Source organism: Pseudomonas sp. GL-B-19 (assembly GCF_019956415.1).
Taxonomy (GTDB): Bacteria; Pseudomonadota; Gammaproteobacteria; order Pseudomonadales; family Pseudomonadaceae; genus Aquipseudomonas.
This window is the reverse complement of record NZ_JAHBDK010000064.1, coordinates 1-57,671: the sequence shown is the minus strand read 5'-3', so window position 1 is coordinate 57,671 and position 57,671 is coordinate 1. Positions and strand designations below refer to the sequence as shown.

Annotated in this window: 49 protein-coding genes and 2 pseudogenes (1 of these 51 running past the window's edge); 20 read left to right on the top strand and 31 right to left on the bottom strand. The window is 59.4% G+C overall.

Annotation, left to right across the window (positions count from 1 at the left end; all coding sequences use genetic code 11):
* Both phaC and KGB06_RS23290 read left to right on the top strand, forming a co-directional pair.
* A protein-coding gene (gene phaC, locus KGB06_RS23295) for a class II poly(R)-hydroxyalkanoic acid synthase (RefSeq protein WP_223519928.1) crosses the window boundary here: on the top strand, positions 1 to 1,051 show its 3' portion. It extends 632 nt beyond the left edge of the window; the window shows 1,051 of its 1,683 coding nt (coding positions 633-1,683); its start codon lies off the left edge, out of view; its stop codon occupies positions 1,049 to 1,051.
* A gap of 59 nt (positions 1,052 to 1,110) precedes the next feature.
* Positions 1,111 to 1,731 carry a TetR/AcrR family transcriptional regulator gene (locus KGB06_RS23290; protein WP_223519926.1) on the top strand — a complete coding sequence of 207 codons (621 nt, stop codon included), beginning with the start codon at positions 1,111 to 1,113 and terminating at the stop codon, positions 1,729 to 1,731.
* A gap of 178 nt (positions 1,732 to 1,909) precedes the next feature.
* On the opposite strand, the gene KGB06_RS23285 is transcribed toward KGB06_RS23290, so the two are convergent.
* The 3 genes from KGB06_RS23285 to KGB06_RS23275 all read right to left on the bottom strand — a co-directional run bounded on the left by KGB06_RS23285 (position 1,910) and on the right by KGB06_RS23275 (position 3,691).
* The gene (locus KGB06_RS23285) at positions 1,910 to 2,725 is read right to left on the bottom strand and encodes a phasin family protein (protein ID WP_223519924.1); all 816 of its coding nucleotides are present in this window, start codon (positions 2,723 to 2,725) and stop codon (positions 1,910 to 1,912) included.
* Positions 2,726 to 2,735: 10 nt separating this feature from the next.
* On the bottom strand, positions 2,736 to 3,158 hold the full coding sequence (locus KGB06_RS23280; protein WP_007948966.1) for a phasin family protein: 423 nt from the start codon (positions 3,156 to 3,158) through the stop codon (positions 2,736 to 2,738).
* 257 nt (positions 3,159 to 3,415) lie between these two features.
* Positions 3,416 to 3,691 (bottom strand): polyhydroxyalkanoic acid system family protein, encoded by a 276-nt coding sequence (locus KGB06_RS23275; RefSeq protein WP_223519922.1) that lies wholly within the window; start codon positions 3,689 to 3,691, stop codon positions 3,416 to 3,418.
* A gap of 155 nt (positions 3,692 to 3,846) precedes the next feature.
* Between KGB06_RS23275 and ubiE the strand changes: the two genes are divergently transcribed.
* The 11 genes and pseudogenes from ubiE to KGB06_RS30180 all read left to right on the top strand — a co-directional run bounded on the left by ubiE (position 3,847) and on the right by KGB06_RS30180 (position 12,233).
* Positions 3,847 to 4,617, top strand: a complete 771-nt coding sequence (gene ubiE / locus KGB06_RS23270; protein WP_007948968.1) for a bifunctional demethylmenaquinone methyltransferase/2-methoxy-6-polyprenyl-1,4-benzoquinol methylase UbiE — start codon at positions 3,847 to 3,849, stop codon at positions 4,615 to 4,617.
* Positions 4,617 to 5,240, top strand: coding sequence for an SCP2 domain-containing protein (locus KGB06_RS23265; protein WP_223519920.1), 624 nt, complete (start codon positions 4,617 to 4,619; stop codon positions 5,238 to 5,240). Before ubiE ends, KGB06_RS23265 begins: the two co-directional genes overlap by 1 nt.
* Entirely contained in the window at positions 5,237 to 6,841 is a 1,605-nt protein-coding gene (gene ubiB / locus KGB06_RS23260) for a ubiquinone biosynthesis regulatory protein kinase UbiB (RefSeq protein WP_223519918.1), read from the top strand. The genes KGB06_RS23265 and ubiB overlap by 4 nt, the downstream gene beginning before the upstream one ends.
* An 81-nt stretch (positions 6,842 to 6,922) precedes the next feature.
* The gene (gene hisI, locus KGB06_RS23255) at positions 6,923 to 7,324 is read left to right on the top strand and encodes a phosphoribosyl-AMP cyclohydrolase (protein ID WP_223519916.1); all 402 of its coding nucleotides are present in this window, start codon (positions 6,923 to 6,925) and stop codon (positions 7,322 to 7,324) included.
* Positions 7,317 to 7,649, top strand: a complete 333-nt coding sequence (locus tag KGB06_RS23250) for a phosphoribosyl-ATP diphosphatase (protein WP_007899279.1) — start codon at positions 7,317 to 7,319, stop codon at positions 7,647 to 7,649. Before hisI ends, KGB06_RS23250 begins: the two co-directional genes overlap by 8 nt.
* A 25-nt stretch (positions 7,650 to 7,674) precedes the next feature.
* Positions 7,675 to 7,947: a twin-arginine translocase TatA/TatE family subunit gene (locus KGB06_RS23245; RefSeq protein WP_223519914.1), complete on the top strand. Its 273-nt coding sequence runs from the start codon at positions 7,675 to 7,677 to the stop codon at positions 7,945 to 7,947.
* Between the two features lie 10 nt (positions 7,948 to 7,957).
* On the top strand, positions 7,958 to 8,416 hold the full coding sequence (gene tatB / locus KGB06_RS23240) for a Sec-independent protein translocase protein TatB (RefSeq protein WP_223519912.1): 459 nt from the start codon (positions 7,958 to 7,960) through the stop codon (positions 8,414 to 8,416).
* Between the two features lie 256 nt (positions 8,417 to 8,672).
* Complete coding sequence (gene tatC / locus KGB06_RS23235) at positions 8,673 to 9,473, top strand: twin-arginine translocase subunit TatC (RefSeq protein ID WP_223519910.1); 801 nt, start codon at positions 8,673 to 8,675, stop codon at positions 9,471 to 9,473.
* Complete coding sequence (locus tag KGB06_RS23230; RefSeq protein WP_223519908.1) at positions 9,470 to 10,177, top strand: 16S rRNA (uracil(1498)-N(3))-methyltransferase; 708 nt, start codon at positions 9,470 to 9,472, stop codon at positions 10,175 to 10,177. The genes tatC and KGB06_RS23230 overlap by 4 nt, the downstream gene beginning before the upstream one ends.
* Positions 10,178 to 10,316: 139 nt before the next feature.
* A pseudogene (locus tag KGB06_RS30185) lies at positions 10,317 to 11,375 on the top strand (methyl-accepting chemotaxis protein); the annotation flags it as partial.
* Positions 11,361 to 12,233: a methyl-accepting chemotaxis protein gene (locus KGB06_RS30180; RefSeq protein ID WP_411741869.1), complete on the top strand. Its 873-nt coding sequence runs from the start codon at positions 11,361 to 11,363 to the stop codon at positions 12,231 to 12,233. The pseudogene KGB06_RS30185 and the gene KGB06_RS30180, both read left to right, overlap by 15 nt.
* A gap of 157 nt (positions 12,234 to 12,390) precedes the next feature.
* Here KGB06_RS30180 and KGB06_RS23220 read toward each other — a convergent pair whose 3' ends face one another.
* The 19 genes from KGB06_RS23220 to hutC all read right to left on the bottom strand — a co-directional run bounded on the left by KGB06_RS23220 (position 12,391) and on the right by hutC (position 36,284).
* Positions 12,391 to 13,125, bottom strand: a complete 735-nt coding sequence (locus KGB06_RS23220) for an amino acid ABC transporter ATP-binding protein (protein WP_223519905.1) — start codon at positions 13,123 to 13,125, stop codon at positions 12,391 to 12,393.
* Complete coding sequence (locus KGB06_RS23215) at positions 13,118 to 14,077, bottom strand: amino acid ABC transporter permease (protein ID WP_223519903.1); 960 nt, start codon at positions 14,075 to 14,077, stop codon at positions 13,118 to 13,120. Before KGB06_RS23215 ends, KGB06_RS23220 begins: the two co-directional genes overlap by 8 nt.
* Positions 14,078 to 14,218: 141 nt before the next feature.
* Positions 14,219 to 15,016, bottom strand: a complete 798-nt coding sequence (locus KGB06_RS23210; protein ID WP_223520190.1) for a transporter substrate-binding domain-containing protein — start codon at positions 15,014 to 15,016, stop codon at positions 14,219 to 14,221.
* Between the two features lie 191 nt (positions 15,017 to 15,207).
* Complete coding sequence (gene mdoH, locus KGB06_RS23205; protein ID WP_223519901.1) at positions 15,208 to 17,778, bottom strand: glucans biosynthesis glucosyltransferase MdoH; 2,571 nt, start codon at positions 17,776 to 17,778, stop codon at positions 15,208 to 15,210.
* Positions 17,771 to 19,585: a glucan biosynthesis protein G gene (locus tag KGB06_RS23200; protein ID WP_223520188.1), complete on the bottom strand. Its 1,815-nt coding sequence runs from the start codon at positions 19,583 to 19,585 to the stop codon at positions 17,771 to 17,773. The genes mdoH and KGB06_RS23200 overlap by 8 nt, the downstream gene beginning before the upstream one ends.
* Positions 19,586 to 19,906: 321 nt before the next feature.
* Entirely contained in the window at positions 19,907 to 20,344 is a 438-nt protein-coding gene (gene dtd, locus KGB06_RS23195; RefSeq protein WP_223519899.1) for a D-aminoacyl-tRNA deacylase, read from the bottom strand.
* A complete protein-coding gene (gene pip / locus KGB06_RS23190; RefSeq protein WP_223519897.1) occupies positions 20,341 to 21,312 on the bottom strand; it encodes a prolyl aminopeptidase in 972 nt (323 codons plus the stop codon). Before pip ends, dtd begins: the two co-directional genes overlap by 4 nt.
* Positions 21,313 to 21,563: 251 nt before the next feature.
* Positions 21,564 to 22,367: an N-formylglutamate deformylase gene (hutG, locus tag KGB06_RS23185; RefSeq protein WP_223519895.1), complete on the bottom strand. Its 804-nt coding sequence runs from the start codon at positions 22,365 to 22,367 to the stop codon at positions 21,564 to 21,566.
* A 10-nt stretch (positions 22,368 to 22,377) separates the two neighbouring features.
* Positions 22,378 to 23,583 (bottom strand): imidazolonepropionase, encoded by a 1,206-nt coding sequence (hutI, locus tag KGB06_RS23180; RefSeq protein WP_223519894.1) that lies wholly within the window; start codon positions 23,581 to 23,583, stop codon positions 22,378 to 22,380.
* Positions 23,584 to 23,600: 17 nt separating this feature from the next.
* Entirely contained in the window at positions 23,601 to 25,010 is a 1,410-nt protein-coding gene (locus tag KGB06_RS23175; protein ID WP_077432302.1) for an amino acid permease, read from the bottom strand.
* A gap of 110 nt (positions 25,011 to 25,120) precedes the next feature.
* Entirely contained in the window at positions 25,121 to 26,653 is a 1,533-nt protein-coding gene (gene hutH, locus KGB06_RS23170; protein ID WP_223519892.1) for a histidine ammonia-lyase, read from the bottom strand.
* Between the two features lie 134 nt (positions 26,654 to 26,787).
* A complete protein-coding gene (gene hutH, locus KGB06_RS23165; protein WP_223519890.1) occupies positions 26,788 to 28,311 on the bottom strand; it encodes a histidine ammonia-lyase in 1,524 nt (507 codons plus the stop codon).
* 142 nt (positions 28,312 to 28,453) lie between these two features.
* Positions 28,454 to 29,284 carry a glycine betaine/L-proline ABC transporter ATP-binding protein gene (locus tag KGB06_RS23160; protein ID WP_223519888.1) on the bottom strand — a complete coding sequence of 277 codons (831 nt, stop codon included), beginning with the start codon at positions 29,282 to 29,284 and terminating at the stop codon, positions 28,454 to 28,456.
* Complete coding sequence (locus KGB06_RS23155) at positions 29,281 to 30,132, bottom strand: ABC transporter permease (RefSeq protein ID WP_223519887.1); 852 nt, start codon at positions 30,130 to 30,132, stop codon at positions 29,281 to 29,283. The genes KGB06_RS23160 and KGB06_RS23155 overlap by 4 nt, the downstream gene beginning before the upstream one ends.
* A 70-nt stretch (positions 30,133 to 30,202) precedes the next feature.
* Positions 30,203 to 31,171 carry an ABC transporter substrate-binding protein gene (locus KGB06_RS23150; RefSeq protein ID WP_223519885.1) on the bottom strand — a complete coding sequence of 323 codons (969 nt, stop codon included), beginning with the start codon at positions 31,169 to 31,171 and terminating at the stop codon, positions 30,203 to 30,205.
* Positions 31,172 to 31,240: 69 nt separating this feature from the next.
* Positions 31,241 to 32,713: a purine-cytosine permease family protein gene (locus tag KGB06_RS23145; protein WP_223519883.1), complete on the bottom strand. Its 1,473-nt coding sequence runs from the start codon at positions 32,711 to 32,713 to the stop codon at positions 31,241 to 31,243.
* A gap of 133 nt (positions 32,714 to 32,846) precedes the next feature.
* Positions 32,847 to 34,535, bottom strand: a complete 1,689-nt coding sequence (hutU, locus tag KGB06_RS23140; protein WP_223519881.1) for a urocanate hydratase — start codon at positions 34,533 to 34,535, stop codon at positions 32,847 to 32,849.
* Between the two features lie 459 nt (positions 34,536 to 34,994).
* A complete protein-coding gene (locus KGB06_RS23135) occupies positions 34,995 to 35,564 on the bottom strand; it encodes a HutD family protein (protein WP_223519879.1) in 570 nt (189 codons plus the stop codon).
* A 9-nt stretch (positions 35,565 to 35,573) separates the two neighbouring features.
* Entirely contained in the window at positions 35,574 to 36,284 is a 711-nt protein-coding gene (gene hutC / locus KGB06_RS23130; RefSeq protein ID WP_154505298.1) for a histidine utilization repressor, read from the bottom strand.
* 146 nt (positions 36,285 to 36,430) lie between these two features.
* Here hutC and KGB06_RS23125 point away from each other — a divergent pair, with 146 nt between their 5' ends.
* Positions 36,431 to 37,795 carry a formimidoylglutamate deiminase gene (locus KGB06_RS23125; protein WP_223519877.1) on the top strand — a complete coding sequence of 455 codons (1,365 nt, stop codon included), beginning with the start codon at positions 36,431 to 36,433 and terminating at the stop codon, positions 37,793 to 37,795.
* A gap of 121 nt (positions 37,796 to 37,916) precedes the next feature.
* On the opposite strand, the gene KGB06_RS23120 is transcribed toward KGB06_RS23125, so the two are convergent.
* Together KGB06_RS23120 and KGB06_RS23115 are read right to left on the bottom strand one after the other, a co-directional pair.
* Positions 37,917 to 38,486: a lipocalin family protein gene (locus KGB06_RS23120; protein WP_223519875.1), complete on the bottom strand. Its 570-nt coding sequence runs from the start codon at positions 38,484 to 38,486 to the stop codon at positions 37,917 to 37,919.
* A gap of 31 nt (positions 38,487 to 38,517) precedes the next feature.
* On the bottom strand, positions 38,518 to 38,772 hold the full coding sequence (locus KGB06_RS23115) for a hypothetical protein (RefSeq protein WP_059406430.1): 255 nt from the start codon (positions 38,770 to 38,772) through the stop codon (positions 38,518 to 38,520).
* Between the two features lie 282 nt (positions 38,773 to 39,054).
* Between KGB06_RS23115 and KGB06_RS30175 the strand changes: the two are divergent.
* The 4 genes and pseudogenes from KGB06_RS30175 to KGB06_RS23100 all read left to right on the top strand — a co-directional run.
* Positions 39,055 to 40,089 (top strand): annotated as a pseudogene (locus tag KGB06_RS30175) (cache domain-containing protein); the annotation flags it as partial.
* A gap of 93 nt (positions 40,090 to 40,182) precedes the next feature.
* Positions 40,183 to 40,947 carry a methyl-accepting chemotaxis protein gene (locus tag KGB06_RS30170; RefSeq protein ID WP_411741868.1) on the top strand — a complete coding sequence of 255 codons (765 nt, stop codon included), beginning with the start codon at positions 40,183 to 40,185 and terminating at the stop codon, positions 40,945 to 40,947.
* Positions 40,948 to 41,171: 224 nt separating this feature from the next.
* A complete protein-coding gene (locus tag KGB06_RS23105; protein ID WP_223519872.1) occupies positions 41,172 to 41,444 on the top strand; it encodes a type II toxin-antitoxin system Phd/YefM family antitoxin in 273 nt (90 codons plus the stop codon).
* Positions 41,441 to 41,773: a type II toxin-antitoxin system RelE/ParE family toxin gene (locus KGB06_RS23100; RefSeq protein ID WP_223519870.1), complete on the top strand. Its 333-nt coding sequence runs from the start codon at positions 41,441 to 41,443 to the stop codon at positions 41,771 to 41,773. Before KGB06_RS23105 ends, KGB06_RS23100 begins: the two co-directional genes overlap by 4 nt.
* 18 nt (positions 41,774 to 41,791) lie before the next feature.
* Here the strand turns inward: KGB06_RS23100 and KGB06_RS23095 are convergent, their stop codons facing one another.
* From KGB06_RS23095 to KGB06_RS23075, 5 genes are all read right to left on the bottom strand, one after another.
* Positions 41,792 to 42,394: a DUF924 family protein gene (locus KGB06_RS23095; protein WP_223519868.1), complete on the bottom strand. Its 603-nt coding sequence runs from the start codon at positions 42,392 to 42,394 to the stop codon at positions 41,792 to 41,794.
* A gap of 3 nt (positions 42,395 to 42,397) precedes the next feature.
* The gene (locus KGB06_RS23090) at positions 42,398 to 43,408 is read right to left on the bottom strand and encodes a class 1 fructose-bisphosphatase (protein ID WP_223519866.1); all 1,011 of its coding nucleotides are present in this window, start codon (positions 43,406 to 43,408) and stop codon (positions 42,398 to 42,400) included.
* Positions 43,409 to 43,651: 243 nt separating this feature from the next.
* Complete coding sequence (locus KGB06_RS23085; protein ID WP_223519864.1) at positions 43,652 to 45,025, bottom strand: DUF3999 domain-containing protein; 1,374 nt, start codon at positions 45,023 to 45,025, stop codon at positions 43,652 to 43,654.
* A complete protein-coding gene (locus KGB06_RS23080; RefSeq protein ID WP_223519862.1) occupies positions 45,022 to 48,600 on the bottom strand; it encodes a DUF2339 domain-containing protein in 3,579 nt (1,192 codons plus the stop codon). The genes KGB06_RS23085 and KGB06_RS23080 overlap by 4 nt, the downstream gene beginning before the upstream one ends.
* Before the next feature lie 269 nt (positions 48,601 to 48,869).
* Positions 48,870 to 51,320, bottom strand: coding sequence for a glycogen/starch/alpha-glucan phosphorylase (locus tag KGB06_RS23075; protein WP_223519860.1), 2,451 nt, complete (start codon positions 51,318 to 51,320; stop codon positions 48,870 to 48,872).
* Positions 51,321 to 51,581: 261 nt separating this feature from the next.
* Here KGB06_RS23075 and KGB06_RS23070 point away from each other — a divergent pair, with 261 nt between their 5' ends.
* Positions 51,582 to 52,022 carry a YkgJ family cysteine cluster protein gene (locus KGB06_RS23070; protein ID WP_085984721.1) on the top strand — a complete coding sequence of 147 codons (441 nt, stop codon included), beginning with the start codon at positions 51,582 to 51,584 and terminating at the stop codon, positions 52,020 to 52,022.
* A 198-nt stretch (positions 52,023 to 52,220) separates the two neighbouring features.
* Here KGB06_RS23070 and typA read toward each other — a convergent pair whose 3' ends face one another.
* The gene (typA, locus tag KGB06_RS23065) at positions 52,221 to 54,041 is read right to left on the bottom strand and encodes a translational GTPase TypA (RefSeq protein WP_090176728.1); all 1,821 of its coding nucleotides are present in this window, start codon (positions 54,039 to 54,041) and stop codon (positions 52,221 to 52,223) included.
* 139 nt (positions 54,042 to 54,180) lie between these two features.
* Positions 54,181 to 55,635 (bottom strand): tRNA uracil 4-sulfurtransferase ThiI, encoded by a 1,455-nt coding sequence (gene thiI / locus KGB06_RS23060; RefSeq protein ID WP_223519858.1) that lies wholly within the window; start codon positions 55,633 to 55,635, stop codon positions 54,181 to 54,183.
* Between the two features lie 330 nt (positions 55,636 to 55,965).
* Here thiI and glnA point away from each other — a divergent pair, with 330 nt between their 5' ends.
* Complete coding sequence (glnA, locus tag KGB06_RS23055; protein WP_223519857.1) at positions 55,966 to 57,372, top strand: type I glutamate--ammonia ligase; 1,407 nt, start codon at positions 55,966 to 55,968, stop codon at positions 57,370 to 57,372.
* Positions 57,373 to 57,671 lie beyond the last annotated feature (299 nt).

Below are 57,671 nucleotides of genomic sequence, written 5' to 3'. Positions count from 1 at the left end.
GAAACAGTATTCAAAACCGCTGCTGGTGGTGCCGCCGCAAATCAACAAGTACTACATTTTCGACCTGAGCCCGCATAACAGCTTCGTTCAGTTCGCCCTGAAGAGCGGCCTGCAAACCTTCATGATCAGTTGGCGCAATCCGGATGTGCGCCATCGCGAATGGGGGCTTTCCACGTATGTTGAAGCTGTGGAAGAAGCCATGAATGTCTGCCGGGCGATCACCGGTGCGCGCGAGGTCAACCTGATGGGCGCGTGCGCCGGCGGGCTGACCATCGCCGCGCTGCAAGGCCACTTGCAGGCCAAACGGCAGCTGCGGCGAGTGTCCAGCGCGACCTATCTGGTGAGCTTGCTCGACAGTCAAATGGACTCCCCGGCGACGCTTTTCGCCGACGAACAAACCCTTGAGGCGGCCAAGCGCAAGTCTTATCAGAAAGGTGTGCTGGAAGGTCGCGACATGGCGAAGGTATTCGCCTGGATGCGTCCCAACGACTTGATCTGGAGTTATTTCGTCAATAATTACCTGCTCGGCAAAGAACCGCCGGCGTTCGACATCCTCTACTGGAATAACGACAACACACGACTGCCGGCGGCCTTTCATGGCGATCTGCTGGACTTCTTCAAACACAACCCTATGAGCCATCCGGGCGGCCTTGAAGTGTGCGGTACACCCATCGACTTGCAGAAAGTCACCGTCGACAGCTTCAGCGTCGCGGGCATCAACGACCACATCACGCCATGGGATGCCGTGTACCGCTCGACACTGCTGCTGGGTGGCGAGCGACGCTTCGTGCTGTCCAATAGCGGTCACGTGCAGAGCATTCTCAACCCGCCGAGCAACCCGAAAGCCAACTACGTCGAAGGCGCGAAATTGAGCAGCGATCCACGGGCCTGGTACTACGACGCCAAGCAAGTCGACGGCAGTTGGTGGACGCAATGGCTGGAGTGGATTCAACAACGCTCTGGCGCGCTAAAAGAAACCCACACAACCCTTGGCAATCAGAACTATCCACCGCAGGAGGCAGCACCCGGTACTTACGTGCGTGTGCGCTGACGTTCAACCCACCACGGCCGACGCTGGCCGTGGCCTGACTCGACCATTAAGAAGACTGGATGAAAACCCGCGACCGGATTCTCGAATGTGCTTTGCAGTTGTTCAATCAGAAAGGCGAACCGAACGTCTCCACCATGGAAGTTGCCAACGAGATGGGCATCAGCCCCGGCAACCTCTACTACCACTTTCACGGCAAGGAGCCGCTGATTCTCGGGTTGTTCGAACGCTTTCAGTCTGAACTGACACCGTTGCTCGACCCACCCTCCGATGTCGAACTGACACCGGACGATTACTGGCTGTTCCTGCACCTGATCGTCGAACGCCTGGCGCATTACCGGTTTCTGTTCCAGGACCTGTCGAACCTCGCCGGGCGCCTGCCAAAACTGGCCAAGGGCATACGCAACCTGCTCAATGCGCTGAAGCGCACACTGGCGTCGTTGCTCGCGCGATTAAAGGCCCAGGGGCAGTTGGTCAGCGACACCCAGGCGTTGGGGCAGTTAGTAGAGCAGATCACCATGACGCTGCTGTTCTCGCTGGACTACCAGCGGATTCTGGATCGTGAGGGTGAGGTGAGGCTGGTGGTGTATCAGATCATGATGCTGGTGGCGCCGCACTTGTTGCCGCCGATCAAGGTCGCGACCGAACAGATGGCACTTCAATACCTGGAAGCCCACGAATAACCACTGTAGGAGCCGAGCTTGCTCGCGATAGCGTCGTGTCAGTCGACATTAATATTGGCTGACATGGCGCCATCGCGAGCAAGCTCGGCTCCTACAGAGGGATGCGTCGCTCATTGAACCGAGTACAAACAAAAACGCCCGACCTTTGCAGGCCGGGCGTTTTTTTGAGCCCTAAAAATCAGGACTGACTGGTTGGCGTCGTTGCTGGCGCTACAGTCGGGGTTACAGCAGGGGTCGGCGCGGCAGCAGAGTTCGATGCGCTGACCGGGGCGGCCGGAGTTGCCGGAGTTGCCGGTTTGGCAGCAGCCACTGCTGGTTTTGGTGCGGCAGCTTTCGGCGCTGCCGGTTTTTTCACCGCTGGCTTCTTCGCGGCAGCAGGTTTTGCTGCTGGCTTGGCTGCCGGTTTGGCTGCGGCAGTTTTGGCCGCAGGTTTAGCAGCAACCGGTTTGGCCGCTGGCTTGGCTGCGGCAGTTTTGGCAGCAGGCTTGGCCGCTGGTTTAGCAGCCGCTTTTGCCAGTGGCTTGGCAGCGGTTTTAGGCGCTGGTTTTGCCGCTGCGGTTTTCGCCGCAACAGGCGCAACCTTGGCACCAGTGAGTTTTTCGATTTGCTTGGTCAGGGTGTCGACCTTGCTGTGCAGTGCTTTCACTTCGTTGCGGCTCGGTACACCGAGGCGCGAAATAGCACTGTTCAGACGCTTGTCGAAAGCCCCTTCCAGCTCGTCCCATTTGCCCAGTGCGCGATCTTTAACGCCACTGATACGCGACTTGGCCGAAGTAGCAGAATCCTTGGCAGCGTCGACTTTCTTGCCGACAGCGCTCTTGGTGAGCTTCTCGGCTTTCTCGCCGTCTTTGACCAATGTATCGAAGAGCTTGCTGCCGTCAGTGTCGATCTTCGAGTACACACCTAAACCAGCCAGCCAGATTTTGCGGGAGTAGTCTTCGACTTTCCCAATCCACGAGCTGCCTTCTTTTTCGGTGTTCTTTTTACCAGCCATCCCGTTCTCCTTAAGATTTACGCGCGACGCGTTCGAGCAATGCCGTCAGCTCATCGAGCTTAGCAGAGAGTGTCTCAACGTCATGTTTAGACGGAATGCCGATACGATTCAAGGCACTTGCGACACGCGAGTCAAAAGCCTTCTCGACCTTGTCGAGTTGAACTTCGACCTTGCCTTTGAAAGTACTCACTTCGCTCTTGGCTTCAACGATCTCGGCATTAGCGGCTTCAAGTTTTTCGGCTACTACTTTTTTGCCTTTCTTTTCAACAGTTTGACCAGCCTTGATCAACTCTTGAAAGTACTCGCCACCCTCTTGGCCGACCTTGGTGTAGGCACCCAGGCCTGCCAGCCAGATCTTGCGGGCATAGGATTTAACGTCGCCCAGAGCAGTGGTCGATGCGTCGATTTTTTTCTTCAAAATTACTTTAGCCATGGTGCACCTCACGCGCAGAAGGTTTGAGGAACTGCCCGCGCAAGTGTCGGGCTCAGGCACAAAGTAGGGAGAAAAATTAGAAACGGCACCCTAACAACTGACATAAACCTTTGGCTTTACACAAAACAAATGTAGGAGTGAGCCGGCTCCGGGCGGCGTTCCGACGATAGCGGTCTATCAGTCGAAATCAATGTTGACTGACAGACCGCTATCGCGAGCAGGCTCACTCCTACAGGGGATGGGATTTCAATCCGGAATCAGGCGAGCGCTTTATCGAGGGCCTTTTCGATTTCCGATTTGATCATGCCGCTCATGGCCGACATCATCAGCCCCAACTCCACCTCGACGCGGATCGAATCTTCGCTGACATGCACCGCGCCTTTCACGCCGGAGCGCTTGAGGTTCAATGTGTCACCGAACCACTGCGGCTCCAGGCCATATTGATCGGACAGTTTCTGCGCCAGCTTGTCGGCCATCTCGCGGGCCGCTTCCTTGCCCAGGCCGTGGGCACGTTCAACACTAATATGGGCCATCGAATGACTCCTGCTTTATGGATACTTTCCTGAAGCATCTTGAGCATTACTGCGTCAAAACGTCCCGGTGGTTGCCCATCTTACCTTCAGCCTTGCCAAGACAAAGCATGCCTTGGGGATTAGAATGTCCCGCATTCTCTTCTGGTGACAGCGATATGACTGATCAGCGCAAAGGCAGCGATGCCGAACCCACCACTCACTTCGGTTTCAAAAACGTTCCGGAAAGCCAAAAAGCGGAAAAAGTCGCTGAGGTTTTCCATTCGGTAGCCGCCAAGTACGACTTGATGAACGACCTCCTGTCGGGCGGCATGCACCGTTTGTGGAAGCGTTTCGCAATCGAGCTTTCGGGCGTGCGCACCGGCAATCGCGTTTTGGACATCGCTGGCGGTACGGGCGACCTGACCAAAAAATTCTCGCACCTCGTCGGCCCGACCGGCCAGGTGGTGTTGGCCGACATCAACGAATCCATGCTCAAGGTCGGTCGTGACCGCCTGCTGGATCTCGGCGTGGCCGGCAATGTCGAATTCGTTCAGGCCGATGCTGAAAAGCTGCCGTTCCCGGACAATCACTTCGACTGCGTGACCATCGCCTTCGGCCTGCGCAACGTGACGCACAAGGAAGATGCCCTGCGCTCGATGCTGCGCGTACTCAAGCCTGGCGGTCGTCTGTTGGTATTGGAGTTCTCCAAGCCGACCAACGCGTTGATGTCCAAAGCCTACGACGCCTACTCGTTCGCCTTCATGCCGCTGATGGGCAAGCTGATCACCAACGACTCGGAAAGCTATCGCTACCTGGCCGAATCGATCCGCATGCACCCGAATCAGGAAACCCTGAAGTCGATGATGGTCGAGGCCGGTTTCGACCGCGTGACCTACCACAACATGACGGCAGGCATCGTCGCCCTGCACCGCGGCATCAAACCCTGATGTTGCTGGCCGGTCTGCTCGCCAGCGTTGAACTCGGTCTGAACCGGGTGTTGCGTCTCGACAGCACGGCGCTGCCACGGCTGACGCATTTGAGCGGCCGGGTGATTGCCGTCGATTGCAGCAGCCCGGCGCTGCAACTGTTCATCCTGCCCAGTGACGAAGGCCTGATGCTGGCCGCTCATTGGGAAACCGGCGCCGACTGCACGTTGCGTGCTCCGGCCTCCAGCCTGTTGAAACTGGCGATGAGCAAGGACAAGACCTCGGTCCTGCATAGCCCTGAGGTCGAACTCGACGGTGACAGCGGCGTGCTGCTGGAACTGGCGGCGATCCTTCAGGACCTGGAGCTGGATTGGGAGTACGAACTCTCGCGCTGGCTGGGCCCGGTGGCCACGCAACTGGTCGGCGGTCACCTGCGCAGCCGCGCCCGCTGGTATCAGCAAGGGTTTGCCAGCCTGGGGCAGAACTTGGGCGAATACCTTGCAGAAGAGTCGCGCACCCTCGTCGGTCAGCGCGAAGCCGAAGCCCGTTTCAGTGAACTGGACCAGATCAAACTCGATCTGGAACGTCTCGAGGCGCGCTTCGAGCGCCTTTCCCGATCCCTCGACCCAAGCGATAACGCATGAAGCTGCTTGCCGTCCGCCGTTTGTTGCGCATCCAGCGCGTTGTGATTCGTTACCGCCTCGATGACCTGCTGTTTGCCCTGCCGCTACCGTGGTTTCTGCTGGCATTGCGTTACGCGCTGCCGTGGCGCTGGTTCCCGCGCAAGACGCTGGACCTGAGCCGTGGCGCACGATTGCGCCTGGCGTTGCAGGACCTTGGGCCGATTTTCATCAAGTTCGGGCAGATTCTGTCCACCCGCCGCGACTTGTTGCCGGAAGACATTGCCGATGAGCTGATGAAGCTGCAGGACCGCGTGCCGCCGTTCGACTCGCAAGTGTCGGTCAAGCTGATCGAAGACCAGCTCGGCAAAAAGATCAGTGAAGTGTTCAGCCGCTTCGACGTTGAGCCGCTGGCTTCCGCCTCGGTGGCGCAGGTGCATGCCGCGCAGTTGAAAACCGGCGAAGAAGTAGTGGTCAAGGTGATCCGCCCGGGCCTCAAACCGATCATCGCTCAAGATCTGGCGTGGCTGTTCATTCTTGCCCGCGCCGCCGAAAAGCTCTCGGCCGACGCGCGTCTGCTGCACCCGGTGGACGTGGTCAGCGACTACGAAAAAACCATCTACGACGAACTCGACCTGCTGCGCGAAGCGGCCAACGCCAGCCAGTTGAAGCGTAACTTCGAAGGCTCGCCACTGTTGTATGTGCCGCAAGTCTATTGGGACTGGTGCCGGCCGAAAGTGTTGGTAATGGAGCGCATCTACGGCATCCAGGTCACCGACCTGACGACGCTGGCCGACCAGCGCACGGACATGAAAATGCTCGCCGAACGCGGTGTGGAGATCTTCTTCACCCAAGTGTTCCGTGACAGCTTCTTCCACGCCGACATGCACCCCGGCAACATCTTCGTCAGCACCGTCAACCCGTGGAGCCCGCAGTACATTGCGATTGACTGCGGCATCGTCGGCAGCCTGACCCCGGAAGACCAGGACTACCTGGCGCGCAACCTGTTTGCCTTCTTCAAGCGTGACTATCGTCGCGTGGCGCAATTGCACATCGATTCGGGCTGGGTACCGGCGGAAACCAAACTCAACGAATTCGAAGCGGCGATCCGCACTGTGTGCGAGCCGATTTTCGAAAAACCATTAAAAGATATCTCCTTCGGCCAGGTGCTGATGCGTCTGTTCCAGACTGCTCGGCGCTTCAACATGGAAGTGCAGCCGCAGCTGGTACTGCTGCAAAAAACCCTGTTGAACATCGAAGGCCTGGGCCGTCAGCTGTACCCGGACCTCGATCTGTGGAACACCGCGCAGCCTTTCCTCGAACGCTGGATGCGCGAGCGCGTCAGCCCCAAAGCCTTGCTCGGCAACGTGCAGAGCCAGTTCGAACAGTTGCCGCATCTGGCCAATATGGCCCGTGATCTGCTGGAGCGCATGTCCCAACCCCATGCCTACGACCCGCCACCACCCTGGCACCGGCGCCGGGACGACTGGTTCCTGCGGCTGCTCGGCACGGCCCATCTGGCCGGTGGTGCAATACTGGCCGCCGGAGGGCCGCTGAACCAAATGGCTTACTGGCCGGCCGGAATCATGATGGCCGTCGGCTTGTATCTGGTCGTTCGCCGATAGCCAGTCACGCAAGTCGCTGGCACACTGTTCGAACGCCTGGGTTCGACTAATGAAGTGTTGAACCCGCTGTCGGAGTCGAAGATGAAAAACTGGCTGGACGAGATCAAGTGGGACGCTGATGGCCTGGTGCCCGCGATTGCCCAGGATCACAAGACCGGGCGCGTCCTGATGATGGCCTGGATGAACCGTGAAGCGCTGGAACTGACTGCTGCCGAGAATCGCGCCATTTACTGGTCACGCTCCCGTGGCAAGCTGTGGCGCAAGGGTGAAGAGTCCGGCCACGTGCAAACCCTGCATGAGATGCGCCTGGATTGCGACGCCGACGTGATCATCCTGATGGTCGAGCAAATGGGCGACATCGCGTGCCACACTGGCCGCCAAAGCTGCTTCTACCGTGTCTTCGAGAACGGCGACTGGAAAACTGTCGACCCGGTGCTCAAGGACCCGCACGCCATCTACTCCGCAGGACACACCCATGAGTGACACGTTGACCCGTCTGGCCCAAGTGCTGGAAGAGCGCAAAGGCGCCGCCGCCGACAGCTCGTATGTCGCCAGCCTGTACCACAAGGGCTTGAACAAGATTCTGGAAAAAGTCGGCGAAGAGTCGGTCGAAACCATCATTGCTGCCAAGGATGCCGCCATCAGCGGCGACTGCAGCGATGTGATCTACGAGACCGCCGATTTGTGGTTCCACAGCATGGTCATGCTCGCCCAACTGGGGCAGCATCCACAGGCTGTACTTGATGAACTGGACCGTCGTTTCGGTCTCTCCGGACACGCCGAGAAAGCCTCGCGCCCGTCCGCCTGAATAACTATTAGAGAGGAGCAGCAACATGGGCATTTTTGACTGGAAACACTGGATCGTCATCCTGGTTGTTGTCGTATTGGTATTCGGCACCAAGAAACTGAAAAACCTCGGTACTGACGTGGGCGAGTCGATCAAGGGCTTCAAGAAAGCCATGAACGACGACGAAAAACCGGCCGACCCGACCGCGACACCGTCCCAACCGGTACCGCCGGTTCAGCCGCAGACCTCTGTGAACCAGCCGCACACCATCGACGTGCAGGCACAAAAAGTCGAAGAGCCGATTCGCAAAGACGTGTGAGCACTGACTAATGTTTGGTATCAGCTTCTCTGAACTGCTGCTCGTCGGCCTCGTAGCCCTGCTGGTACTGGGTCCCGAGCGCTTGCCGGGTGCTGCGCGCACCGCCGGCCTGTGGGTCGGACGCTTGAAGCGCAGCTTCAACGCAATCAAACAGGAAGTTGAACGGGAAATCGGCGCCGACGAGATTCGTCGGCAGCTGCACAACGAGCACATTCTGTCGCTGGAGCAGGAGGCGCGGAAGATTTTCTCGCCGACCCAGCAGGAGCCGACGCCGGTGGAGCATGTGGGGGAACAGACGATTCACGCGCCTGTCGCCGCCACTGAACCAACGCCTGCGCCAGCGCCTGTTGTAGCGACAGCGCCACCTGAGTCCGTTGTATCAGCACCACCGGTTGAACCGGTTGCTCCTGCCGCCGCGCCGACAGCGCCGGCCCCTCATGACCCAACACTGCCGCCGCGAGCCCCATGACAAGGGCCTGTCATCGGTCATTTCCTGTGTCGCGTTGTCGCCTGAAAGCGGGCCAGGCAAGGCGTAGGCCGCAGGGAATGGTTGTTCCCTTTCCAAGGCCTACAACGCAGCCTGGCCCGCTTTCAGGCACAACCCGGAGGGCCGGCCTGTATTTGCGCAGGGCTGCGTTACTCGTCACTTATTTGAAACGCCAAACTACGCTCCTCGCGCCTTGCCCTGCGCAAATACAGGCTCGGCGCGACACAGGAAATGACCGATGACAGGCCCTACTCTCCCCGAAAATGACCAGCATATGCCGCTGGTTTCGCACCTCACCGAGTTGCGTACCCGCCTGCTGCGCTGTGTAGCGGCGATTTTTATCATCTTCGCCGGGTTGTTTGCCTTCACCCAGCAGATCTACACCTTCGTCTCCACGCCGCTGCGCGCATACCTGCCTGCCGGCGCGACAATGATCGCCACCGATGTGTCGTCGCCATTCCTGACGCCGCTAAAGCTGACCATGATGGTTTCGCTGTTCCTGGCGATCCCGGTGATCCTGCATCAGATCTGGGGCTTCATTGCACCGGGCCTGTACAAGCATGAGAAGCGCATTGCAGTACCGTTGTTGATGTCCAGCATCGTGCTGTTCTACGCCGGTATGGCGTTCGCCTATTACCTGGTGTTCCCGCTGATCTTCAAGTTCTTCGCCTCCGCCACCCCGGCTGGCGTGGAGATGATGACCGACATCACCAGCTACCTCGATTTCGTCATGACGCTGTTCTTCGCCTTCGGCGTGGCGTTTGAAATTCCGGTGGCCGTGGTGCTGCTGGTGTGGATTGGTGTGGTCGACGTCAAATACCTGAAGAAAATCCGCCCCTACGTGATCATCGGTTGCTTCGTGGTCGGCATGATCCTGACGCCGCCGGACATCTTCTCGCAGACGCTATTGGCTGTTCCAATGTGGTTGCTGTTCGAGATCGGGATCTTGTTTGGCAGCCTGATCAGCAAACGGGGCGAGCATCCGGACGATCAACCGGTTGACGATCACAACGACCAGCCGCCAGCGACCCAACCGTGAACCTGCTGCTCCTCGAAGAAGCTGATTTCATTGCAGCCGACCGAGTGATCCTGCGTGATCGCCGGTTGACGCACATGCAGGAAGTCCACCGCTGCGAAGTCGGTGACAGCATGCGCGTCGGCAGGATCGGTGGGTTGATGGGTTCGGCAGAAGTGCTGCGTCTGGACGCCGGTGAAGCCGAACTGCGCGTCACCCTCGACCAACCGCCCCCGGCCAAGCTGCCGTTGACCCTGGTTCTGGCCCTGCCACGCCCGAAAATGCTGCGCAGGGTGTTTCAGACCGTGGCTGCCATGGGTGTGCCACGTATCGTGCTGGTGAACAGCTATCGCGTCGAGAAGAGCTTCTGGCAAACCCCGTTTCTGGAACCCGAGGCGATTCGCGAGCAACTGATCCTCGGCCTCGAACAGGCCCGGGACAGCGTGTTGCCGGAAATCGTTATCGAGAAGCGCTTCAAGCCGTTTGTTGAGGACCGTCTGCCAGCGATCACCGAGGGCACCCTCGGCCTGGTCGGCCATCCCGGTCATCACCCGCCCTGCCCCCGAGGCCTGGACGAACCGGTGACCCTGGCCATCGGCCCTGAAGGTGGCTGGATTCCTTACGAGATCGACTTGCTGGGCAAATCCGGCCTGCAACCGGTGCAACTCGGCGAGCGCATTCTGCGCGTCGAAACCGCCGTCACCGCGCTGCTCGCCCGCCTCTTCTAACACTGCACCTTGTAGCTGCTGGCGAAGCCTGCTGCTACAAGGGCTGTGATTGTCGCAGTCTTTTTCCACCCTACAGAACCCGCCTCGCCTGCCGATACAGTTCCCATAAAACCAAATCAGTGGTCCAGGGAGTTGTAGCATGTACCAATGGCTAGCCGAGAATCTGGGAAACGTCAGCGTCAATCGCAAACTGGGGATCGGTTTCGGCCTGGTGCTGCTGCTTACCTTATTGATCACCTTCACCGGCTGGACCGGTCTGAGCGAAGTGACCAGCCGCGGTGATAAGTTGGGCTTCATTTCCAGCATCAATGACCTGACCAGAGACCTGCGCATCGCTCGTCTGGACTACGAAATTCGTCGTGGCGAACAAGGCCCTGACGCCGTAAACGAGATGTTGAGCAAGCTCGAAACCAGCCTGCAAGCCGCCCGTCAAATGATCGAGCAGCCTGCCGACGTGGCCATGATCGACCAGCAATTGGCCGCCGTCAGCCAATACAAGCAAGCCTTTGTCGCCCTGACCCAAGCCGGCGCCAACCGCGAAAACGCCCGCAGCAAATTGGGCGCCACCGCTGACAATGCCGTGGCCAAGGTTGCTGAAGTCGAAAAATCGAAGCTGCAGGGCGACAGCGTTACGCAATTCAACAGTGTGATCGAACTGAGCAAACTGATTCAACAAGCGCGCTTCCAGGTTCGCGGTTACACCTACAGCGGCAAGCCAGAAGCCGAGCAACCCGCGCTGGACGCCATCGACAACGCCCTGAAAAACCTGGAAAGCCTGCCGTCCGAACTGTCGGAACAACACGCCACCCACCTGCAACAGGCCGCCGAATCGCTCAAAGCCTACCGCGCGGCTGTCAGCCAGTTCCGCGACTCCCAGGTCGCCAGCGCCGACGCGATCAAACGCATGGCCGCGCAAGGCGAAATCCTGCTCGGCGCCAGCAAAAAGCTCACGATTTCGCAAACCGTCGTGCGCGATACCGATGCCGCACACGCCAAGAACATGCTGCTGATGGCCACCGCTCTGGCCTTGGTCTTTGGCATGATCGCTGCCTGGGCGATCACTCGTCAGATCGTCATCCCGCTGACCCAGACCCTTAAAGTGGCTGAACGCGTGGCAGCCGGCGATCTGACTCACAACCTGACCTCCAAACGTCGCGACGAACTCGGCCAGCTTCAGCGCGCCATGCAGAGCATGACCTTGGGCCTGCGCGAACTGATCGGCGGTATCAGCGACGGCGTCACGCAAATCGCCAGCGCCGCTGAAGAGTTGTCGGCGGTCACCGAGCAAACCAGCGCCGGGGTCAACAGCCAGAAAGTAGAGACCGATCAGGTAGCGACCGCGATGAACGAAATGACCGCGACCGTGCAAGAAGTCGCGCGCAATGCCGAAGAAGCCTCCGAAGCCGCTGTCGCCGCCGATCAGCAAGCCCGTGAGGGCGACAAAGTGGTCGGCGAAGCCATCGCCCAGATCGAGCGCCTGGCCCTCGAAGTCGGCAACTCCACCGCTGCAATGGGCGATTTGAAACGCGAAAGCGACAAGATTGGCAGTGTGCTCGACGTGATCAAATCCGTCGCCCAACAAACCAACCTGCTGGCCCTCAACGCCGCCATCGAAGCCGCCCGTGCCGGTGAAGCGGGACGTGGTTTTGCGGTGGTTGCCGATGAAGTTCGCAGCCTGGCGCAACGCACCCAGAAGTCCACCGAAGAAATCGAAGAGCTGATTGTCGGGTTGCAAAACGGCACCCAGCAAGTTGCGACCATCATGGATAACAGCCGCGCCCTGACTGACAGCAGCGTCGAACTGACCCGCCGCGCCGGGGGCTCACTGGAAAGCATCACCCGCACCGTGTCGGCGATTCAGTCGATGAACCAGCAGATTGCCGCCGCAGCCGAGCAGCAGACGGCGGTGGCCGAGGAGATCAACCGTAGCGTGCTCAACGTGCGTGATGTGTCCGAGCAGACCTCGGCAGCCAGTGAAGAGACGGCGGCGTCCAGTGTTGAGCTCGCGCGGTTGGGGACGCATCTGCAGATGCTGGTGGGCAGATTCAAGGTTTGAGGTGATTCAATGACCTCGGTTCACATAGGACCGAGGTGAAGCTATCGCGAGCAGGCTCACTCCTACAGGGGGCAGGTGTCAAACACAAATTTTGTGTGCTCCACCGACCAATGTGGGAGTGAGCCTGCTCGCGATTGCGGTCTAACAGACGCTGAAATTAAAGGACCTGACGCAAGAAGGCCTGAGCCCGTGGATCCTTCGGCGCATCGAAGAACTCGGCCGGCGAAGCATCTTCCAGCAATTTGCCGTGATCGAAAAACAGCACCCGATCCGCCACTTCCCGTGCAAAGCCCATTTCGTGGGTGACGCAGACCATGGTCATACCTTCCACAGCCAAGGTTTTCATCACGTCCAGCACTTCACCGACCATTTCCGGGTCCAGGGCCGAAGTCGGCTCATCGAACAGCATGACCTTCGGCTCCATCGCCAACGCCCGGGCAATCGCCACACGCTGTTGCTGGCCGCCGGACAGGCGCGACGGAAACTCGTGGGCCTTCTGTGCAATGCCGACCTTTTCCAGCAATGCCAAAGCCTTGGCCTCGCGCTCCTTCTTGCCGCGCTTGCGCACGACTTTCTGCGCCAGGCAGAGGTTTTCCAGCACGGTCATGTGCGGGAACAGGTTGAAATGCTGAAACACCATGCCGACTTCGCGGCGGTAGGCGTTCACGTCGGTCTTGGGGTCGGCCAGTTGCAGGCCGTCGATGCTCACCGAACCGGAGTCGAATTCCTCCAGGCCATTGAGGCAGCGCAGGAAGGTCGACTTGCCGGAACCGGACGGGCCGATCACAACCAGCACTTCACCCTTGGCCACTTGCGTGGTGACGTTATCCACCGCACGAACCACTTGTCCACGGGTGTCGAAGACTTTTACCAGATCGCGGACTTCAATCACTTTGCGCGAGCCTCCGCTCAAGCCGGCTGGCGACTTTCGACAGCGGCAGGTTGATCAACAGGTACAACCCGGCCACGCAGAACAAAATTTCGAACGGCGAGAACGAGGTGGTGATGACTTCGCGACCGCTTTTAAGCAGTTCGGTAATCGCAATCACCGAGACCAGCGAAGTGTCCTTGACCAGACTGATGAACTGTCCGGCCAAAGGCGGCAATACTCGCTTCAAGGCTTGCGGCATCACCACGTGGCGCATCGACTGGCCAGCGCTCAGCCCCAACGAACGCGCAGCCTCGTTCTGGCCCCGGGCAATGGACTGCACGCCAGACCGGATGATTTCCCCAACGTAGGCGCCGGTGAACAGCGACAGCGCAGCGATCCCGGCGAATTCCCGGGACAGGTTCATCACGGTGCCGATGAAGAAGTAGAAAATGAAGATCTGCACCAGCAGAGGCGTGCCGCGGACCAGTTCGACGTAAATCGTCGAAAGATCACGCAGGGTCGGGTTATTCGACAGCCGGCACAGGCCGGTGGCGAGGCCGATCAACAGGCCGAGAACGCCAGACACCACGGACAACCACAACGTCGTCCACAGTCCCCAAAGCAGTGGACCGGCGGCCCAATGTCGTGTCACGCCAATCACATCACCTTCGGCCACATCATCGCCTTGGGCGACTTGCAGGCTGTTGTCATCGACCGTCACGCGTTGCTCATCGCCCGCGTCGTTGCGCAGGGTGACTTCAGCTTTATCGCCTTTGCGCACCAGTTCGCTGACGGTCGAGATGTCAGCGGCGCGCTGGGACTCTTCGGCGTGGTAGGCGAAGTACTGCGGCACGCGGTTCCAGCGCCATTCGTAAGACATCAGCGAGGTGGCGTAATACAACGCGCCGGCCAGGCCGATCAGCACCAGCACGGTTAAAACGTGCCAGGGCCATTGGGCTTTTTTCTGTTTCATTGCAGGTTCCGGAATTTGTGTTGCCTGGGAGTCCGCCATCGCGGGCAAGCCCGGCTCCTACAGGGGATCGTGTGATCAACACTGTCCCTGTAGGAGCCGGGCTTACCCGCGATTGAAGCGACGCGGTCTGGCTGACCGGCCTTATTCCATGTCTTTCTGCCAGGCGGTGTCTTTGAACCACTTGTCATGGATGCGATCGTAGGTGCCGTCTTCGTGGATCTGGTGCAGGAAGTTGTTGATGAAGTTGATGCTGTCGTAGTCACCTTTCTTCAGGCCAAAGGCCAGCGGCTCGTAGGTGAACGGCTTGTCGAGAAACACCAGTTTGCCGGCGCCAACCTTGTTCACGGCCACCACGTTGTACGGTGCGTCATAGATGAAGGCGTCAGCCTTGCCGTTGACCACGTCCAGCACCGCTTCCTGCTCATTGTCATAGCCGTGGTACTGGGCTTTGGAGATCAGCTTCCTGGCGACCATCTCGCCGGTGGTGCCGAGCTTGGAGGTGATGCGGTAGTCGGCAGTGTTCAGGTCTTTATAGGACTTGATGGTGCCTTCCAGCTCTTTGCGGATCAGTAGCGTCTGACCGACCACGATGAACGGTTCACTGAAATTCAGGCGCAGGTTACGCTCCTGAGTCAGGGTCATGCCGCTGCCGATCATGTCGAACTTGTCGGTCATCAGGGCGGGAATAATACCGTCATAGCCGGTGGACACCAGTTCCAGCTTGACGCCCATGGCCTTGGACATGGCTTTTAGAATATCGACTTCGAAACCGATGATCTCGCCGCGCTTGTTGGTCATCTCGAACGGCATGTAGGTCGGGTCCATGCCGACTTTCAGCGTGCCGCGCTTGACCGCGTCATCGATGGCACCGGCCTGCGCCGCGCTGACTGCAACCAGCGCCGTGACGCCGACCAGCAGCATCGAGAGATACTTCTTCATCATCATGTCCCCAAAACCATTGCGGTGTGAGGCGCGCAAAACGGCGGTTTCCCTCAGGAAACGCACCCATACGGACAAAAATTATCCGGGCGCACCAATTCGGGGACGGATCCTAACGCACTCGCCCGTTTGCACAAGGGTTTGCAAACGATCAGACAAAAAAAGCCCCGCTCAATCAGCGGGGCTTTTTATCAGGCCAGTTGTGCTTGCGCACTCAGCGGCTTGAGCGGCAACAGCGGCGCGTGGGGATCGGCTTTCACCGATGTACGCCAGGCTTGCAGCCATTCGGGGTGACTTTCGCTCCAGATCTGCTCATGCAGTCGAGCCAATGCCACCGGGTCACTCAGCAGTTGCATACGCTCATTGTTGTTCAAGCCGTGAGGCCCGACTTTCAAGGCGTGACGAACCCGCTCTACCCGCAACCACTCGATCGGCTCGGCCTGACCGTGACGCGACGTCGCCAGCGAGCACGCCAAGGCGTTCTGCTGCGGGTCGACCACCGACCGGATGAAGCCGTCGTTCAGTGCGTGATAACGGTTTTCGTGGGTGTACTGGTCAGTGGCCAGCAACGCCTGTGGCGGATTGTATTCCTCGGGGATCAGGAACAGGCTCTCGTCACGGGATTTCAGGCCCAGACCGACACGGCTGGAGATCACCGACACCGGGATCGACAGCATCAACGAACCAACGATCGGCACCAGCCACCACAGGAAGCTCGGGTTCAGCCAGATCACCAGCAAGGCCCAGAAGAAGCCCAGCAAGGTCTGCGGACCGTGGCGTTTGACCGCTTCGCTCCATGGCGTGGAGTCGTCGTCACGTTGTGGCGAGTTCCAGGTCGCGGCCCAGCCGAGGAACGCGGCGAGGACGAAACGGGTGTGGAAAATCATCCGCACCGGCGCCAGCAGCATGGAGAACAGCACCTCCAGCAACATCGACAACGTCACCTTGAACTTGCCACCGAACTCTGTCGCACCTTTGGCCCAGATCAGGAGGATGCTCAACAACTTCGGCAGGAACAACAGCACGATGGTCGTGGAGAACAGCGCGACGGCCTTGTCCGGATGCCATTGCGGCCACAGCGGATAGAGCTGACGCGGTTCCATGAAGTATTGCGGCTCCATCAGCGTGTTGACCGCCAGCAGCGCCGTCGACAGCACGAGGAAGAAGAACCACAACGGCGCCGACAGATAAGACATCACGCCGGTCAGGAACACCGCCCGGTGAACCGGGTGCATGCCTTTGACCAGGAACAGGCGGAAGTTCATCAAGTTACCGTGGCACCAGCGACGGTCACGTTTGAGTTCGTCCAGCAAGTTCGGCGGCAGTTCTTCGTAGCTGCCCGGCAAGTCATAGGCAATCCACACGCCCCAGCCGGCACGGCGCATCAGCGCTGCTTCAACGAAGTCATGGGACAGAATCGCACCGGCGAAAGCGCCTTTACCCGGCAACGGCGCCAGGGCGCAGTGCTCGATAAACGGCTTCATGCGGATGATCGCGTTGTGGCCCCAGTAGTGGGATTCGCCCAACTGCCAGAAGTGCAGACCAGCGGTAAACAGCGGACCGTACACGCGAGTCGCAAACTGCTGCATGCGCGCATAAAGAGTGTCCATGCCCGATGCACGCGGCGCGGTCTGAATGATCCCGGCGTCCGGTGTGGCTTCCATCAAGCGCACCAGACTGGTCAGGCATTCGCCGCTCATCACGGAGTCCGCGTCGAGCACGACCATGTACTTGTAATCGCCACCCCAACGACGGCAGAAGTCGTCGAGGTTACCGCTTTTACGTTTCACGCGACGGCGACGGCGACGATAGAAGATCTTGCCGAAGCCCTTGGCTTCGCGACACACGTCCAGCCAGGCTTGCTGCTCGGCAACGCAGATGTCGGCGTCGTTACTGTCACTGAGGACGAAGAAGTCGAAGCGATCCAGGTCACCCGTGGCCGCAACAGACTCGAACGTCGCGCGCAAACCCGCAAACACCCGTGGCACGTCTTCGTTGCAGATCGGCATCACCAGTGCGGTGCGTGCGTCCTTTGGAATCGGTTCATTCCCGGCGCTTTTACCGGAAATGCGGTATTTATCGTGACCGGTGAGCAACTCGAGGAAGCCCATCAACGCGGTCCAGAAACCGGCCGACACCCAGCAGAACAGAATCCCGAACAGAATCAGGATGCTGGTTTGCAGCGCATACGGCAGCACCTGCGTGGCGGTTTGCAGCAGCGGTTGATGCAGCACTTCGTTGAGGTCGACAAACGACCAGCCCTGATACGGCATGATGCCTTTCATGTACCAGCCGGCCACGATGGTCTGGCCGAGCATCAGCACCAGCAGGATGTAGCGACGGATCGAACCCACGGTGCGCCAGCGGGCAGCCGGCAATACGCGTTCATCTTTCGGCGGAGCCGGCGGATTGGTGCGACCGGTCAGGCGACGCCAGCCACGCACCAGAATGTTGGTGCGCCACGGCTCCGGCACGACTTTGGTCCGACGGATCGGTGGGGTCGCCTTGAGGCAAACCCGACCGCTGGCGTCGACCGCCAGCATTTCCGCTTCTTCCAACTCTTGCGCCGTGTTCAGGGTCAAGCGACGGCCTACCGAGGCTTGGGCGGCCTCGGCAGGCGCGTCGAACGTTGAAGACGACAGACGCTGGTGCAGTTCGCTAAAGGACTGGCAGCCCGCGAGTTCCGCGCGCTGCTGGTCGGTCATCGGTAGATGCGCCAGATACTCGGCAAGCGTCTCTGGCTGTACTTGAGAATTACTCATCGGCAGGCAACTGGTAGCTCCAGGTCTCGGTCAGGACTTCTTCAGTCGGCGCCGATTCCGGTGTGGCTGGGGCCGCGTCGGCAGCAACAGGCTGCTTGGCGTCTTTGTTGGGCTTGTCCTTGGTATCTGCAACCGGCTTGGCATCGGCCTGTTTGGCCTCTGCTTGCTTGGCTTCCTTGTCGGCTTTTTCCTGCTGCTTGGCGGCAACCTTGTCGGCTTTGGCAACAGACGAATTCGACACTGGAAGCGATGTCTTGGCCAGGTCGGCCGGCACGATGTTTTGTACCAGTGCCGCACGCATTTCGGTGGCTTTGCCCGGGTCCTTGATCTTCATGCGCAGCGTCAGGCGCCAGCCCTTGGTTTCAGGGTTGTAACGCACGCTGTTCTCGACCAGTTCGGCGTTGTCACCCACGCTGACCTGGCTGCGAACGTCCGCATCCGCCGGCAAAGCCGCGAGGGACGGGCCTTCGAAGTCCACCAGATAAGCAACGCTACCGTCCGGCTGACGAATCAGGTTGGACTGTTTAACGTCACCGGTAGAACGCAGGGTCTGTTTGACCCAGGCGCTGTCGGGGGCGTGAATCGTGTCTTCGTCCATGGTCCAGTGCAGGCGATAGGCAACATCAAGCGGCTGGCCCGGCTCCGGCAGTTTTTCCGGGTTCCAGAAAGCAACGATATTATCGTTGGTTTCGTCGGCGGTCGGAATCTCGACCAGATCCACGGTACCCTTGCCCCAGTCACCCTTCGGCTCGATCCAGGCGCTTGGGCGCTTGTCGTAGCGGTCATCGAGGTCTTCGTAGTGGTTGAAGTCACGGCCACGTTGCAGCAAGCCGAAGCCTCGCGGGTTTTCGACCGAGAAGTTGCTCACCGACAGGTGTTTCGGGTTGTTCAATGGGCGCCAGATCCATTCGCCATTGCCGGCATGGATCGCCAGGCCGCTGGAATCGTGCAGTTCACGACGGTAGTTCAGCACTTTCGATGGCTGGTTGGCGCCGAACAGATACATGCTCGTTAATGGAGCGATACCCAGCTTGCCGACCTTGTCACGCAGGAACATCTGCGCCTTGACGTCGACAATGGTGTCGCTGCCTGGACGCAGGGTCAGGCGATAGGCACCGGTAGCACGCGGTGAATCCAGCAACGCAAAAATCACCAGATGTTTGTCGCCCGGCTTTGGCTGTTGAATCCAGAACTCGGTGAACCGCGGGAACTCTTCGCCGGATGGCAACGCGGTATCAATCGCCATGCCCCGAGCAGACAGACCATAGACGTGACCCTTGCCGACGACGCGGAAGTAGCTGGCGCCGAGCATGGTCATGATTTCGTCTTGCTTGTCAGCCTTGTTGATCGGGTACAGCACCCGGAAACCGGCATAACCCAGTTGTTCGGTGGCTTTAGGATCGAACTTCACGTCGCCGAAATCGAAACGACTAGGGTCGTACTTGATCTCTTCGACGGAGTTAGCCGTGATTTCGTTGATTTTCACCGGCGTATCGAAATGCATACCCTGGTGATAGAACGACAGCTTGAACGGGGTTTTCTGGTCCGCCCATTCTGCCTTTTCGGTCAGGAAACGAATTTTCTGATAGTCCGCGAATTTCATATCGCGGAACTCGTTCGGCAGGTTACTGCGCGGAGCTTCGTATTTTTGCGCGGCCAGCTCTTTTGCCTTGACCGACACATCCTCCAGATTGAATGCCCACAGCTGGCCGGCGCTGAACAGGCAGAGCAGTGCAGAGCCCGCCACCAGAGCGCTTCGGAACCGTTTGGCAGTCAATTTTGGTGCATTACAGGGACTAACAATCACGAGCAACCCTCGCCGAAAACAGATCAAAAAACCAACGGCCAGTTGAAGGGTCTGCACGGTCAACGGCATGAAAAAACCGACCTTGCAAACCACTCTTGCCAAGTTGGCGAGCATTGTTCCGACTCCGATGGGGCTAAATGATTCCCCAAACGGTCCAGGACAAGTCTCTACCTAAGTCAAAATGGACCAACGAACGCCGATCCCCGTAGCGCGCGATTATCTAGCAGGCCGCGTTACAACGCATCATGCGCAACAAAGTATTTCTCGCGAAAAACGCCTGTTTGCAGTCGAAAAGCCCTTAAAAAGTTGTTTCAAGTGCTTTCAGGTCTGTAACAGGAAGGTTACCGGGCCATCGTTGACCAGGTGCACCTGCATATCCGCGCCGAATCTACCTGATGCCACAGTGCCATGCACCTGTTTCGCTTTACCTAATAGATAGTCGAAAAGTTCCTCACCCAAGGCCGGAGGGGCCGCGGTCGAAAAACTCGGGCGCAGCCCGTTTTTGGTGTCGGCGGCCAAGGTGAACTGTGAAACCAGCAACAACCCGCCACCGACATCTGCCAAGGACAGATTCATCTTGCCCTCGGCGTCGCTGAATACCCGATAGTTAAGCAGCTTATTCAGAAGTTTGTCGGCACTGGCCCGAGTATCCCCGGGCTCGACGGCGACCAGTACCAGTAACCCGTGGTCAACAGCACCCACCACCTCCCCCGCTACCTCGACTCGCGCACCACGCACGCGTTGCAGCAGGCCCTTCATGCTTCTTCGGGCGGCAGATCGAGCAAGCGGCGCGCCATCTGGTTGGCGGCTCGCACCAGCGCATCGGTGATGCCCGGTTCGGAAGCGGCATGGCCGGCATCACGGATGACCTGCAACTCACTGTTCGGCCAGTTCTGGTGCAATTCCCAGGCATTGTCCAACGGGCAAATCACATCGTAGCGGCCGTGGACAATCACACCCGGCAAATGGGCAATCTTGCCCATGTCACGGATCAGCTGATTGGGCTTAAGGAAGGCATTGTTGGTGAAGTAGTGACATTCGATGCGAGCAATCGACAGCGCGCGCTGAGGCTCAGAGAAGCGATCAACCACCTGCGGATTCGGGCGCAGGGTCGCAGTCCGGCCTTCCCAGAGAGACCAGGCCTTGGCCGCGTGCATCTGGGCGATCTGGTCGTTGCCGACCAGACGTTTGTGGAAAGCGCTGAGCAAATCTTCGCGCTCGTCCATCGGGATCGGTGCAACGTAATCCTGCCAGTAATCAGGGAACAGGCGGCTGGCACCGGCCTGGTAGAACCACTCGATTTCCTGCGGACGGCAGAGAAATATCCCGCGCAGAATCAGACCGTGCACACGCTCCGGGTGGGTTTGCGCGTAGGCCAGCGCCAAAGTCGAACCCCACGAACCGCCGAACAGCACCCATTTGTCGATGCCCAGATGCTGGCGAATCCGCTCAAGGTCGGCGACCAGATCCCAGGTGGTGTTGTTTTCGAGGCTGGCGTGGGGGGTGGAGCGACCGCAACCGCGCTGGTCAAAGGTGACGATGCGATACAGGTTGGGATCGAAATACCGACGGCTTTGAGCATCACACCCGGCGCCGGGGCCGCCGTGAATGAACACCACCGGCAAACCTTCCGGTGAACCGCTTTCGTCGACATACAGCGTGTGGGTTTCGTCGACGGCCAGATCGTGCCGGGCGTGGGGTTTGATCTGCGGGTACAAAGTCTGCATTGCGCGCTCCGTAAGGGGTCGAGGTCATCCCTGGGGGGACTTCTAATATTCTGCCGTCCGGCATCATAAACCCGAATTACGTCAATGAGCATGTCCCGTGCAGCGTCACAACCTGTCAGCCAAAAACCCGAGCAGCGTTTCATAGAGTGCGTCGACCTCGGCGGCCTGAGTGAGCGCGCTCAAAAAGCCAAGCGGGACGGTGCGGCGTTCCGACAAACGCCCTCACCGCCCTCACCGCCCTTGCCACCGGGTTAGGCGTTGTAGTGGTTTTCACCCCAAGCCAGCAGCCCTTGCAGCAACTCCTTGAGCACCACTTGCGTCGGCGCAGCCAGGTCCGGGCGATAGCGGAACGGCTCGAACTCTTCCATATAAGTGCACTGCCCCAACTCCAGTTGCACGGCATGAATGTTCTCCGCCGGGTTGCCGTAATGCCGGGTGATGTGGCCGCCCTTGAAGCGGCCATTCAGCACATGGCTGTAATCGCCGTGGCGCGCGCAAATGGCTTCCAGCTGGCTGGCCAACTCAGGATCGCAACTGGCGCCATTGAAAGTGCCGAGATTGAAGTCCGGCAGCTTGCCGTCAAACAGGTGCGGGATGATCGAGCGGATCGAATGCGCGTCGAACAGCAACGCATAACCGAACTCGGCTTTCATTCGCGCCAGCTCGTTCTGCAAGGTGCTGTGATACGGCGTCCAGATCTGCTCCAGATAGGTCGCGCGTTCTTCTTTCGACGGCTCCAGCCCTTCGCGGAACAACGGTATGCCATCGAACAGCGTTGCCGGATACAGACCGGTGGTGGCGCCTACATATAAAGGCTTGTCGTCGGACGGCCGGTTCAGATCGATGACGAACCGCGAGTACTCGGCGGCCAGGGTGCTGGCGCCCAGTTCGGCGGCAAATTCGTAAAGCTGCGGGATGTGCCAGTCGGTATCCGGCAGGCTGCGGGCGTCGGGAATCAACCCGGCTTCGACCGCCGGGGTCAGGCGCACGCCAGCGTGGGGCATGCTGATCAGCAGCGGCACGCGGCCTTGTTTGAAGTTCAGAACCTTATCCACAACTGCTCTCCTAAACGCTTGTCTCGACGCCGTGACGCACGACGCGTTTTTCCAGGTCACCGCCCAGCCAGTACGACAGGTCGGCCGGACGATCAATTTGCCAGGCGACAAAATCCGCGACCTTGCCGGCTTCCAGCGAACCGTGGGTGTCGGCCATGCCCAGTGCAGTGGCGGCATGAAGGGTCGCGCCAGCCAAGGCTTCTTCCGGGGTCATGCGGAAACAGGTGCAAGCCATGTTCAGCATCAAGCGCAACGACAGCGCTGGCGAGGTGCCGGGGTTAAGGTCGCTGGCGATGGCGATTTTCACTCCGTGCTTGCGCAGGGCTTCCATTGGCGGCAACTGGGTTTCCCGCAGGAAGTAGAACGCGCCCGGCAGTAGCACTGCGACGGTTCCGGACTTGGCCATGGCGATGGCGTCGTCCTCGGTCATGAACTCCAGGTGATCCGCCGACAGTGCGTGATAACGTGCCGCCAGGCTCGAACCGTGCAGCGACGACAATTGCTCGGCGTGCAGCTTCACCGGCAATCCGAGTTCCTGTGCGGTGATGAACACCCGCTCGACCTGCGCGGGCGAGAACGCCAGGTATTCGCAGAAGGCGTCCACCGCATCCACCAGCCCTTCGGCCGCCAGGGCCGGGAGCATTTCGGCGCAGATGTGATCGATGTAGTCGTCGGCGCGATCGGCATATTCCGGCGGCAAGGCGTGGGCGGCCAGGCACGTGCTGCGCACGCTCACCGGCAGTTCGGCGCCGAGACGACGAATAACCCGCAGGATCTTGCGCTCGCTGGCCAGGTCGAGGCCGTAGCCGGACTTCATTTCGACCGTGGTCACGCCGTCGCGCATCAGGCTTTTCAGACGTTTGGCGGCGCTGGCGAACAGTTCGTCTTCGGTCGCCGCGCGGGTGGCGCGCACGGTGCTGGCGATGCCGCCACCGGCCGCGGCGATTTCCGCGTAGCTGACGCCTTGCAGACGCTGTTCGAATTCGCCGCTGCGGTTACCGCCAAACACCGTGTGGGTGTGGCAGTCGATCAGGCCCGGCGTTACCCAGGCTCCTTGCAAATCGTTGACGGCCGGGTATTCGCCCGCCGGCAGGTCAGCGCGCGGGCCGATCCACTCAATGAGCGCACCTGACGTCACGATGGCCGCGTCCTCGATGATCGAGTAGACGCCTTGTGCCATGGTTGCGACGTGGCAGTGTTGCCAGAGAGTTTTCATCCGTGGCCTCCGTTAGGTTATTGATGTGAAAAAGAAGGTTCCTGCTCTACCAGTGCCGCCTGGCCCGCCGCCGGTTTCACCCACGTCAGGTAGGCCAGCACCAGCAGCACGATCCAGACCACACCGACGATCAGCGCCGCCTGGGTGTCCGGGAAATAACCCAGCACGCCGAAAATGAACAGCATGAAGGCAATCGCCGCCATCGGCGCATAGGGCCAGAACGGTACAGGGAACTTCAGTTGTGCGACCTGCTCGGCACTCATGGAACGACGCATGGCCACCTGGGTACACAGAATCATCAGCCAGACCCATACCGTGGCAAAGGTCGCGATGGAGGCGATCAACAGAAACACGTTTTCCGGAATCAGGTAGTTCAACAGCACACCCAGCAGCAGCGCGGCACTCATCACCACCACGGTCATCCATGGCACGCCATTACGCGACAAACGGGCGAAGCCCTTAGGTGCGTGCCCTTGCTGGGCCAGACCGTACATCATGCGGCCAGCGCCGAAGATGTCGCTGTTGATGGCCGAGATCGCCGCCGAGATCACCACGATATTGAGGATGGTCGCCGCCGAGCTGATGCCCAGATTGTCGAAAATCTGCACGAACGGACTGCCCTGGCTGCCGATCTGCTGCCATGGAAAGATCGACATCAGTACGAACATGGTCAGCACGTAGAACAGCAAAATACGCAACGGTACGGCATTGATCGCTCTAGGCAGCACATGCTGCGGATCTTTGGCCTCACCGGCGGTCACGCCGATGATTTCAATCCCGCCGAATGCGAACATCACCACCGCGAACGAGGCGATCAGACCACCCACGCCATTGGGCATGAAACCGCCATGGCTCCAGAGGTTGCTGATATCGGTCGCTTGGGCGCCGGGGGCCGTGCTGATGCCGAACAGCATGATGCCGAAGCCACCCAGAATCATCGCGACGATGGCTGCGACCTTGAGCAGTGACAGCCAGAACTCCATTTCACCGAAGACCTTGACGTTGCACAGGTTCAAGCCGCCGACCACCGAAACGATGCCCAGCACCCAGATCCAGCGGGAGACTTCCGGGAACCAGAAGCCCATGTAAATACCGAACGCAGTGACGTCGGCCATGCCGACGATGACCATTTCGAACGCGTAGGTCCAACCGAGGATGAAGCCCGCCATCGGCCCCAGATAGGTGCTGGCGTACTGACCGAAAGAGCCGGCCACCGGGTTGTGCACCGCCATCTCACCGAGGGCGCGCATGACCATGAACACCGCTGCGCCACCGATCAGGTAGGCGAGCAATACCGCGGGCCCGGCCATTTGAATGGCCGAGGCAGAACCGTAAAACAGCCCGGTGCCGATCGCCGACCCCAGCGCCATGAAGCGAATATGTCGGGCAGAAAGCCCGCGTTTCAAACCTTTTGCTGGCTGTTGCATTTCTCGTCCTTAATTATTCTTATTCGACGCAAAATCGAATCGCCGGCAAGCCGGCTCCTACAGGGTTCATGCGATCCACTGTAGGAGCTGGCTTGCCAGCGAAGGCGCCCTTAGAGGCTAGGCAGCAACTTCGCCATCACCAGCTCGTTCAGGCAACGCGAGGCCAACAATTCAGTCGCCGCATTGATGTCCGGAGCAAAGAAGCGGTCCTTCTCATAAAACGGCACTTCGTTACGCAGGATGGCGCGAGCCTTTTCCAGTTTTGCCGAGCTCTTCAGGCCTTCACGCAAGTCCAGGCCCTGAGCCGCCGCCAACCATTCCACGGCCAGAACACCGCGAGTGTTTTCCGCCATTTCCCACAGGCGCTTGCCCGCCGCCGGGGCCATGGACACGTGGTCTTCCTGGTTCGCCGAGGTCGGCAGGCTGTCCACCGAATGCGGGTGCGCCAGGGCCTTGTTCTCGCTGGCCAGTGCCGCTGCAGTCACCTGAGCGATCATGAAACCGGAGTTCACGCCACCGTTGGCCACCAGGAACGGCGGCAGTTGCGACATGTGCTTGTCCATCATCAGCGAGATGCGGCGTTCGCTCAGGGAACCGATTTCAGCGATGGCCAGCGCCATGTTGTCAGCCGCCATGGCCACTGGTTCGGCGTGGAAGTTACCGCCGGAAATCACGTCACCTTCAGCGGCGAACACCAGCGGGTTGTCGGAGACGGCGTTGGCCTCGATAGCGAGCACTTCGGCGGCCTGACGGAACTGAGTCAGGCAAGCGCCCATGACTTGTGGCTGGCAGCGCAGGGAGTAAGGGTCCTGGACCTTTTCACAGTTTTCGTGCGAGTCAGACACTTCACTGCGCTCGCCCAGCAGGTCGCGGTAAGCGGCAGCGGCGTCGATCTGGCCTTTCTGGCCACGGGCGGCGTGGATGCGTGCATCGAACGGCGAGCGCGAGCCCAATACCGCTTCAACGGTCAACGCGCCCAGCGCAACAGCGCCAGCGAACAGGTCTTCGCCTTCAAACAAACCGCGCAGCGCGTAAGCGGTCGACACCTGAGTGCCGTTGAGCAGCGCCAGGCCTTCTTTTGCGGCCAGGGTCAGCGGGGTCAGACCGGCGATTTTCAGCGCTTCGGTGGCTTCCATCCACTCGCCTTTGTAGCGGGCCTTGCCTTCACCCAGCAGCACCAGCGACATATGGGCCAACGGTGCCAGGTCACCGGAAGCACCGACCGAGCCTTTCAACGGGATGTGCGGGTAGACCTCGGCGTTGATCAGCGCGATCAGCGCGTCGATGACCACGCGACGAATACCGGAGAAACCACGGCTCAGGCTGTTGACCTTGAGCACCATGACCAGGCGCACCAAGGCGTCGCTGATCGGCTCGCCGACACCGGCGGCGTGAGACAGAACCAGCGAGCGCTGGAGGTTTTCCAGGTCTTCGCTGGCGATGCGGGTCGAGGCCAGCAGGCCGAAACCGGTGTTGATGCCGTAGGCGGTGCGATTCTCGGCGAGGATCTGCTCTACACAGGCAACGCTGGCTTCAATCTGTGCCGAGGCGCTGTGGTCGAGGGTCAGTTTCACCGGTTGCTGATAGACATCACGCAGTTGGGCGAGGCTCAGTTGGCCGGGAATCAGGTTTAGGGCTGTCATTTTGTGCTCCTTTTGAGAGTTGTTAATGCTCTCTGTTTAGAGAGGCAGACCAGACGCTCCGGAAGTATCCGTTGTCCGTCGCTTCCCCCTTCATGAGGGGGCTGGCGCCTTGGCACGCTGGTTTTTATTGGAAGTCAGTTCAGGTTCGGTACAGCGTTGTGCAGCAAATTCTGTTCTTTCAATACAGCGGCGGCCGCAGCGATGTCCGGTGCCAGCCAGCGATCCTGATCGTAGGCAGGAACGCGCTCACGCAGCAGACGCCACGCCGCATCGGTGCCAGCGCCGAAGCGCTGTTCTTTGAGGAACTCGAATGCCTGAGATGCCAGCAGGTACTCGATGGCGAGGATCTGCGTGCAGTTTTCCAAGGCACGATGCAGCTTCAGCGCGGCGTTGGTGCCCAGGCTCAGGTGGTCTTCCTGCAAGCCCGAAGTGACGTAGTTATCGAGCACCGCCGGTTGCGCCAATTGACGGTTTTCCGCGCACAGGGAAGCGGCGACGTACTGGACGATCATCATCCCGGAGTTCACCCCCGGATTGGCCACCAAAAACGCCGGCAGTCCGCTGACGTGCGGGTTGATCAGGCGATCGAGGCGACGCTCGGCGATGGAGCCGATTTCTGCCATGGCGATGGCCAGCAGGTCCGCCGCCAATGCCACGGATTGGCCGTGCGGGTTGGCCTGGGAAACGACGCGGTAGTTCTCCGGCGTGCCCAGCACCAATGGGTTGTCGGTGGCGCCGTTGAGTTCGTTTTCAATCTGTCTGGTCGCGTGAACCAGCTGGTCACGGGCAGCGCCGTGGACCTGCGGGATCGAGCGAATGCTCAAGGCGTCCTGGGTGCGAATGCCTTTGCTGCTGGCGATCACTTCACTGCCATCGAGCACGGCGCGCAGGTTGATGCCGACTTGCTGCATGCCCGGGTGCGGCTTGAGCGCGATGATCTCGGCGTCGAACGCATCGATCTGACCGCGCTGGGCTTCGAAACTCATGGCGCCTATCACGTCGGCCCACTGCAGCAAATGCGCGGCGTCGGCAATCGCCAGACAGCTGAGGCCGGTCATGCACGGCGTGCCGTTGACCAGGCACAAACCGTCCTTGGCGCCGAGCTTGACCGGTTGCAGGCCTTCTTCGGCCAGGGCTTGCTGAGCGGAAACGATTTGCCCGCGATAGCTGACATTGCCGACACCCAGCAGCGCAATGCCGATGTGCGCCATATGGGTCAGGTAGCCGACGGAACCCTGGGACGGCACTTGCGGGGTGATGCCACGGTTGAGCAGCGCCAGCAGGGCTTCGACCACCTGGCGGTGCAGGCCGGATTTGCCATGGCTGTAGTTGACGACGGCGGCGCACATGATCGCGCGAGTCTGTTCGTTGGTCAGCAGTGCACCCACGCCACAGGCGTGGCTGAGCAGCGTGTTGCGCGACAACTGGCTGAGTTGTTCATCTTGCAGGGAGACGTTGCACAACGCGCCCAGCCCGGTGTTGATGCCGTAGGCGCGCTCGCCGCTGGTGACGATGCGCTGGACGATGCCCTGGGCGTTTTCAATACGTGCCCAGACCGGCGCCGACAGCTCAAGCTGTGCGCCATGACGAGCGACGGCCACCACATCCTGCCAACGCACGAGTGCATCGGCGATAACGATTTTTTCAGCCTGGGACATCTTTGACCTCTGCGTACAAACCTGAATTTTGTTGCCGCTTCACCGACGCTATCGCGAGCAAGCTTTGCTCCTACAGATTACTTCCGAACCTGTAGGAGCATGGCTTGCCCGCGATGGGGCCGGCACAGCCGACACAAACCTGTTAAACCACCGCCGCCCGACGCTGCACAAACCGGTCGACATACTCATCCGCCGGCGAATGCAGGATCTCTCGCGGGGTGCCGACCTGAATCAGGCGGCCGTCCTTGAGAATCGCAATGCGATTGCCGATGCGCACGGCCTCGTCGAGGTCGTGGGTGATGAAGACGATGGTCTTGTGCAGGGTCTTTTGCAGCTCCAGCAACTGGTCCTGCATCTCGGCACGGATCAACGGGTCAAGGGCGCTGAACGCTTCGTCCATCAAGATGATGTCAGTGTCCGCCGCCAAGGCGCGGGCCAGGCCCACACGCTGACGCATGCCACCCGAGAGCTGATGCGGGTATTTGTTTTCGTAGCCCTTCAGGCCCACGGTGTTGATCCAGTGCAGTGCACGCTCGGAGCACATTTGCTTGCTCTCGCCGCGCACTTTCAGGCCGTAGGCAACGTTATCCACCACGGTCTTGTGCGGCAACAGGCCGAAGCTCTGGAACACCATGCTGATCCGGTGCCGGCGAAATTCGCGCAGGGCTTCCATGTCGTATTGCAGGATGTCCACGCCGTCCACCAGGATCGCGCCGCTGGTCGGGTCGATCAGGCGGTTGAAGTGGCGCACCAGGGTCGATTTACCCGAACCCGACAGGCCCATGATCACGAAGATCTCGCCAGTGCCGATGCTCAGGGACAAATCGTTCACGCCGACCACACAGCCGGTTTCGGCCAGCACCTGATCTTTGGTTTTGCCCTGGCCAATCATCGCCAGTGCGTCCTTGGAACGGTTACCGAAAATCTTGAAGACGTTTTTGACTTCGATCTTGCTCACGGTCGCGTTGTTCATTTGCTCACCTCATGCCGTGCCCGACCGTACGCCTGAGTAATGCGGTCGATCACCACGGCCAGAATCACGATCGCCAGACCGGCTTCCAGGCCACGTCCGACGTTGAGGGTCTGAATCCCCACCAGTACGTCTTCACCCAGGCCACGAGCACCGATCATCGAGGCAATCACTACCATTGACAGGGCCATCATGGTGGTCTGGTTGATCCCGGCCATGATGCTCGGCAGGGCCAGGGGCAGTTGCACGCCAAACAGTTGCTGCCAGCGGTTGGCACCGAAGGCGTTGATCGCTTCCATCACTTCACCGTCGACTTGGCGAATACCCAGATCGGTCAAGCGAATCAGCGGTGGCGCGGCATAAATCACAGTGGCGAAAATCGCCGGCACCTTGCCCAGACCGAACAGCATCAGCACCGGAATCAGGTACACGAAGCTCGGCATGGTCTGCATGATATCCAGCATCGGCATCAGCACCGAACGCAGGCGATTGCTGCGTGCCGAGAGAATGCCTAGCGGAATGCCGATCAGCACCGAAATGATCGTCGCGACCATCATCAGCGCCAGGGTTTGCATCAACTTGTCCCAGAGGCCGACCGCGCCCACCAGGAACAACAAGCCGACAATCACGCCCGTGGTCACGACTTTGCGGGTCGCGTGCCAGGCAACGCCCGCGACGATGGCCAGCATCAGCCACCAGGGCGCCGCGCGCAGCAGCCCTTCAAGATTGACGATGGCCCACAGCAGCGTGTCAGAGATCTGCCGGAACACGTCGCCGTAGTTGGTGACCAGCGTATCGACCCAACTGTTGACCCAGTCGGCGATGGAAAAGGTAAAGCTTTCGGGAAACATAAGAGACTCTCAATCAAGGGGTTGCGATCAAGCGTCCGACTGCCGTTGCCGACAGTCGGAGAGGCCCAACCTACAAGGCCGCGTCGATTTTCTTGGCTGCGTCTTCGCTCACCCACGCGTGCCAGACTTCAGGATGTTCCTTCAAGAAGATCTTGGCCAGTTTTGGCGACTCGATCCGCTCTTTGGTCATGCGCCCGAGGTTCTGGTTGAGGATGTCAATCGGCACGTTGACCTTTTCCAGCACGGCCACCAGTTCCGGGGCTTCGTCGTGGAACGTCTTGGACAGGCCGACCTTGATATCCACAGTCTTGTTCACGCCTGGTTTCTCTTCGAGCTTGACCAGGTCAACCTGGCCCATCAGCGGGGTTGGCGACCAGTAGTAGAACAGGATCGGCTCGCCACGCTTGTAGCTCGAGAGTACGGCGGCATCCAGCGCCGGGCCGGTGCCTGGGCGGAAGTTGGTGTAGGTGCTTTCCAGGCCGTAGCTCTTCAGCATTTCGCTGTTATCCAGCTCGCAAGTCCAGCCAGCCGGGCAGTTGTAGAAACGGCCCTTGGAAGGCTCTTCCTGGTCCTTGAACACGGAGGCGTATTTGCCCAGATCAGCAATGGCTTTCAGGTCCGGGGCTTTAGGCTCCAACTTGCGTTTGGCGTCGCCTTCGACCACATAACGTGGCACATACCAACCTTCTACCGCGCCCACGACAGGACCGCCGACACCAACCACTTTGCCGGCCTTCTCAGCCTTGTTCCAGACTTCACTGCGGCCGACCCACTCTTCGGCAAACACTTGAATATCGTTGCTGCTCAGGGCGTTTTCCATGGTGATGGAGTTGCCCGGCAGGCTGTCGGTCTTGCAGTCGTAGCCTTTCTCCAACACGACTTGCATCACGTCGGTCAGGAGCATGGCGCTTTCCCAGTTCAGGCCGGCAAATTTCACCGGTTTGCCCGACTCGCACCAACCGGCAGCCTGAGTGGCGCCGGCACTGGCGAGCAGGCCCATGGAAAGCAATGTGGTCAGCAGGGTCTTGTTCGATTTCATTGTTGTGACGCTCCTAATCATGAATTGGCTTACGGCAGTCAAGAGGCATCCAGCCCTGTCCACGTCCAATCAGGCCTGCGTCGCAACGCGACCGGTCCCGCTTGTTTTAGGTTGTACAACGCTGTCCTGCTCGACCGGCAGAATCAGTTGATCGGGCACTGTGCCGTGCCATTTTTTCGCACACACGTAATACAGGCCTGCTGGAAGCACCAGACCGATGATCCAGGAAATATCCACACCACCCAGGGCGTCCACCAGCGGACCGGTATAGAACTTGGTAGAGATGAATGGCAGTTGCACCAGCACACCAAAGACATAAACGCTGATACCGAGGGCGTTCCAACGGCCGTAGCGACCGTTCGGATCGGCCAGCGCCGGCACGTCATAGCGCTCGCGGGTGATGCAGTAGTAGTCCACCAGGTTGATCGCGCTCCATGGCGTAAAGAACGCCAGCAGGAACAGGATGAAGGACTTGAATGCACCAAGGAACGAGTGCTGACCGAGCAACGCCATCAGGGTCGCAGCACCGACGATGACCAGCACGAAGACCAGACGCTGCAAGCGCGTGACCTTCAGGTCACCACGGAAGCCGCTGATGATGGTCGCGATGCACATGAAGCTGCCGTACGAATTCAGCGTGGAAATGGTGACCTTGCCGAACGCGATGCTGAAGTACAGCAGCGCAGCGGTGGCACCGGTACCACCCAGACCAACGATGTAGGCCACTTCGTGGCCGGCGTATTGCCCGTTGGCCGAAGCGGCAGCGAACACGCCGAGGACCATCGCCACCTGTGCACCAATGACCGAACCTGCGCCTGCGGCAAAAAAAGTTTTCACCGAGGAAATCTTGCTCGGCAGGTAGCGAGAATAGTCAGCCACATAAGGGCCGAAGGCGATCTGCCAGGATGCCGCGAGCGACACCGCGAGCAGGAAACTGCTCCAGCTGAAGTGGCGGATTTGCAACAGTGCGCCAACGTCAACCTGGTTCATCAGACGGCTGAACAGATAAACAAAGGCAATCACGCCAATGACACTGGCAACACGGCCGATCCAATGGATCACCCGATAACCGAGCACCGTGACCAGCACGATGACACTGGCGAAAAGGAGGATACCGACGGTGTCGCTGACGCCAAACAACTGCCCCAGCGCCTGGCCGGAAAGTACGGTGCCCGTTGCGGTGAAACCGAGGTACATCAAGCAGACCAGCACGATCGGGATGGCCGCGCCATAAACGCCGAATTGCACACGACTGGAAATCATCTGTGGCAGGCCAAGCTTCGGCCCTTGCGCCGCGTGCAGCGCCATCACGCCACCGCCCAGCAATTGACCGATCAACAGACCGATCAACGACCAGAACACATCACCACCCAGCACCACGGCCAAGGCCCCGGTGACAATCGCGGTGATTTGCAGGTTGGCACCCATCCACAGGGTGAACTGGCTCAACAGACGACCGTGTCTCTCCGCTTCCGGGATGTAGTCGATCGAACGTTTCTCGATCAACGGTTTACTGCCTGCACGATCGCTGTTAACAGCCATGGTTCAACCTCTGTGGATTGTTATTTGGGTTCACTCAATCCCTGTAGGAGCCGAGCTTGCTCGCGATGGCGGCGTATCTGATACACCGCGTTATCGTTCATCGCGAGCAAGCTTTGCTCCTACAGGTTTTGCGTTATTTGCCGGTGATCATCGGCAGGTTCAGCCCTTGTTCCTTGGCGCAGTCGATGGCGATCTGGTAACCGGCATCGGCGTGACGCATTACGCCGGTCGCCGGGTCGTTGTGCAGGACGCGAGCAATTCGCTCGGCCGCTTCGTCCGTACCGTCGCAGACAATCACCATGCCCGAGTGCTGGGAGAAGCCCATGCCGACACCGCCGCCGTGGTGCAGGGAAACCCAGGTCGCGCCGCTCGCAGTGTTGAGCAGGGCGTTGAGCAGTGGCCAGTCGGACACAGCGTCGGAACCGTCCTGCATCGATTCGGTTTCGCGGTTCGGGCTGGCTACCGAACCGGAGTCCAGGTGGTCACGACCGATCACGATCGGTGCCGACAGTTCGCCGCTACGCACCATTTCGTTGAACGCCAGACCGAGCTTGGCACGCAGGCCCAGACCTACCCAGCAAATACGCGCCGGCAGACCCTGGAAGCTGATGCGCTCGCGGGCCATGTCCAGCCAGTTGTGCAGGTGGGCGTCGTCCGGGATCAGTTCTTTGACCTTGGCGTCGGTCTTGTAGATGTCTTCGGCGTTGCCCGACAGTGCAGCCCAACGGAATGGACCGATGCCACGGCAGAACAGAGGACGGATGTAAGCCGGTACGAAGCCTGGGAAGTCGAATGCGTTTTCCACGCCTTCTTCCTGGGCCATCTGACGGATGTTGTTGCCGTAGTCGAAGGTCGGGATGCCCATTTTCTGGAAATCCAGCATCGCTTTAACGTGTACGGCCATCGATTGCTTGGCGGCTTTGACCACGGCAGCCGGCTCGGTCTTGGCGCGAGCGCGGTACTCTTCCCAGGTCCAGCCGGCTGGCAGGTAACCGTTGAGCGGGTCGTGGGCGCTGGTCTGGTCGGTGACCATGTCCGGGCGCACGCCACGACGAACCAGTTCCGGCAGGATTTCTGCCGCGTTACCCAACAGAGCGATGGAAATCGCCTTGCCTTCTTTGGTGTATTTGGCGATGCGGGCCAAAGCGTCGTCGAGGTCAGTGGCTTGCTCGTCGACGTAGCGGCTGTTCAGGCGGAAATCGATGCTCACCTGTTGGCATTCAATGTTCAGCGAGCAGGCACCGGCCAGAGTTGCGGCCAGAGGCTGAGCGCCACCCATGCCGCCGAGGCCTGCGGTCAGGACCCAACGACCTTTCAGGTCATCGTTGTAGTGTTGGCGACCGGCTTCGACGAAGGTTTCGTAGGTGCCCTGGACGATGCCCTGGCTGCCGATGTAGATCCAGCTGCCGGCGGTCATCTGGCCGTACATGGCCAGGCCTTTGGCGTCGAGTTCGTTGAAGTGTTCCCAGCTCGCCCAGTGTGGAACCAGGTTGGAGTTGGCGATCAGCACGCGCGGTGCGTTGCTGTGGGTCTTGAACACGCCGACCGGCTTGCCGGATTGCACCAGCAGCGTCTCGTCGTCGTTCAGGTTGGTCAGGCTTTCGACGATCTTGTCGTAGCATTCCCAGTTACGTGCCGCACGACCAATGCCACCGTAAACCACCAGCTCTTTAGGGTTCTCGGCGACTTCCGGGTCGAGGTTGTTCATCAGCATGCGCAGTGGCGCTTCGGTCAGCCAGCTTTTGGCGGTCAGCTTGTTACCGCGAGCGGCACGAATTTCTACGTCACGAAACTTGGTAGGTTTCTGGGTATTGTCAGTCACGAAAAAGACTCCTCAGCGATCAATTCAAACCAACCCGGGCGGTGGGCAAGCCAGCCTGTGCGCATCGTCGCGCCACAAGCGAATCAGTGGACGCTGCGGAGAGTCTCGGTCGACTCATACGCATACGTCTTTACTTGTACATACAAGCATATGCAATCAAGCGGCCAACTTGTTGGATGAGTGTTCAAGAAAAGTTTTTTTGAGACGGGAAAGCCTGTAAATCAAGGGTTTTGAGGGGGATGAAATTTTTCTGGGGGATTTTGCGTAAGGGGGAACGACTGTTACCTGAGCGTGGTTTTGCGCCACGATGGGGCGTTCGGTAACAAATTGGTGCGCGAAGGGGAACAGTATGAGTAGCGGATTTGAGGCGGGGTGAATCGCTTTTGATAGGAGTCCGGCTTGCCGGCGATAGCGTCCATCGGATCGCCATCGCCGGCAAGCCGGGCTCCTACAGGGAAATCAGTTTGCAGTTAATTCGATGATGCAGCATGTGTTGTCAACGGCGACTTCCAGCAACCCGGCGTTTGCGTCGAGTTGCAGGCAATCATGGCGACCCAGTTGCTGGGTGCTGTTACCGACCTGCACTTTCAGCGTTTCACTCACGCTGAACACCAACACCGTGCCCGCTGAACTGAAAAACCGCTGCTCGCCTGTCAGCCACTGCAACCGCGCGCTATAACGCTGCGGCGCGTAAATCAGGTTGAAATCGCGGATCGGCCCGCCGAGCAGGGTGCACGACACCTCGCTCTCACCGCTGAAAGCAAACGGGGTCAGCGGTAACAGTGGATGCGTGTCCTGACCATCCACCCGCAGGGTCATGCCGTCACCTTGCAGCACGGTGATGACGCGCTCATAACCGGTGAACGTCGAAAAACCGCCCGACTCGCCGATGTCGGCAATCGATAGGCGCCAGCCGAAACCATCAAGGCCGACGCCTGCGTCGCGGGTAATTTCTTCAGTGCTGCCACCGCCGTTTTTCCACGGCATGCGCGGGTAATCGATAGCGCGTAAAACCTTCAAACCATTCATTTATGCTCTCTATTTATGGAACCGTCCTTCCAGACGATGACGGGAACCGGGGTGGATCAAACGGGCGGCGGTCACTGGCTGACGACCGGACCAGGTGCGGCGGCGAATCAGCAGGCACGGCTCGCCCTTTTCAATCTGCAACAGCTTGCACTCGGACGCCTCGGCCAGAATCGCCTCGACCACGTGCTCGCCTTCGGTCAGCGGCGCTACCTGGTTCAGGTAGGCGTAAGGCGTTTGCAGGGTGAAGTCTTGCTTGAGGTAGTCCGGGGCTACCAGCGCGTTGACGAAACGGTCTTCGATTTGCACCGGGATATCGTTTTCGAAGTGCACGATCAGCGAGTGGAAAACCCTCTGCCCTTCGCGCATATCCAATGCCAGGGCGCGCTCGGAACCGGCGGCCTCTTCTTCGAGGGTTATCACCTTGCAGGTGTGGCGATGACCACGAGAAGCAATCTCGTCGGCGATGTTGTGCACTTCAAACAGCGCAGACTGGCTTTTCGGCTCGGCAACGAACGTACCCACGCCCTGCATGCGCACCAACAGACCGTCGGCGGTCATTTCGCGCAGGGCGCGGTTGATGGTCATGCGGCTGAAACCGAGCTGGCTGACCAGTTCGCTTTCCGAAGGCACGCGGTAATGCGGCGGCCAGTTTCCACTGTCGATTTGCTGGGTGATCATCTGTTTGACACGGGCGTACAAGGGCGCCGGACTGTCGCCCATGTTCGCGGCCAACGGTGACACTTGGGGCGGAGTCGGCACGGTTAATCCTTGTTCATTAAGTAGAGGTTGCTAGCTTGCCGGAGTTTACCGAGCAGGCAAACGTCTGTATATGTATATACAAATAACACACGATGGGGTGCTGAACCATGTCCGCCTTCTTTGCCGAACGCGCGCTACTGCCTAGTGGATGGGCCAACAATGTACGTCTTGAGGTCAACGCCGAGGGCGTATTGACCCATATCCAGGCCGATTCCCACGCAGATGGCGCCGAAAGGCTAAGCGGTCCGCTGCTGCCGGGCATGCCGAATCTGCACTCCCATGCCTTCCAGCGAGCGATGGCCGGGCTCGCGGAAGTGGCGGGTAATCCGAATGACAGTTTCTGGACCTGGCGCGATTTGATGTATCGCCTCGTCGGAAAAATCAGCCCGGACCAACTCGGTGTCATCGCCCGCCAGCTATACATCGAAATGCTCAAGGCCGGTTATACCTCGGTCGCGGAATTTCACTACGTGCACCACGACACCAGCGGCCAGCCTTACGCAGACCCGGCCGAACTGGCGCTGCGCATCAGCCAGGCCGCCAGTTCCGCCGGTATCGGTCTGACCCTGTTACCGGTGCTCTACAGCCATTCCGGTTTCGGTGGCCAGACGCCGAACGACGGGCAGCGCCGCTTTATCAACAGCACCGAAAACTACCTGAAACTTCAGTCGCGTTTGCAGCCGATTCTGGCCCGGCAACCGGCGCAGTCGCTGGGTTTGTGCTTCCACTCGCTACGCGCGGTCACGCCACAGCAAATCAGCGAAGTGCTGGCCGCCAGCGACAAACAATGCCCAGTGCACATCCACATTGCCGAGCAGCAGAAAGAAGTCGATGACTGCCTGGCCTGGAGCGGTCGTCGCCCGCTGCAATGGCTGTACGAAAACACTGAGGTCGATCAGCGCTGGTGCCTGGTTCACGCCACTCACGCCAACGCGGAAGAAGTCACGCTGATGGCCAAGAGTCGAGCCATTGCCGGTCTGTGCCTGACCACCGAAGCCAACCTCGGCGACGGGATTTTCCCGGCGGTGGATTTCCTCGCTCAGGGTGGGCGCATGGGTATCGGTTCCGACAGCCATGTGTCCTTGAGCGTGGTGGAAGAATTGCGTTGGCTGGAATACGGCCAGCGTCTACGCGATCAGCGGCGTAATCGGTTGTATGGCGCGGATCAGCCGATGGTCGGCCGCACGCTGTACGACGCGGCGCTGGATGGCGGCGCTCAGGCCCTGGGTCAGCCGATTGGCGCGTTGGAAGTGGGCAAGCGTGCGGACTGGCTGGTGCTGGACGGCAACGACCCGTACCTGGCAACGGCCAGTGGCGACGGGATTCTGAATCGCTGGTTGTTTGCCGGCGGCGATCGCCAGGTTCGCGATGTGCTGGTCAATGGCCAGTGGGTTGTGCGCGACGGGCGTCATGCCGGGGAAGAAGAAAGCAACCGCGCGTTCACCCAAGTCCTGCGCGAACTTTTAGGCTGACACCGGAAACAATTGTGGGAGCGAGCCTGCTCGCGATGAGGCCATCAGATTCAACAATGATGTTGACTGACAGTCCGCTATCGCGAGCAGGCTCACTCCCACATTGGGTTTTCGGTGACCGTTAGTTTGAGGTCTTGGCCATCTGCGTCTCCGACGCACGCCAGATCAGCCGCGAGGTGTCGTAACCCTGCTGACGCGCCTTGCTCAGCAGTTCCTCTCGCACCACACCATTGACGGTCGGGGTCCGCGCCAGCAGCCACAGGTACTTGCGACTCGGGTCGCCAACAATGGCGGTCTTGTAGTCGTCGCTGACGTACAACACCCAGTACTCGCCCTTCGCCACACCCGGAATCAGACGAGAAAGCCAGGTATCGAACTTGACCCACAACTTGTCGGCTTTGCCTGGCACCTGTGGATAAGCCGTGCCCTTGACCTCTTCCCACTGCCATTGCGCCGTCAGGCAGCGGTTCAATATCGCCATGTTACCGTCAGGCTTGAGGGTGTAATGGGCTTCGGATTGGGCGCAGTCGCGCTGGAAATACATGGGCATGCGAGCCAACTCATACCAGGTCCCCTGGTAACGCTTGAGGTTGACGCTGTTGACGGTTTTCGGCGCCAACGGATCTGGGCCAGAAGTGGCACAACCAGCCAATACCAGGCCGGCAAAAAGTACGAGTAATAACCGCTTCATTATTTTTCTCCCGTGGGCGCATCGCCCCGGTTTACTTCAGGCCTTGGCCGGAAAACATCAATACTTTGTCACCGGCATACTGCACGCTGATAAAGCTGTTTTTGTCGCCCCAGGTGCAACTGGACATACCCAGTGCGCCCGAGCAATCAGCAGGCTTACCCAGCAACGTTTCAACCTCGGCCTTAGGCATGCCGGTCGATAGCTTCGAGTAGTTTTCCTGATTGACCTTGCTGCATGCGGCCAACAACACGCAAAACGACAGCAAGGCGATAGATCGCAGCGACATGGTGAAACTCCTGGGACGAAGGGGAATGGCATGGCTGCCAAGCAGAACCTTAGAAGAGAAAACCCCCATCTGGTTCCCCGACCTCCGTGCTATTTATAGGGCCGCTCGTCTGCCTTTTTTCGAAAATCAGCCACTTTCCTGAGCCAATGAGTATTTCGTCAGTTTTTGCAAAAAGACGCCTAATCTTTGGCGCTGGCCAGTCGACATAGAAGGAGCGTAAAGCCCTCGACTGTGGCAATTCACGCTCCCTCGCTGACAAGTCCCTCCGCGGTAGTGCACTTAATGACCAGAAACATGAAATTCAGCCACAAGATCCTGCTGGCAGCCGCCCTCGTGGTCGCCGTTGCGTTTGCCTGCTTTATCCTGTTCAACGACTACCGCCAGCGCCAGACCTTGCGCAGCAGTACCGAATCCTCGATGCAGGTACTCGGCAGCCTGACCACCAACAACATCCAGACCTGGCTGGAAAGCCGCATCCAGTTGCTGCAATCGTTGTCCCAGCAGATCACCGTCGACGGCAGCGCACAGGCCAGCCTGAAACGCGCCATCGACCTGCCGGCGTACACCAGCAACTTCCAGCTGAGCTATTTCGGCGGCACTGACGGTGTGATGTTTTCGGTCCCGGCGGGCAATCGTGCCGCCGACTACGACCCACGTGCCCGTGGCTGGTACAAGGCGGCCAACAGTGCGCAACAGACCATCGTCACCGAACCGTACATCGCCGCGTCTTCCGGCAAACCAGTAATTACTGTTGCCACACCCGTGAAGTATCAGGGCCAGATGATCGGCGTCGCCGGCGCGGACATCGACCTGTCCAGCGTCAGCGCGCTCATCAACTCGCTGAACTTCGGCGGCCACGGCCATGCGTTCATCGTCAGTGCCGACGGCAAGATCCTGATCCATCCGGACAGCAAACTGGTGCTCAAGGGCCTGGCAGACGCCTACCCGAACGGCGCACCGAAAGTCAGCCCGGGCATGAAAGAAGTCGAGCTCGACGGCAAAACCCAGTTCATCTCCTTCACCCACGTCAACGGCGTGCCGTCGGCGGACTGGTACGTGGCACTGGTGCTGGATCAGGACACCGCGTTCTCGATGCTCAGCGAATTCCGCACCTCGGCGATCATTGCCATGGTGATCGCAGTGGTGATCATCATCGCGTTACTGGGCATGTTGATCAGCGTCCTGATGCAGCCGCTGCTGATCATGGGCCGCGCGATGCATGACATCGCCGAAGGTGAGGGTGACCTGACCAAACGCCTGACCATCCACGGTCAAGACGAATTCGGCGCCCTGGGCACTTCGTTCAACCGCTTTGTGGAACGTATTCATACCTCGATTCGGGAAGTGGCCTCGGCCACCGGCCAGGTCAACGAAGTCGCGTTGCGCGTGGTTGCCGCATCGAACTCATCGATGTTCAACTCCGACCAGCAAGCTTCGCGCACCAGCAGCGTTGCCGCAGCGATCAACGAACTGGGCGCCGCCGCCCAGGAAATCGCCCAGAACGCCGCCCTCGCCTCGCAGCACTCCAGCGATGCCCGCTCCCTGGCCGAAGACGGCCAGCAAGTGGTGGATAAAACCATCGCCGCGATGCAGCAGCTGTCAGCGAAGATCAGCGATTCGTGCGGCAACATCGAAACGCTCAACAGCAACACCGTGAACATTGGGCAGATTCTGGAAGTGATCACCAGCATTTCCCAGCAAACCAACCTGCTGGCGCTCAACGCAGCCATCGAAGCGGCCCGTGCCGGTGAAGCCGGTCGCGGTTTTGCCGTGGTCGCGGATGAAGTGCGCAACCTCGCCCACCGCACTCAGGATTCGGCGCAGCAAGTGCAGAAGATGATCGAGGAACTGCAAGTCGGCGCCCGTGAAGCGGTGAGCATCATGACCGACAGCCAGCGCCAGAGCGAAAGCAGCGTCGGCATCGCCAACCAGGCCGGGGAACGCCTGGGTAGCGTGACGCAGCGTATTGGTGAAATCGACGGGATGAACCAGTCGGTGGCGACGGCGACGGAAGAGCAGACCGCTGTGGTGGAGTCGATCAACGTCGACATTACCGAGATCAACACCCTGAACCAGGAAGGCGTGGAGAACTTGCAGGCGACCTTGCGGGCCTGTGCTGACCTAGAACAGCAGGCGGCGCGGTTGAAGCAGTTGGTGGGTAGCTTCAGGATCTGAGGCGCTCTCGCGGGCCCCTTCGCTGGCAAGCCAGCTCCTACGGGGATCTTTGTCGCACTGGAGATCCGATGTAGGAGCTGGCTTGCCAGCGAAGGCGGCATCAGCTGCAATGAATCTCTAAAACCTGGATCAATGCCCGTTGAGAGAACGCCGGTCGACAACGTCTGACGCAGGACTGAATTAAGACTAAACTCGGTCCTACTCAACCTGGCGAGGCTCACCCCATGAAGCTTTCATCTCAAATCAAGCCAATCAGCTACCTGAAAAGCCATACAGCAGAAATCGTCAAAACAATTACAGAAAGCCGTGAGCCCTTGGTCATCACCCAAAATGGTGAAGCAAAGCTCGTGGTAATGGACGTGAAAAGCTTCGAAGAGCAAGAAGACACGATGGCCCTTTTAAAACTCTTGGCAATGGGTAATCGTGAGATTGAAGAAGGCAAATTTCGCGATGCCGAAGACGTCTTCGCGGAACTGGACGAGGCTGACCATCAATGAGTTTAAAGGTCGTCATTCTTCAGTCCGCCGAAACAGACTTAAAAGAACTTCGTACCTATCTCATCAAACAGTTTTCCATCCAAACCTGGCAAAGCACCTACACCTCTTTGAAATCAGCCATCCGCCACTTGGGAGCGCAACCCTATTCAGGATCAATCCCTGAAGAAATAGAGAAGCTCCACCTCAGTCAGTACCGACAAATACTTTCAGGAATGAACAGGATCATTTATGAAGTACGAGACCAAACGGTCTATGTCCACATCATTGCCGATACTCGGAAAAACCTGCCAACACTGCTGATGAAACGCCTGTTTCAAGGGAATCCGTAAGTTCGAGGCCCATCGCGTCTAAAAACGCGAGCCTGGCCTGCGGAGAAACTCCAACTCCTCAGCCGTAGACTCCCGCCCCAACACCGCATTGCGATGCGGAAACCGCCCAAACCGCGCAATCACGTCCCGATGCCGCTCGGCATAATCCAGATTATCGGCAAACACAGCCCGATCAGCCTCCGGCTGCTGCGCCATCAATTCGATGAACCGCGAAACGGCTTCGTTCTGTACTGCCAGATACTCGCAATGCTCCATCACCAGGTAGATAAACACCCGCTGAACAGGCCTCAACTGCCGATCAAAATCCGCAGCAATGCCTTGCGCCACCAGTGCCTGAGCCCTGAGATCGCCGGAAAAGGATTTGGGAGTGTCGCGATAGATCATTCGCGGGAGTTGATCGAGCAGCAGCACCAGAGCCAGCCAACCTTCGGGGCGTTGCGCCCAGTCAGTCAGTCCGCCGGCCAGTGCCTGCTCGACCCAGTCCCCGAAACGCGTCTGCGCTTCGAGGTCCTGGCTGTCGCGCTTGCCGAACCATAACTTGCCCTTGTCAGCCGCCACTTCATTAGGCGATTCGGCCTTACCGAACCACCAATCGAGCAACGGCTGCCAGGGCGCGGTCATGGTTTATTCCTTGTGGTAAGCCGTAACACGTTCGACTTCTTCTTTCGAACCGAGGAACACGGCGACACGCTGATGCAGGCCGTCAGGCTTGATGTCGAGGATGCGCTGATGGCCATCGGTGGAGGCGCCGCCAGCCTGTTCAACCAGGAACGACATCGGGTTGGCTTCGTACATCAGACGCAGTTTGCCCGGCTTGGACGGCTCGCGGCTGTCGCGTGGGTACATGAACAGACCGCCACGGGTCAGGATGCGGTGCACGTCTGCGACCATCGCGGCGACCCAGCGCATGTTGTAGTTCTTTTTCAGCGGGCCTTCTTCGCCAGCCAGCAATTCGCTGACGTAGCGTTGTACCGGCGCTTCCCAGTGGCGCTGATTGGAGGCGTTGATCGCGAATTCCTGAGTGGAAGTCGGGATCTTGATGTCTTCGTGGGTCAGCACGAAGCTGCCCATTTCACGGTCCAGGGTGAAGCCTTTCACGCCATCACCCAGGGTCAGGATCAACATGGTCTGTGGACCGTAGATCGCGTAACCGGCAGCCACTTGCTCGGTGCCTGGCTGCAGGAAAGCCTTTTCGTTCAAGGGCTCATTCTGGCTCAGGTATTCGTTCGGGCAACGCAGCACCGAGAAAATCGTACCGACCGGCGCGTTGATATCGATGTTCGACGAACCGTCCAACGGGTCGAATACCAGCAGGTAGGCGCCTTTCGGGTATTTGCCCGGGATCTGGTAGGCATTGTCCATTTCTTCGGACGCCATGCCGGCCAGGTGACCGCCCCATTCGTTGGCTTCGAGCAGGATCTCGTTGGAGATCACGTCGAGCTTCTTCTGCACTTCACCTTGGACGTTTTCAGTGCCCATGCTGCCCAGAACACCACCGAGGGCGCCTTTGGACACGGCGTGGTTGATCTCTTTGCAAGCACGCGCCACCACTTCGATCAGGAAACGCAGATCGGCAGGGGTGTTGTTGCTACGGGTCTGCTCAATCAAATAGCGACTCAGGGTAACGCGGGACATGGAAGGCTCCGGTGGAATGGGGGGGCTAAAAACCCGCGCAGTTTAACGCGAGTCGAGGCGCATTTCCTCCTATCAGACGTGATACGCCCAAGAGAGTTCATGTGCCGGGATGAGCGTAGTTCGAATCGGGCATTTTTACCGACCGATAAACCGCTTTCGCCGGCAAGCCGGTCTCGCTCCCACATGGGTACGCATTCAACTGTGGGAGCGAGCCTGCTCGCGATGGGTGCGCAGCACCCGCTTTCAGGGTTTGAGGGGGGGCTTGCGCAGCAAGCTGAACGCCATCGCCGCCAGAACCAGCACGCTCAGCAACAGCACCGCCCACAACCCGAATTTCTTCCAGTTCGTGCCAGCCGTCGCAGGCGCTACTGATGTAGACACCGGCGAAACCACGCCATCGCTCGCCACCACGGCCTTACCCAATGTCGCCAGCTTCTGCGCGCTGTAATCGGGAATCAGCGTCGACAACGGCAAGCTCGCCGCTTTCACCGTCGTATTCCCCAGCGCCAGCGTATAAGGCCCTGGCCCGCGCGCCAGGAACACCAGCCGCGTCGGACGCACGGCATACTTCAGCGTCGGAGCTTCGGCGCCCAGGCCTCCACCGCGTTCGTCCACGACCAGCTTCAACTGCTGCAGGGTTTGCCCCGGCAGCTGCAATTCGTTCTGCACCACGTCCTGGCCATTCTGGGTCAGGCGATACAGCAAGCCGCTGCCCAGCGGCTGCCACGGCAAGCTGCTCTCGCGGCGACCGGACAAAGTGACCGGTGCCAGACTGTTGGGCTGACTCAGTTCGACCTGCACCCGCTCGACATTCAGCCCCATCGGCAATTGCCAGGTGTATTCCCCCGTCTTCACGCTGCTGCCGGCCAACGGTTGCGACCAGACCAACGGCAGCGGCAAGCTGTGGATGCTCGCGCTTTCCAGCTGCGCCGACATCAGCGCCGGCGCCAGTTGTGGTGAACTCCATAACAAGCGCAGATAGCGCGCCGATTGCCCCGGCAGGCTGACTTCATGCTGCTCGACCCGTTCGTCGGCAAACGCCAGCCGTGCGACCTGTCCTTGGCCCCACGACTGCCAATGCTGCAAGTCGTCGCTGGCTTCGATGCTGAACTGCTGGAAGCCGTCGCGCTCGCTGGTCCAGTCGAGGACCAATTGCTGCAACGGCGCCTTGATGGCGCTGGCATCGAGCAACCAGCCGCGCAGCACTTCTTCGCCCGCTTCCAGCTGACTGGACGGCTGTACTTCGATCAGCGCGCCGCTGGCACTCGACTGCACCCGCACGCCAGGCGCACGCTCGGTAGAATCTGCCGAGGTGTACAACGGGAACCACTTCACATCGGTCAGCGTGCGATTTTCGCGGGTTTGGGCCGGTTCTCTCGCCAAGGCATACGCCTGAGCCTGACCGGCGGCGTTGAAGACACGCACATCACTCAGGTCGGTTTGCCGCGCATTCAACTGCACGCTCAACGGTAAATCAAGGCGATACCACGGGCCTTCGCCGCTCACGGACAACGGCACTTGAGTGGTGAAATCCGCCGGTTGCTCCTGGGCGCTGACCGACAGCGTCACACCCAGCGCAACCGCGCCCAACCATCCCAGGTTCAGCTTCTGACTCAAGACGACACTCCTTCGGTTTCCGGTGCCGGGTTTTCAGACTCCGGCGCAGCCTCGGCACGCTTGGGCGGCAGCGGCGCGAAATAGCCCACCACCAGCAGCAACACGCCAACGCCGATAAACGACACGATCCGCGCGAGCCCGCCGCGGTTACTCAATTCCACAAAGAACAGCTTGGCCACCACCACGCCGATCAACGCCGCACCGATCAGCCAGACCTCGCGACGATGGCGCAAATGACCGCCGATCATCAGGCTCAGCGCCATCAGGGTCCAGACGATGGACAGGCCGGCCTGCACCAACATCGATTCGAGCAACGCATCGAACTCGAACGGCACATCGCCCCAATGGTGCGCCGTGCGCATCACCAACGCGGTAAAGAACAGGAACAGTGAAACCCCGGCGATCAATTGCGTAGCGTGTTCGGCGTAGTCCTTGCGGATCGCTACTTGCGTCACGGCGCTGCGCGACCATGCGTAGACGCCGAACAGCGCAAACAGCAGGCCCAACTCCAGCGGGTTGATCAACGGAACATACGGCAGTGGTTCGGCGGTGCCGTCGCTGACGACGTTCGCCAGCCAAAACCAACCGAGCATCAACAGCGCCAGCGGTGCCGCCGCATACAGTCGGTATTCCCGGGGAAACGCCGACACCGGCCACGGCCAATTGCGCGGCGCAGCCATCAGCACCAGATACAGGCTTGGCAGAATCGCCCAGCCCAACCAGCGCCAGGCGTTGTATTGCTCGGACAACAGCAGCAAGCCGTAACGCAGCTCCAGCGCCAGCACACCGATCAACAGCCAGCAGCCGAGCACATGCGCGGCGCTCACAGCGCGCGCCGGTAACATGGGCGCCAGTCGCTTCAGCGAGATGGAATGCACGACGAACACCGCCGTCCAGGCCAGCCAACCAAAATTGGCCGCAGGGTGATAGCGCGAGTGCCACGCCGCAAGCAACACCACGCCGGCCGCCGGCATCAGCAAGGTGCACAGCAGCCCCAGCGACGACCATTTCAAGCGCAGCGCCAACGCCGTCCATAGCGCTACGCTAATGGTCGCAGCCACCAGCAACAGCGTTGCTTGCAGATTGACCGGGGCAAAACGCAGCACTTCACTGATCCACGCCAGCGCCCACCAACCCGCGCCCCACACCAGCAGCACTTCGGACAAACGCTGCAAGCTCAACACATCGAACGCCGAAGCGTGGTTGCCGAGCTGCAATCGCCAGGCCCCGACCAGCGCTGCCAAACCCAATACCAACGGCGTCCAGAAACCGCTGTGCGCCAGCGGCTTCAGTCCTTCGCTGGCCAAAGGTCCGAGCAGGTCCGGCCCGGCAAACAGGAACGCCGCGCCACCGATCACCTGCAACAGCAAACCGAAGACAAAACTCACGCGCTGTTTCAGATACAGGCTCAACCAGATGATGAACAAACCACTGGCCGCCCACACCGCGCTCGCGGTCTGCCACGGCAGGACGAACAGCACGGCCAGATTGATCAGCACCAGACCGGCCAGCAACACCACCGACAACCCGCGTAACAGTCGCACGTCGCTGCGCACCATCTCATCGCGCGCTGCCAGCAACATGCCGGAGATCAAGGCCAGACCAATCAAGGACGCGCTCAGCAAACCGCTCCAGCCCGCGCTGAACACCGCCGTAGACTCACCACCGGCGCCTTGCAGCCGCAGCAGGAACAACGCACCGCCGAGCAACTGCACGGCAAACGCGGTGAACAGGAACGTGCGCGATTGCAGACGCAGACCGACAAACAACGTCGCCAGACCGGCCAGCGCCCAACTGATCGCCGTACCGTGGGTGAAGAAAAACAACGGCGCCAGCAGATAAAGGAACGTCAGGCCGAAGCAAGCCAGAACCGGCAGCCCTTTGCGCTCCCATTGCGCGATTTGCTCCGGCAAGGCTTGGCGCAATTGGTAGAAGCTGAACAGCAACGCCACGCCGAGCATCAACGCGCCCAACGGTGAGCCATCGAGCAGGCTGCTTTCGCCGATCCGCAACTCGCTGAGAAACGCCAGCGCCGAGCCCAGTTGAAGCAGCAAGGCAAAGGCCCTGGCCAACGGACGTTGCTGACGCAAGCCGAGCCAGAAAATCCCGGCGCCTTCGACGGCCCAAGCCGCAGCTGTCCAGCGCGCATCAAGGCCCAATGGAATGGCGAGGCTGGCGAAGATCACGCCCAGTGCCAGACAGGTTTCTGCCAGCAACAACGCGCGGCCACCCATCAGCAAACGGGCCAGGCCCATGTAGATCATGCCCAGCGCCAGCGCGCTGAACGCGGCGGCAAACTCAAGGTGCTGGACCAGCGCGAATTGCAAACCGAAGCCCACCAGCGGCGGACCAAACAGCATGGTCCCGTCGACGTAATCACCTTTGCGCGCCGACCAACGCAGCAGCGCCTCGCGGCTGTCGTCCTCGGGCGCATCGCTCATTTCCAGCAACTTGCGCCGGGCGAACAGCAGGCCGATGGCCAGGTACATCAGGAAAAACAGGATCAGGAACGGCTCGGTGCTCCACAGCAACTCTGGCGTGTAAGAACGCAGGCCCCAGGCGAAACCGATGCCGAACGTGCCGACAAAACCGATCAGGTTGAGCAAACGCCAGGCCTTGAACCAGGCGATGGCGAGGATGCCGGCGTTGAGCAAGGCGAAGTAGCTGAACAGCGCGACGTGGTTGCCGGCGCCAGTGGACGTCAGGATTGGCGCGGCAAAACCGCCCAACGCGGCGGCGCAGGCCAACGCCAATGAATCCTGGGTGATCGCCAGAATCGCTGAGAACGCCGTGACCGCCACCAGAAGACCAAGCGCTGCCGTCGGATCCAGCAGCGGATGCAAGCGCATGGCAGCGAATACCGTCAGGTACAGCACGGCAATGCCGGTGCCTTGCAGCATCAATGCGTAATTGGTGTTGCGATGACGCAGCCACCAGCCCAGACCGAGCAGCCCCAACGCAGCCGCCGCGACGCCGGCGTAACGCAGTTCAATCGGCACGACCATGCCTTCGGTCGCATACCGCAGTAAAAAGGCCAGACCGAGGAACAACAGCACCACGCCGACCCGCAGCACAGTGTTACCGCCGAACAGCCAGGCGCGGGCACCGCTGATGGCGCGATCAATGAGGTTGGGGCCGCGCGGGGTGGCAGGCTCCCGGACGACCGGCTCGGGTTTCCAGGCATCGGCAGGCAGTGGCTGACTGGTTTCAGTCGCCGCAGCGGTGATTGGTTCGAGTTCGGGAGGCAGGTCCCAGATCAGTTCCGGGGTTTCGACAGGGATTTCGTCGGGGGTAACTTCAGGAGGAGGTACGGGCTCGCTGGCAACTGGCTCGCTGGCTTCAGGTACTTTGACGCCGGACACTTCCAGCAAGGCCAGGCGTTGCTGCACCGCATTCAGCGCAACCTGCGTCTGCTCCAGCAGAAGGTGCTGCTCGGCGGCTTGTGAACCTAAACGGGTGATGCGAACGGCCTGGCCAATGCCCAACCCAAGCAACGCGCCCAACAGGGCATCGCTGAACGACTCGTCAAGTATCCAGCCGAGCACCAGCCCGATCAGCATTAAAATCCATTGCATGGTCGATATCCCTAAGCGGCCCCGCGACGGGGCGAGTCCGGAAAGACAGCATTGGCAGAGTTTAGTGTGAAACCACACAAACCTGTGGGAGCGAGCCTGCTCGCGATAGCGGACTGACATTCAGCATCAATGTTGAATGTCAGTCCGCTATCGCGAGCAGGCTCGCTCCCACAATGGATTGCCAATACGTGCCATCCGGTGTAACCGGTGCTTAGTATATCGACCAGGCCCGACACCGTCGGGCCGTGCACGCAAATTATTGCGAAACGTTACTCCAGCGCCTTCCAGATTTCCGTGGCGTACTCGCGAATGGTCCGGTCTGAAGAGAACCAACCCATCCGCGACGTGCTCAACACTGCCGAACGCCACCACTCCTTGGAATCGTGCCAATGGGCTTCGACGCGCATCTGCGCATTCCAGTAAGAGTCGAAATCGGCGCACACCAGGAAACGGTCGTAATCCACCAGCGAATCAATCAGCCCGGTGTAACGGGACGGATCATCCGGCGAGAACACCCCGCCGCGAATTGCTTGCAGCACGTCATTGAGTCGATGAGACGCCGCGATGTCCGGCGTCGCATTGAACTCGTGGTTCTGTTTGCGCGCCTCGACCTGCTGCGCACTGAGACCGAAGATGAACATGTGTTCGACGCCGATGCGCTCGGACATTTCTACGTTGGCGCCGTCCAGGGTGCCAATGGTCAGTGCACCGTTGAGGCCGAACTTCATGTTGCTGGTGCCGGAAGCCTCGAAGCCTGCGGTGGAAATCTGTTCCGACAAATCCGCCGCCGGAATAATGCTCTCCGCCAGGCTGACGTTGTAGTTGGGCAGGAACACCACTTTGAGCAGGCCGCGCACGGTCGGGTCGTTGTTCACCACCCGGGCAATATCGTTGGTCAACTTGATGATCAGCTTGGCCTGGTGATAACTGGCGGCGGCCTTGCCGGCGAAGATCTTCACGCGCGGCACCCAGTCGATTTCCGGTTCGGCCCGAATTGCCTGATACAGCGCCACGGTGTGCATCAGATTGAGCAACTGGCGTTTGTATTCGTGGATCCGTTTTACCTGCACGTCGAACATCGCCGCCGGGTTGACCGCCACTCCCAGCCGTTCATGAATCAGGTAGGCCAGGGCTTTTTTGCTGTGCAGCCGCTGTTCGGCGAATGCCTTGCGGAATGCGGATTTCTCGGCGAACGGTTCCAGGTCGAGCAAGCGTCCTTCGGGGTTATCCAGCAAATCAGGCCCGAGGGCATCGACCATCATCGACGTCAGTTCGGGGTTGGCCTGGTAGAGCCAACGGCGGAAGGTGATGCCGTTGGTCTTGTTGTTGATCCGGTCCGGGTAGAGCTTGTGCAGTTCGGAGAACACGGTTTTGCGCATCAGCTGCGTGTGCAGCCCGGACACGCCGTTGACACTGTGCGAGCCGAGGAACGCAAGGTTGCCCATGCGCACGCGGCGACCGTTGTCTTCTTCGATCAGCGACACCGCGCGCAACACGTCGAAGTCATGAATGCCCTTGGCCCGCAGGGAGTCGATGTGTTGGGCATTGATCAGGTAAATGATCTGCATGTGCCGTGGCAACATCCGCTCCATCAAACCGACCGGCCAGGTTTCCAGCGCTTCGGGCAACAGCGTGTGGTTGGTGTACGACAACGTATCCACGGTAACTTGCCACGCCGCATCCCACGCCACGTCGTAGACATCGACCAGCTGGCGCATCAATTCGGCCACGGCAATCGAAGGGTGAGTGTCGTTGAGTTGGATCGCCGCGTGGTCGCCCAGGGTCAGCACCGAGGTGTGCATGTTGCGATGGCGGCGCAGCAAATCCTGCAAGGAGGCGGCGACGAAAAAGTATTCCTGACGCAGGCGCAGTTCCTGGCCCGCTTCGGTGCTGTCCGCTGGATAAAGCACGCGAGAAATACTTTCGGCCCGAGCCACTTCCGCTACCGCGCCCAAGTGGTCACCGGCGTTGAAGCGCTCCAGGTGCAAATCTTCCATGGCGCGGGCGCGCCACAGACGCAACGTGTTGACGCTCGCCCCGCGCCAACCGACCACCGGCGTGTCGTAAGCAATCGCGCGGACGGTTTCCACTGGGGTCCAGACTTGCTTGGTCTTGCCGTTTTCATCGGTGACGGTTTCGACGCTACCGCCAAAGCCTATCGGGTAAACGACTTCTGGTCGCTCGAATTCCCACGGGTTGCCAAAGTCCAGCCAATGTTCGGTCTGCTCCTGCTGCCAGCCGTCGACAATGGCCTGGCGAAACAAACCGTGTTCATAGCGAATGCCGTAACCGTGGCCGGCGATGCCGAGGGTCGACATGCTTTCCATGAAGCACGCCGCCAGACGACCGAGGCCGCCGTTACCCAACGCCGCGTCGGGCTCCAGTAGGCGGATGCGTTCAAGGTCGACACCGAGTTCGGTCAGCGCTTCGCGGGCGACGTCGAGCAAGCCAAGGTTGCTCAGGCTGTCGTAGAGCAGCCGACCGATAAGGAACTCCAGGGAGAGGTAATAAACCCGTTTCTGCCCTTTGCGGTAGATCTGCCGGGTGTGGTCCATCCAGTGCTCGACCATGTGGTCCCGTGCCGCCAGGGCGATGGCTTCAAACCAGTCGTGGTCGAAGGCATGATCCGGGTCTTTACCCACCGCGTAGGTGAGTTTGGTCAAGACGGCGTCGCGGAATGCGGCCACCTCAGCTTCGCGAACAAGTGGTTCTTGAGTCATCGATAGGACCTCGAGCGAGCGTGGAGTTGTTGAGCCTAGACGGTCTGACAGACGGTGGGGGGCTCTGGTTCGGCAGTTTTTTCCTGAGAGTGCGAGATAGGTCGGCATTACATTGTCGTGTGCCTGAATCAATGCAGGGGCCGTGCCGGATTAACGGTGCTATTGAGGTGGTACAGAAAAAATCTGGCGAAAGGTTGTTCAAAAATCCACCAGTCCCGGTATGATCGCGCGCCCTGATGCACGTGCTGGTAACAACCGATGATGAAGCCCAACCTGATCGCTGCCGCTGAGATCGATCGCCTCGATACCTGGGCCAAGTACTCTGCGCCGATGTGCGGTTCCTGCGTGTCCAGCTGCTGCACGCTACCGGTCGAGGTCAAGATCAAGGATCTGATCCGTATCGGCATCGTCGACGAGTTCGAGCGCGGCGAGCCGGCGAAAAACATCGCCAAGCGCCTGCAGAAGGAAGGGATCGTCGAGCGCTATAGCCAGAAGACCGAGATCTTCACCCTTCAGCGCATGAGCAACAACGATTGTCTCTATCTGGATCGTAAGAGCCGTCTGTGCACTATTTATGAAAAGCGCCCGGACACTTGCCGCAACCACCCGAAAATCGGACCGCGGCCGGGATATTGCGCTTACAAGCCCAAGGAAGTGGCGCGCGAGACCAGCGCCAGCCGCCGGCCGCTCGAGAAGTTCTGATCCGGAATCTCGTTGTCTGAACCGACCCCATCGCGAGCAGGCTCACTCCTACAGTGGATCTTCAGTGTTTGCACAGAACCCTGTAGGAGTGAGCCTGCTCACGATGAGGCCAGCACAAACACCGCACAAACCCCAGACAAACAAAAACGCCCCCGACCTTGCGGTCGGGGGCGTTTTTTTGTCAGCTAACTAAAGAACTTAGTTACCGGACTTCTTCGCAGCGCGGGTACGCTCGCTTTCGCCCAGGATCTTCTTACGAAGACGGATGGACTTAGGAGTGACTTCGCACAATTCGTCTTCTTGAACGAATTCCAGAGCCTGTTCCAGAGTGAAGCGGATAGGCGGAACCAGAGCGATGGTTTCGTCTTTACCCGAAGCACGCATGTTGTCGAGCTTCTTGCCTTTGGTTGGGTTAACGCCCAGGTCGTTGTCGCGGCTGTTGATGCCGACGATTTGACCTTCGTACACGTCTTCACCGTGACCCAGGAACAGTTTGCCGCGAGCTTGCAGGGTTTCCAGCGAGTAAGTCAGAGCCTTACCGGTAGCAACCGAAACCAGCACGCCGTTCTGACGGCCGGACATGTCGCCGGACTTCATCACGTCGTAACGGTCGAAGATCGAGGTCAGGATGCCTGCACCGGAGGTCAGGGTCAGGAACTCGTTACGGAAACCGATCAGGCCACGAGCCGGGATGTTGTACTCAAGGCGCACACGGCCCTTGCCATCCGGAACCATGTTGGTCAGGTCGCCCTTACGGATACCGATCTGCTCCATGATCGAACCTTGCGATTCTTCTGGCAGGTCGATGGTCACGTTTTCGTACGGTTCGTGCTTCACGCCGTCAACCATGCGGATGATCACTTCCGGACGACCAACACCCATTTCGAAGCCTTCGCGACGCATGGTTTCGATCAGTACCGAGAGGTGCAGCTCACCACGGCCGGAGACTTTGAACTTGTCGGCGGTGTCGCCTTCTTCAACGCGCAGGGCAACGTTGTAGAGCAGTTCTTTGTCCAGACGTTCCTTGATGTTACGGGAAGTCACGAACTTGCCTTCTTTACCGCAGAAAGGCGAGTCGTTTACCTGGAAGGTCATGGAAACGGTTGGTTCGTCAACGGTCAGCGGCTTCATCGCTTCGACGTTCAGTGGGTCGCACAGAGTGTCGGAGATGAACAGCTGGTCGAAGCCGCTGATGCAGACGATGTCGCCGGCAGCTGCTTCTTCAACGTCGATACGGTGCAGACCGTGGTGACCCATCAGCTTCAGGATACGACCGTTACGCTTCTTGCCGTCCGCGTCGATAGCGACAACCGGAGTGTTCGGCTTGATGCGGCCACGAGCGATACGGCCAACGCCGATTACACCCAGGAAGCTGTTGTAGTCCAGAGCGGAGATTTGCATCTGGAACGGACCGTCGCGGTCGACTTTCGGCGCAGGTACGTTGTCGACGATCGACTGGTACAGCGGGGTCATGTCTTCAGCCATGTCGGTGTGTTCCAGACCGGCAATGCCGTTCAGGGCCGAGGCGTAGACAACTTTGAAGTCCAGCTGTTCTTCGGTAGCACCGAGGTTGTCGAACAGGTCGAAGATCTGGTCCAGAACCCAGTCCGGACGCGCGCCTGGACGGTCAACCTTGTTGATGACCACGATTGGACGCAGGCCGGCTTCGAAAGCCTTCTTGGTCACGAAACGGGTTTGCGGCATAGGGCCGTCTTGAGCGTCAACCAGCAGCAGAACGGAGTCAACCATCGACATTACGCGTTCAACTTCGCCGCCGAAGTCGGCGTGGCCCGGGGTGTCCACGATGTTGATGTGGTAGCCGTTCCAGTTGATAGCGGTGTTTTTCGCCAGAATGGTAATACCGCGCTCTTTCTCCTGGTCGTTGGAGTCCATCACGCGCTCGTCGTTGAGCTCGTTGCGCTCCAGGGTGCCGGATTGACGCAAGAGTTTGTCTACCAGGGTGGTTTTACCATGGTCAACGTGAGCAATGATGGCGATGTTGCGTAGATTTTCGATCACTTGTGTATCTCGATCAGAGGATTCGGTGTGCTGACAAGTCTTGGCAGCGATTAACAGTAGAGTCAGGCCTTGCCGTTACAGCTTGACGGCAGAGTCGGGGGGCCGATGACGCAGGCCACAGGCAAACAGCCCCGGGCTCTTAGCTCGGTCGATAAACGCGCACATTGGCATGCCCCTCACTGAGCAAATGGTGGGCATGCAGGCGACTCATCACGCCTTTGTCGCAATACAGCAGGTACTGGCGAGTAGGGTCCAGTTCCTTGAAACGAGCGTTCAATGCATAGAAAGGCATCGCTTGTACCTCGATACCAGCCAGGGCCAGCGGATCATCTTCAGCGGCATCCGGGTGACGGATGTCGATGATGATTTGCCCCGCCAGCGCTTCGCTGACTTCTTCAATCTGCAAGTCCTGGCCCAATTCGTCGATTACACGATCGATCGGTACCAGTTTGGCGTTCTCGAGCGCACGCTCAAGGACCGCCATGTCGAATTCTTTCTCTTCATGCTCCACGCGCGGACGCTTGGCGTGGGTCTTTGGGTTCACCGAGATGACCCCGCAGTATTCCGGCATGTGCTTGGCGAAGTCGGCAGTCCCGATTTCGTTGGCCAGGTCGATGATGTCCTGCTTGTGACTGGCGATCAGCGGACGCAAGACCAGCTTGTCGGTCACGCAGTCGATCACGGACAGGTTCGGCAACGTCTGGCTCGACACCTGGGAAATCGCTTCACCGGTGACCAGCGCTTCAATGTCCAGCCGATCAGCAATACGGGAAGCAGCGCGCAACATCATACGCTTCAAAACTACGCCCATATGACTGTTATCGACTTTCCCGAGAATTTCTCCCAGTACTTCCTCGAACGGCACACTGACAAATAACACGCGTTGGGAGCTTCCGTACTTCTTCCAGATGAAGTGCGCGACTTCCATGACGCCCAGTTCATGGGCCCTTCCGCCCAAATTGAAGAAGCAGAAATGGCTCATCAGGCCACGGCGCATGATCTGGTACGCCGCCACGGTGGAATCGAAGCCGCCGGACATCAGCACAAGCGTCTGTTCCAGGGCACCCAGCGGATATCCACCGATGCTGTTGTGCTGGCTGTGGATCACGAACAACCGTTTGTCGCGAATTTCGATGCGAACTTCGATTTCCGGCTCTTTGAGCGAGATTCCGGCCGCACCACATTGACGACGCAGTTGGCTGCCGACGTATTTTTCGACATCCATCGAGCTGAATTCGTGCTTGCCGGCGCGCTTGCAACGCACCGAGAAGATCTTCCCGGCCAGTGAATCACCGAAGTGCTGCTTGCACTTGGCGACGATGTCGTCGAAATCGCCCAACGGGTACTCATCGACCTGCAGGAAATGCGCAATGCCCGGCATGCAGCTCAGGCGCTCGGTCATCTCCTTCAGGGCTTTGGGCTCGCTGACGCGGGTTTCCAGTTCGAGATTGTCCCACACACCGTTCACCACCACGGCCGGGTCCAGGTCGCGGAGCACGGTGCGGATGTTTTTAGCCAATTGGCGGATGAAACGCATCCGTACCGGGCGGCTCTTGATGGTGATCTCGGGGAAGACTTTTACGATTAGTTTCATGAAAACAGCGCGCGCTGGGCCAGCCGAAAAAGGGGGGCGCGGATTATAGCGGAAATTGCTCAAGGTTTAACCAGTTAATGTGCAGAAGGTTTTTCGCGCACCAAAACAGGTCATTTCCAGATTTTAACGCTACATTGTAGGGCGAGATTTACCACCTAAAGACCCTTTGTTCCTTTATAAGCGTGAAATTGGGGCAAAAAACCCATGGTGGGGCACTGGCATGCAATTTGCTCCCTTGTGAGGCAGGTTGCCTTGGCAGAGTATTCGCGCCGGCATCACCCACATTCTAAGGGCATCCACTACTAAGCCCGAAGCCACCCGGAGGACACTATGTCGAAGTCGGTTCAACTCATCAAAGATCATGACGTCAAATGGATTGATCTGCGCTTCACGGACACCAAAGGCACTCAGCACCACGTGACCATGCCGGCTCGCGACGCGCTGGATGACGCTTTCTTCGAAGAAGGCAAAATGTTCGACGGCTCCTCCATCGCTGGCTGGAAAGGCATCGAAGCCTCCGACATGATCCTGCTGCCGGACGACAGCACTGCCGTGCTCGATCCGTTCACCGAAGACCCAACGCTGATTCTGGTCTGCAACGTGATCGACCCTTCGACCATGCAAGGCTATGACCGTGACCCACGCGCCATCGCCCACCGCGCCGAGGAATACCTGAAGTCGACCGGTATCGGCGACACCGTATTCGTAGGTCCAGAGCCTGAGTTCTTCATCTTCGATCAGGTGAAGTTCAAGTCCGACATCTCCGGCTCGATGTTCAAAATCTTCTCCGAACAAGGTTCCTGGATGTCCGACCAGGACATCGAAGGCGGCAACCATGGCCACCGTCCAGGCATCAAAGGCGGTTACTTCCCGGTTCCACCGTTTGACCACGACCACGAAATCCGTACCTCCATGTGCAACGCCATGGAAGAAATGGGCCTGGTCATCGAAGTTCACCACCACGAAGTGGCGACTGCCGGCCAGAACGAAATCGGTGTGAAGTTCAACACCCTGGTCGCCAAGGCTGACGAAGTTCAGACCCTGAAGTACTGCGTACACAACGTTGCTGTCGCTTACGGCCGCACCGCGACCTTCATGCCTAAGCCTCTGTACGGCGACAACGGTTCGGGTATGCACGTTCACCTGTCCATCGCCAAAGATGGCAAGAACACCTTCGCTGGCGAAGGCTATGCCGGCCTGTCCGACACCGCTCTGTACTTCATCGGCGGCATCATCAAGCACGGTAAGGCCCTGAACGGCTTCACCAACCCGTCGACCAACTCCTACAAGCGTCTGGTCCCAGGTTTCGAAGCTCCAGTAATGCTGGCCTACTCGGCTCGCAACCGTTCCGCTTCGATCCGTATTCCTTACGTGTCCAGCCCTCGCGCTCGCCGTATCGAAGCTCGCTTCCCGGATCCAGCAGCTAACCCGTACCTGGGCTTCGCTGCACTGTTGATGGCTGGCCTGGACGGCATCCAGAACAAGATCCACCCTGGCGACGCAGCTGACAAAAACCTGTACGACCTGCCGCCTGAAGAGGCGAAAGAGATCCCACAAGTTTGCGGCAGCCTGAAAGAAGCCCTGGAAGAGCTGGACAAAGGTCGTGCGTTCCTGACCAAAGGCGGCGTGTTCTCCGATGACTTCATCGACGCTTACATCGCTCTGAAAAGCGAAGAAGAAATCAAGGTCCGTACCTTCGTACACCCACTGGAATATGAGCTGTACTACAGCTGCTGATCCGGTAGCGCTGCGGCACGCGGCGTGACAAAAAAGAGGCCTTCTTCGGAAGGCCTTTTTTGTGCCCGCGATGCCACGACCGATGAAAAACCCTGTGGGAGCGAGCCTGCTCGCGAAAGCGTCGTGCCAGTCAGTATCAATGTTGAATGATAAATTGCTTTCGCGAGCAGGCTGATCTGGTCCAGTAATTTTGGACATTGTTTTCGGTTCTCACGCCGCCATCTTTTCTGCCGCTACCGGCGAGTGGTAACCGTTGTAGCTGTGGCGCCTTACATTGTTGTAGCGCGCCACATATCGGT

Coding starts and splice junctions, on each gene's coding strand:
- KGB06_RS23265 (WP_223519920.1), top strand. CDS start 4,617: ATGTTGCTGGCCGGTCTGCTCGCCAGCGTTGAACTCGGTCTGAACCGG.
- KGB06_RS23175 (WP_077432302.1), bottom strand. CDS start 25,010: ATGCAACAGCCAGCAAAAGGTTTGAAACGCGGGCTTTCTGCCCGACAT.
- KGB06_RS23115 (WP_059406430.1), bottom strand. CDS start 38,772: ATGTCGCTGCGATCTATCGCCTTGCTGTCGTTTTGCGTGTTGTTGGCC.
- KGB06_RS23155 (WP_223519887.1), bottom strand. CDS start 30,132: ATGTTTCCCGAAAGCTTTACCTTTTCCATCGCCGACTGGGTCAACAGT.
- hutH (WP_223519892.1), bottom strand. CDS start 26,653: ATGACAGCCCTAAACCTGATTCCCGGCCAACTGAGCCTCGCCCAACTG.
- KGB06_RS23210 (WP_223520190.1), bottom strand. CDS start 15,016: ATGAAGAAGTATCTCTCGATGCTGCTGGTCGGCGTCACGGCGCTGGTT.
- KGB06_RS23145 (WP_223519883.1), bottom strand. CDS start 32,713: ATGGCTGTTAACAGCGATCGTGCAGGCAGTAAACCGTTGATCGAGAAA.
- KGB06_RS23100 (WP_223519870.1), top strand. CDS start 41,441: ATGAGTTTAAAGGTCGTCATTCTTCAGTCCGCCGAAACAGACTTAAAA.
- KGB06_RS23090 (WP_223519866.1), bottom strand. CDS start 43,408: ATGTCCCGCGTTACCCTGAGTCGCTATTTGATTGAGCAGACCCGTAGC.
- KGB06_RS23070 (WP_085984721.1), top strand. CDS start 51,582: ATGAAGCCCAACCTGATCGCTGCCGCTGAGATCGATCGCCTCGATACC.
- KGB06_RS23160 (WP_223519888.1), bottom strand. CDS start 29,284: ATGAACAACGCGACCGTGAGCAAGATCGAAGTCAAAAACGTCTTCAAG.
- tatB (WP_223519912.1), top strand. CDS start 7,958: ATGTTTGGTATCAGCTTCTCTGAACTGCTGCTCGTCGGCCTCGTAGCC.
- ubiB (WP_223519918.1), top strand. CDS start 5,237: ATGAAGCTGCTTGCCGTCCGCCGTTTGTTGCGCATCCAGCGCGTTGTG.
- tatC (WP_223519910.1), top strand. CDS start 8,673: ATGACAGGCCCTACTCTCCCCGAAAATGACCAGCATATGCCGCTGGTT.
- KGB06_RS23080 (WP_223519862.1), bottom strand. CDS start 48,600: ATGCAATGGATTTTAATGCTGATCGGGCTGGTGCTCGGCTGGATACTT.
- dtd (WP_223519899.1), bottom strand. CDS start 20,344: ATGAAGGGCCTGCTGCAACGCGTGCGTGGTGCGCGAGTCGAGGTAGCG.
- KGB06_RS23075 (WP_223519860.1), bottom strand. CDS start 51,320: ATGACTCAAGAACCACTTGTTCGCGAAGCTGAGGTGGCCGCATTCCGC.
- KGB06_RS23105 (WP_223519872.1), top strand. CDS start 41,172: ATGAAGCTTTCATCTCAAATCAAGCCAATCAGCTACCTGAAAAGCCAT.
- KGB06_RS23275 (WP_223519922.1), bottom strand. CDS start 3,691: ATGGCCCATATTAGTGTTGAACGTGCCCACGGCCTGGGCAAGGAAGCG.
- KGB06_RS30180 (WP_411741869.1), top strand. CDS start 11,361: ATGCAGAGCATGACCTTGGGCCTGCGCGAACTGATCGGCGGTATCAGC.
- pip (WP_223519897.1), bottom strand. CDS start 21,312: ATGCAGACTTTGTACCCGCAGATCAAACCCCACGCCCGGCACGATCTG.
- KGB06_RS23215 (WP_223519903.1), bottom strand. CDS start 14,077: ATGAAACAGAAAAAAGCCCAATGGCCCTGGCACGTTTTAACCGTGCTG.
- thiI (WP_223519858.1), bottom strand. CDS start 55,635: ATGAAACTAATCGTAAAAGTCTTCCCCGAGATCACCATCAAGAGCCGC.
- KGB06_RS23280 (WP_007948966.1), bottom strand. CDS start 3,158: ATGGCTAAAGTAATTTTGAAGAAAAAAATCGACGCATCGACCACTGCT.
- KGB06_RS30170 (WP_411741868.1), top strand. CDS start 40,183: ATGTTCAACTCCGACCAGCAAGCTTCGCGCACCAGCAGCGTTGCCGCA.
- KGB06_RS23125 (WP_223519877.1), top strand. CDS start 36,431: ATGTCCGCCTTCTTTGCCGAACGCGCGCTACTGCCTAGTGGATGGGCC.
- KGB06_RS23245 (WP_223519914.1), top strand. CDS start 7,675: ATGGGCATTTTTGACTGGAAACACTGGATCGTCATCCTGGTTGTTGTC.
- KGB06_RS23120 (WP_223519875.1), bottom strand. CDS start 38,486: ATGAAGCGGTTATTACTCGTACTTTTTGCCGGCCTGGTATTGGCTGGT.
- ubiE (WP_007948968.1), top strand. CDS start 3,847: ATGACTGATCAGCGCAAAGGCAGCGATGCCGAACCCACCACTCACTTC.
- KGB06_RS23095 (WP_223519868.1), bottom strand. CDS start 42,394: ATGACCGCGCCCTGGCAGCCGTTGCTCGATTGGTGGTTCGGTAAGGCC.
- hutI (WP_223519894.1), bottom strand. CDS start 23,583: ATGAAAACTCTCTGGCAACACTGCCACGTCGCAACCATGGCACAAGGC.
- mdoH (WP_223519901.1), bottom strand. CDS start 17,778: ATGAGTAATTCTCAAGTACAGCCAGAGACGCTTGCCGAGTATCTGGCG.
- hutC (WP_154505298.1), bottom strand. CDS start 36,284: ATGGGCGACAGTCCGGCGCCCTTGTACGCCCGTGTCAAACAGATGATC.
- KGB06_RS23290 (WP_223519926.1), top strand. CDS start 1,111: ATGAAAACCCGCGACCGGATTCTCGAATGTGCTTTGCAGTTGTTCAAT.
- KGB06_RS23250 (WP_007899279.1), top strand. CDS start 7,317: ATGAGTGACACGTTGACCCGTCTGGCCCAAGTGCTGGAAGAGCGCAAA.
- glnA (WP_223519857.1), top strand. CDS start 55,966: ATGTCGAAGTCGGTTCAACTCATCAAAGATCATGACGTCAAATGGATT.
- hisI (WP_223519916.1), top strand. CDS start 6,923: ATGAAAAACTGGCTGGACGAGATCAAGTGGGACGCTGATGGCCTGGTG.
- KGB06_RS23135 (WP_223519879.1), bottom strand. CDS start 35,564: ATGAATGGTTTGAAGGTTTTACGCGCTATCGATTACCCGCGCATGCCG.
- KGB06_RS23285 (WP_223519924.1), bottom strand. CDS start 2,725: ATGGCTGGTAAAAAGAACACCGAAAAAGAAGGCAGCTCGTGGATTGGG.
- hutH (WP_223519890.1), bottom strand. CDS start 28,311: ATGTCCCAGGCTGAAAAAATCGTTATCGCCGATGCACTCGTGCGTTGG.
- KGB06_RS23150 (WP_223519885.1), bottom strand. CDS start 31,171: ATGAAATCGAACAAGACCCTGCTGACCACATTGCTTTCCATGGGCCTG.